This is a genomic window from Slackia isoflavoniconvertens, assembly GCF_003725955.1.
Taxonomy (GTDB): domain Bacteria; phylum Actinomycetota; class Coriobacteriia; order Coriobacteriales; family Eggerthellaceae; genus Slackia; species Slackia isoflavoniconvertens.
The window spans coordinates 1-57,671 of record NZ_QIBZ01000001.1; the positions used below are offsets into that span (position 1 = coordinate 1).

At 57.8% G+C, this 57,671-nt stretch carries 48 protein-coding genes (1 of these 48 running past the window's edge); 40 read left to right on the forward strand and 8 right to left on the reverse strand.

Translation table 11 applies throughout. From position 1 onward, the window contains the following. The first annotated feature begins 388 nt into the window (after positions 1-388). The 7 genes from DMP05_RS00010 to DMP05_RS00040 all read left to right on the forward strand — a co-directional run bounded on the left by DMP05_RS00010 (position 389) and on the right by DMP05_RS00040 (position 12,067). The gene (locus tag DMP05_RS00010; RefSeq protein WP_123218625.1) at positions 389-1,837 is read left to right on the forward strand and encodes a TFIIB-type zinc ribbon-containing protein; all 1,449 of its coding nucleotides are present in this window, start codon (positions 389-391) and stop codon (positions 1,835-1,837) included. 1,177 nt (positions 1,838-3,014) lie between these two features. Next, positions 3,015-4,901 (forward strand): acetyl-CoA carboxylase biotin carboxyl carrier protein, encoded by a 1,887-nt coding sequence (accB, locus tag DMP05_RS00015; RefSeq protein ID WP_123218626.1) that lies wholly within the window; start codon positions 3,015-3,017, stop codon positions 4,899-4,901. Positions 4,902-4,904: 3 nt separating this feature from the next. Continuing rightward, positions 4,905-6,248 carry an acetyl-CoA carboxylase biotin carboxylase subunit gene (gene accC / locus DMP05_RS00020; protein ID WP_123218627.1) on the forward strand — a complete coding sequence of 448 codons (1,344 nt, stop codon included), beginning with the start codon at positions 4,905-4,907 and terminating at the stop codon, positions 6,246-6,248. 401 nt (positions 6,249-6,649) lie between these two features. After that, positions 6,650-7,681 carry a 3-deoxy-7-phosphoheptulonate synthase gene (locus DMP05_RS00025; protein ID WP_123218628.1) on the forward strand — a complete coding sequence of 344 codons (1,032 nt, stop codon included), beginning with the start codon at positions 6,650-6,652 and terminating at the stop codon, positions 7,679-7,681. 70 nt (positions 7,682-7,751) lie between these two features. Continuing rightward, positions 7,752-8,345, forward strand: a complete 594-nt coding sequence (coaE, locus tag DMP05_RS00030) for a dephospho-CoA kinase (RefSeq protein ID WP_123218767.1) — start codon at positions 7,752-7,754, stop codon at positions 8,343-8,345. Positions 8,346-8,475: 130 nt separating this feature from the next. Beyond that, complete coding sequence (uvrB, locus tag DMP05_RS00035) at positions 8,476-10,635, forward strand: excinuclease ABC subunit UvrB (protein WP_123218629.1); 2,160 nt, start codon at positions 8,476-8,478, stop codon at positions 10,633-10,635. Positions 10,636-10,843: 208 nt separating this feature from the next. Beyond that, positions 10,844-12,067, forward strand: a complete 1,224-nt coding sequence (locus DMP05_RS00040; protein WP_123218630.1) for an MFS transporter — start codon at positions 10,844-10,846, stop codon at positions 12,065-12,067. A gap of 278 nt (positions 12,068-12,345) precedes the next feature. On the opposite strand, the gene DMP05_RS00045 is transcribed toward DMP05_RS00040, so the two are convergent. Then, positions 12,346-13,677 (reverse strand): coproporphyrinogen III oxidase family protein, encoded by a 1,332-nt coding sequence (locus DMP05_RS00045; RefSeq protein WP_123218631.1) that lies wholly within the window; start codon positions 13,675-13,677, stop codon positions 12,346-12,348. A gap of 818 nt (positions 13,678-14,495) precedes the next feature. Between DMP05_RS00045 and DMP05_RS00055 the strand changes: the two genes are divergently transcribed. From DMP05_RS00055 to DMP05_RS00070, 4 genes are all read left to right on the forward strand, one after another. Further along, positions 14,496-15,215 (forward strand): response regulator transcription factor, encoded by a 720-nt coding sequence (locus DMP05_RS00055; RefSeq protein ID WP_123218633.1) that lies wholly within the window; start codon positions 14,496-14,498, stop codon positions 15,213-15,215. Between the two features lie 3 nt (positions 15,216-15,218). Then, entirely contained in the window at positions 15,219-16,970 is a 1,752-nt protein-coding gene (locus tag DMP05_RS00060; RefSeq protein ID WP_123218634.1) for a sensor histidine kinase, read from the forward strand. A gap of 150 nt (positions 16,971-17,120) precedes the next feature. Continuing rightward, a complete protein-coding gene (locus DMP05_RS00065) occupies positions 17,121-18,440 on the forward strand; it encodes an MFS transporter (protein ID WP_123218635.1) in 1,320 nt (439 codons plus the stop codon). 79 nt (positions 18,441-18,519) lie between these two features. Then, the gene (locus tag DMP05_RS00070) at positions 18,520-19,227 is read left to right on the forward strand and encodes a DUF554 domain-containing protein (RefSeq protein ID WP_123218636.1); all 708 of its coding nucleotides are present in this window, start codon (positions 18,520-18,522) and stop codon (positions 19,225-19,227) included. Positions 19,228-19,349: 122 nt separating this feature from the next. On the opposite strand, the gene DMP05_RS10260 is transcribed toward DMP05_RS00070, so the two are convergent. Together DMP05_RS10260 and DMP05_RS00080 are read right to left on the reverse strand one after the other, a co-directional pair. Beyond that, positions 19,350-19,481: a zinc-ribbon domain-containing protein gene (locus DMP05_RS10260; protein WP_123218637.1), complete on the reverse strand. Its 132-nt coding sequence runs from the start codon at positions 19,479-19,481 to the stop codon at positions 19,350-19,352. A 190-nt stretch (positions 19,482-19,671) separates the two neighbouring features. Further along, positions 19,672-21,099 (reverse strand): response regulator transcription factor, encoded by a 1,428-nt coding sequence (locus DMP05_RS00080; RefSeq protein WP_244594971.1) that lies wholly within the window; start codon positions 21,097-21,099, stop codon positions 19,672-19,674. A 315-nt stretch (positions 21,100-21,414) separates the two neighbouring features. On the opposite strand from DMP05_RS00080, the gene DMP05_RS00085 reads away from it, so the two are divergent. From DMP05_RS00085 to DMP05_RS00095, 3 genes are all read left to right on the forward strand, one after another. Further along, positions 21,415-22,467, forward strand: a complete 1,053-nt coding sequence (locus DMP05_RS00085; protein WP_244594972.1) for a hypothetical protein — start codon at positions 21,415-21,417, stop codon at positions 22,465-22,467. A 103-nt stretch (positions 22,468-22,570) separates the two neighbouring features. Then, entirely contained in the window at positions 22,571-23,185 is a 615-nt protein-coding gene (locus DMP05_RS00090; protein WP_123218638.1) for an iron-sulfur cluster assembly scaffold protein, read from the forward strand. Positions 23,186-23,190: 5 nt separating this feature from the next. Continuing rightward, entirely contained in the window at positions 23,191-24,396 is a 1,206-nt protein-coding gene (locus DMP05_RS00095) for a cysteine desulfurase family protein (RefSeq protein WP_244594973.1), read from the forward strand. A gap of 785 nt (positions 24,397-25,181) precedes the next feature. On the opposite strand, the gene DMP05_RS00100 is transcribed toward DMP05_RS00095, so the two are convergent. Next, positions 25,182-27,299 (reverse strand): aldehyde ferredoxin oxidoreductase, encoded by a 2,118-nt coding sequence (locus DMP05_RS00100; RefSeq protein WP_123218639.1) that lies wholly within the window; start codon positions 27,297-27,299, stop codon positions 25,182-25,184. A gap of 263 nt (positions 27,300-27,562) precedes the next feature. Here DMP05_RS00100 and DMP05_RS00105 point away from each other — a divergent pair, with 263 nt between their 5' ends. From DMP05_RS00105 to DMP05_RS00165, 13 genes are all read left to right on the forward strand, one after another. After that, the gene (locus DMP05_RS00105; protein WP_114614819.1) at positions 27,563-28,279 is read left to right on the forward strand and encodes a 4Fe-4S binding protein; all 717 of its coding nucleotides are present in this window, start codon (positions 27,563-27,565) and stop codon (positions 28,277-28,279) included. 39 nt (positions 28,280-28,318) lie between these two features. After that, entirely contained in the window at positions 28,319-30,481 is a 2,163-nt protein-coding gene (locus DMP05_RS00110) for a molybdopterin-containing oxidoreductase family protein (protein WP_123218640.1), read from the forward strand. A gap of 3 nt (positions 30,482-30,484) precedes the next feature. After that, entirely contained in the window at positions 30,485-31,024 is a 540-nt protein-coding gene (locus tag DMP05_RS00115) for a 4Fe-4S dicluster domain-containing protein (protein WP_123218641.1), read from the forward strand. A 10-nt stretch (positions 31,025-31,034) separates the two neighbouring features. Beyond that, complete coding sequence (gene nrfD, locus DMP05_RS00120; RefSeq protein WP_114614822.1) at positions 31,035-31,916, forward strand: NrfD/PsrC family molybdoenzyme membrane anchor subunit; 882 nt, start codon at positions 31,035-31,037, stop codon at positions 31,914-31,916. A gap of 482 nt (positions 31,917-32,398) precedes the next feature. After that, a complete protein-coding gene (locus DMP05_RS00125; RefSeq protein ID WP_123218642.1) occupies positions 32,399-32,968 on the forward strand; it encodes a manganese efflux pump MntP in 570 nt (189 codons plus the stop codon). A gap of 261 nt (positions 32,969-33,229) precedes the next feature. After that, the gene (locus tag DMP05_RS00130) at positions 33,230-33,580 is read left to right on the forward strand and encodes an Asp23/Gls24 family envelope stress response protein (RefSeq protein WP_114614824.1); all 351 of its coding nucleotides are present in this window, start codon (positions 33,230-33,232) and stop codon (positions 33,578-33,580) included. A 20-nt stretch (positions 33,581-33,600) separates the two neighbouring features. Then, positions 33,601-34,152: a transcription antitermination factor NusB gene (gene nusB, locus DMP05_RS00135; RefSeq protein WP_123218643.1), complete on the forward strand. Its 552-nt coding sequence runs from the start codon at positions 33,601-33,603 to the stop codon at positions 34,150-34,152. 8 nt (positions 34,153-34,160) lie between these two features. Then, on the forward strand, positions 34,161-34,379 hold the full coding sequence (locus DMP05_RS00140) for an exodeoxyribonuclease VII small subunit (RefSeq protein ID WP_123218644.1): 219 nt from the start codon (positions 34,161-34,163) through the stop codon (positions 34,377-34,379). Between the two features lie 56 nt (positions 34,380-34,435). Then, positions 34,436-36,328: a 1-deoxy-D-xylulose-5-phosphate synthase gene (dxs, locus tag DMP05_RS00145; RefSeq protein ID WP_123218645.1), complete on the forward strand. Its 1,893-nt coding sequence runs from the start codon at positions 34,436-34,438 to the stop codon at positions 36,326-36,328. Positions 36,329-36,396: 68 nt separating this feature from the next. Continuing rightward, positions 36,397-37,113, forward strand: coding sequence for a TlyA family RNA methyltransferase (locus DMP05_RS00150; RefSeq protein WP_221182910.1), 717 nt, complete (start codon positions 36,397-36,399; stop codon positions 37,111-37,113). A gap of 398 nt (positions 37,114-37,511) precedes the next feature. Then, positions 37,512-38,957 (forward strand): cytochrome ubiquinol oxidase subunit I, encoded by a 1,446-nt coding sequence (locus DMP05_RS00155; RefSeq protein ID WP_123218647.1) that lies wholly within the window; start codon positions 37,512-37,514, stop codon positions 38,955-38,957. 2 nt (positions 38,958-38,959) lie between these two features. Continuing rightward, a complete protein-coding gene (gene cydB, locus DMP05_RS00160; protein WP_123218648.1) occupies positions 38,960-39,982 on the forward strand; it encodes a cytochrome d ubiquinol oxidase subunit II in 1,023 nt (340 codons plus the stop codon). Positions 39,983-39,991: 9 nt separating this feature from the next. Beyond that, the gene (locus tag DMP05_RS00165; RefSeq protein ID WP_148039667.1) at positions 39,992-40,258 is read left to right on the forward strand and encodes a hypothetical protein; all 267 of its coding nucleotides are present in this window, start codon (positions 39,992-39,994) and stop codon (positions 40,256-40,258) included. A 167-nt stretch (positions 40,259-40,425) separates the two neighbouring features. On the opposite strand, the gene DMP05_RS00170 is transcribed toward DMP05_RS00165, so the two are convergent. From DMP05_RS00170 to DMP05_RS00185, 4 genes are all read right to left on the reverse strand, one after another. Continuing rightward, entirely contained in the window at positions 40,426-41,100 is a 675-nt protein-coding gene (locus DMP05_RS00170; RefSeq protein ID WP_123218650.1) for an ABC-2 transporter permease, read from the reverse strand. After that, positions 41,097-41,978 carry an ABC transporter ATP-binding protein gene (locus DMP05_RS00175; protein WP_123218651.1) on the reverse strand — a complete coding sequence of 294 codons (882 nt, stop codon included), beginning with the start codon at positions 41,976-41,978 and terminating at the stop codon, positions 41,097-41,099. The genes DMP05_RS00170 and DMP05_RS00175 overlap by 4 nt, the downstream gene beginning before the upstream one ends. 12 nt (positions 41,979-41,990) lie before the next feature. After that, positions 41,991-42,371, reverse strand: coding sequence for a GntR family transcriptional regulator (locus DMP05_RS00180; RefSeq protein ID WP_123218652.1), 381 nt, complete (start codon positions 42,369-42,371; stop codon positions 41,991-41,993). A gap of 165 nt (positions 42,372-42,536) precedes the next feature. Next, a complete protein-coding gene (locus DMP05_RS00185) occupies positions 42,537-44,006 on the reverse strand; it encodes a helix-turn-helix transcriptional regulator (protein ID WP_123218653.1) in 1,470 nt (489 codons plus the stop codon). A gap of 286 nt (positions 44,007-44,292) precedes the next feature. Between DMP05_RS00185 and DMP05_RS00190 the strand changes: the two genes are divergently transcribed. From DMP05_RS00190 to rplN, 13 genes are all read left to right on the forward strand, one after another. Then, positions 44,293-45,939 carry an FAD-binding protein gene (locus DMP05_RS00190; RefSeq protein WP_123218771.1) on the forward strand — a complete coding sequence of 549 codons (1,647 nt, stop codon included), beginning with the start codon at positions 44,293-44,295 and terminating at the stop codon, positions 45,937-45,939. A 192-nt stretch (positions 45,940-46,131) separates the two neighbouring features. Beyond that, positions 46,132-46,962 (forward strand): deoxyribonuclease IV, encoded by an 831-nt coding sequence (locus DMP05_RS00195; RefSeq protein ID WP_123218654.1) that lies wholly within the window; start codon positions 46,132-46,134, stop codon positions 46,960-46,962. Between the two features lie 42 nt (positions 46,963-47,004). After that, positions 47,005-49,551, forward strand: a complete 2,547-nt coding sequence (locus DMP05_RS00200; RefSeq protein WP_244594974.1) for a homocysteine S-methyltransferase family protein — start codon at positions 47,005-47,007, stop codon at positions 49,549-49,551. Between the two features lie 248 nt (positions 49,552-49,799). Beyond that, on the forward strand, positions 49,800-51,002 hold the full coding sequence (locus DMP05_RS00205) for an MFS transporter (protein ID WP_244594975.1): 1,203 nt from the start codon (positions 49,800-49,802) through the stop codon (positions 51,000-51,002). 289 nt (positions 51,003-51,291) lie between these two features. Then, complete coding sequence (locus tag DMP05_RS00215; protein ID WP_123218656.1) at positions 51,292-53,880, forward strand: DNA topoisomerase I; 2,589 nt, start codon at positions 51,292-51,294, stop codon at positions 53,878-53,880. A 593-nt stretch (positions 53,881-54,473) separates the two neighbouring features. Next, positions 54,474-55,304 (forward strand): 50S ribosomal protein L2, encoded by an 831-nt coding sequence (rplB, locus tag DMP05_RS00220; protein ID WP_114614839.1) that lies wholly within the window; start codon positions 54,474-54,476, stop codon positions 55,302-55,304. Positions 55,305-55,331: 27 nt separating this feature from the next. Continuing rightward, entirely contained in the window at positions 55,332-55,601 is a 270-nt protein-coding gene (gene rpsS, locus DMP05_RS00225; RefSeq protein WP_114614840.1) for a 30S ribosomal protein S19, read from the forward strand. Positions 55,602-55,620: 19 nt separating this feature from the next. Then, positions 55,621-55,959 (forward strand): 50S ribosomal protein L22, encoded by a 339-nt coding sequence (gene rplV, locus DMP05_RS00230; RefSeq protein WP_114614841.1) that lies wholly within the window; start codon positions 55,621-55,623, stop codon positions 55,957-55,959. A 3-nt stretch (positions 55,960-55,962) separates the two neighbouring features. Next, on the forward strand, positions 55,963-56,682 hold the full coding sequence (gene rpsC / locus DMP05_RS00235) for a 30S ribosomal protein S3 (protein ID WP_114614842.1): 720 nt from the start codon (positions 55,963-55,965) through the stop codon (positions 56,680-56,682). Then, the gene (gene rplP, locus DMP05_RS00240; protein ID WP_114614843.1) at positions 56,682-57,104 is read left to right on the forward strand and encodes a 50S ribosomal protein L16; all 423 of its coding nucleotides are present in this window, start codon (positions 56,682-56,684) and stop codon (positions 57,102-57,104) included. The genes rpsC and rplP overlap by 1 nt, the downstream gene beginning before the upstream one ends. Further along, a complete protein-coding gene (gene rpmC, locus DMP05_RS00245; RefSeq protein ID WP_114614844.1) occupies positions 57,104-57,313 on the forward strand; it encodes a 50S ribosomal protein L29 in 210 nt (69 codons plus the stop codon). Before rplP ends, rpmC begins: the two co-directional genes overlap by 1 nt. A gap of 18 nt (positions 57,314-57,331) precedes the next feature. Further along, positions 57,332-57,595 (forward strand): 30S ribosomal protein S17, encoded by a 264-nt coding sequence (rpsQ, locus tag DMP05_RS00250; protein WP_123218657.1) that lies wholly within the window; start codon positions 57,332-57,334, stop codon positions 57,593-57,595. Between the two features lie 40 nt (positions 57,596-57,635). Beyond that, a protein-coding gene (gene rplN, locus DMP05_RS00255; protein WP_114614846.1) for a 50S ribosomal protein L14 crosses the window boundary here: on the forward strand, positions 57,636-57,671 show its start. It continues 333 nt past the right edge of the window; only the first 36 of its 369 coding nucleotides appear in the window; the start codon lies at positions 57,636-57,638; the stop codon falls past the right edge of the window.

A 57,671-nucleotide genomic window follows, 5' to 3' on the forward strand; every position in this document is an offset into this window, starting at 1 on the left:
GGCCCTCTCGAGCCCGGCCCCGGTGTTCTCGAACGGCATCGGCGGGCGCATCTCCGCCCCGCGCTCGTCGACCGCCCCTATGACGTGGTCCGTCTTGGCGATGTCCACACCCGCGTAGATCATTCCCTGCTCCCTTCTGCGATGCGGCGGGGCCTGCCCGAGCGCCCGGGACCGCAACCTCCCAAAAGGGATCCGAGGTGGCGCGTCGCCCCTCATCCAGCTAATTCGCGGCCTTTCCCGAACGGGGCAGGATGCCACTCTCCTTTGCGAGGTCGCACCCGTCGCCTCAGCCGTCATGTCGGCATCCCTGCCCGCCAGAGTCTGCATTGCATCTGAAAGCATTCGATATTCGGCTCCCAAATGCAACAACTAAAAGATAGGAGTTCTCATGGCTGTCGAATCGGTGAACTACCAATGCCCCGCATGTGGTGGACCCCTGCATTTTTCTGAGTCGAAAGGCCTCATGGTCTGCGACTACTGTGAAAGTTCTTTTGAAGTTGCGCAAATTGAGGCGCACTATGCCGCCAAGCAGTCTAAGGCCGATGCGTCGGCGGTGGCCGCAGCCGAGCGTGCGGCTTCCGGCGAGATGAGCGCGTTTGAGGCCATGGGCGCAGCCGACGGCGTTGCGGTGGCCTTGACCGAGGATGTGCTGAATGCCGCTGCTGCGACAAGCGGCCACGCAAGCGAGGGCGATGAGGCCATTGCGTCGTTTCTCTCGCGCGCCTCGTGGAACGAAGGCGAGCGCGACGGTTTGCGGTCGATGACGTGCTCGTCGTGCGGCGCGGAGATTACGTGCGATGCAACGACTGCGGTTTCGGAATGCCCATATTGCGGCAACCCCGCAGTGACCCCGGGCGCGTTCGTCGACATGGCACGCCCCGATGGTGTGGTGCCGTTCAAGCTCGACAAAGACGCTGCAGTTGCTGCGTTGAATGACTATTACAAGGGCAAAAAATTCCTGCCAAAGAAATTTATCGCCGCGAACAAAGTCGAGCATATCCAGGGCGTATATGTGCCGTTCTGGCTTTACGATGGTTCGGTTGAAGGAAGCGGCACGTTTGAGTGCCGCAACGAGCGCACCTATCGCTCGGGTGATGAGGAAGTAACGCGTACGACGGTCTACGAGGCTTATCGTGCGGGCGATTTGGATTTCGAGCGAGTTCCCGTTGACGGTTCGGCGAAAATGCCCGACGGGCACATGGATGCGATCGAGCCGTACGATTTCGACGAGATGAAACCTTTCTCGGTCGCGTATTTGCCGGGCTATGTTGCCGAGCGCTATGACGAAGATTCGAAAGTGTGTTCCAACCGCGCCGAAGAACGCATGCGCCATTCCTTCGAGCACGATTTGCGTGCAACGATTACGGGCTACGATTACGTCGATACGGGAATCGTGCACTCCACGACGCAGATGACGGGTTGCATGCAGGCGCTTCTTCCGGTGTGGATGCTGCATACCACGTGGGAGGGCAATGACTACCTGTTCGCCATGAATGGACAAACAGGCCGATTCGTTGGCGATTTGCCCGTTGCAAAGTTCAAGGTTGCGGCGTGGTTCTTCGGTATTTTCGTTGCGCTTGCCGCCGTGCTGTTCGGCCTCGATATGGGCGTGTTCCAATTCGATGACACCCTGGCGAGCGTATTCGTGGATGGCGTGATTCCTGCAGTGGTTGCGGCGGTTGCGTGTATCGTTTTCTACAATCAAATGAAAACCGCCGAAGTGGCGAGCGATGCCCAGGCCTATCGATCGTTTGAGGGGTTGAATCTTACCGGTGAAAGCGAGCATTTCGTGCGTGAATACGAGACGCGCCGCCGCATCGAGAAGAACGACGATTAGCCAAACCCAGCAATTAGCGAAACCCAAGGTTTCAAGCCGAACATATGTCGCGGCGGCTTTCGGTCACCGCGACATATGACATGTTTGGGGCTCTTTGCGACGCATTCCTGGGTCATTTTGGGTTTGTGCGGCGCGGGTTGTGGCTGAGTTCAAGCGGGCTGGCTCGGTGCGGTAACCGACCCGGAGTCGCTGCGGGCATTTGGTCTGGAATTGCATCTTGCCCGGAGCCCCGTTCGGCTTGATGTTGTGGTTGATTTGGCGTTGCAACTGGCTTGGCGTCGCGGTTGGCTCGCTATTGCGGCTAGCATGGCGCTGTGGCCGACTTGGCGCTGCAGCTTACCAGCCAATCTGGCACGGCAACTTACCTGGTGTCGCGATTGGCCGTTGCCGCAGTTGGCTCGGCGCGGCAGCTGGTGCCGCAGTTGGCATGGCAATTGGGCTCAGTCGATCCGCGTTCGCGTCTCGCCAAGCAGAGTCGTGGCGTCGATCATCGGCGCATTGCCATCCAGCGTAAAAGAAAAGTGCAAATAGTGACAAGAGTTGTGAATTCGGGGGCTTTGAAAGGCCCTTTTTGGCGAAATAGGACGTTGTAAGTCCAACCGCCTTTCGTGGATTCCGCATCGACCAATCGTGACCTGGGGTTACTCGTTTGTACAGAAAAGCCTCCTCGGCTTTATGCCCCCGAATTCGCAACTTTTGTCACTTTTAAGCAAATCGTTTTACGCTGGCGGGCTTTAGCCCATGTTGCTTCGCACGGCCGCGCGACGTTTCGTGTCCACAAGTTTCGGGCGCGCTTCTCGTTCGGGTCGGTCGGCCTGCCTTGGTTGCGTTCGCTCCGAACCGTCATTGAATTGCGGGGGATTGATAAGTGCTGCTGCTTGTTTGGGCAGATCTTTATGTTTCTTTCTTTTCTAAAGTGTAACGTGGCTGCTACCGTCTCGACAAAAGGCACTATCGCGCGATATAGTGCTTGAGCGCCTTAGTTCGACCGTATACCCGTTTGTCTAGAGAATTCGTTCGCGAGGCTCGGTATACTAGAGGCGTCATTCTGGGGGTTTCGGAATGTAAATATGTTTGTAAGCGGGCGTCGGGTCCGCGTGAGGCAGCGCGCATCCGACGGCCGCTTTCATGCTGCCGTGCATGTGCGCGGCCTTATAGGGAAAGTGAGAGGTGAAGCATGCCTGGTTTGCAATTGATGGATACCACCATTCGCGACGGCCAGCAGAGCTTGTGGGCTACCCGTATGTCGCTTGGCGACATGCTGCCCATCTTGCCGAAGATGGACAAAGTAGGGTATTGGGCCGTTGAGGCGTGGGGCGGTGCGACGTTCGACACGTGTCTGCGTTTTCTTGACGAGAACCCGTGGGAGCGTCTGCGTTCCATCAAGGCGCATATGCCCAACACCGATTTGGCCATGCTGTCGCGCGGCCAGAACCTGGTAGGTTACAAGCATTATTCCAAGGACATCGTGAACCGTTTCATCGCATGCGCGAAAAAAGACGGCATTCAGGTGTTCCGCGTGTTCGACGCTCTGAACGACATTCGCAACGTCGTCGACAACGCCGAGGCTATTAAGGCGTGCGGCGGCTGGTTCGAGGGCGCTATCTCTTACACCGTATCGCCCGTGCATACGCTCGATGGCTTTTTGGAGTATGCCCAGAAACTGAAGGACTTGGGCGCCGACTCCATCGCCATCAAAGACATGGCGGGCTTGCTTACTCCGTATCGCACCGAGCGCCTGGTGAAGGCGTTCAACGCCGAAATTGGTCTGCCTGTGCACGTGCATACGCACTATGTTGGCGGCATGGCCCCCATGAATATCATCAAAGCGGCGGAAGCGGGCGCGGCGATTTGCGACACTGCGAGCGCGCCGCTTGCATTCGGCAACTCTCACCCCGCGGTCGAGACGATCGTTGCTGCTCTGCAGGAAAGCCGTTACGACACGGGCTATGATTTGGAGCTGCTGTTCGAGATTGCCGAGTATTGGGAAGAAGTGCGCAAGCGCGGCCACTATAACCGCGGCGTCTCTTCGCTCACTCATATGAAGGTGTACTCCCACCAGATTCCTGGCGGCATGATGTCAAACCTCATGGGCCAGCTTGAGATTCAGAAGGCGACCGATCGCCTTGACGAAGTTATTCGCGAGATTCCGCGCGTGCGTGCCGAGGTCGGCTTCCCACCGCTTGTGACGCCCATGAGCCAAATTGTTGGCACGCAGGCCGTGTTCAACGTGCTTACCGGTTCGCGCTGGAGCATTGTTTCCAAGGAAATGAAAGATTACCTGTGCGGCTACTACGGCAAGGCGCCGGGCCCCATCGATCCTGCGATCTATCAGAAGGTTGTCGGCAATTCCGAAGTGCTGTCGCCCGATGTTTCGCCCGCGTCACTGAACACCACGACGTTCGACGAGCTCGCCGAGGAAATCGGCGATTTGGCGAAGAGCGAAGAAGACGTGCTCATGTATGCCCTGTTCCCGAACGAGGCGCGCACGTTCCTCTCGAAGCACCGCGCAACCGAGAAAGTTGAATTCTTGCTGGAGAACGAATCCAGCCTTACCAAGGAGGACGATTACGTGGATATCAACCAGATTCGCGAACTGCTGAAAGTCGTTGAAGAGTCGGGCGTCGGCGAGATTTCCGTCGAGGAAGACGGCATGCGCATCAATGTCCGCATGCCTGGTTCCGTGCCCGCGGCCGTTGCTCCCGTTGCTGCGGCTCCTGTTGCCGCCGCTGCCCCGGTCGCCGCGCCCGCTGCGGCTCCTGCCGCCGCACCCGCCGCTGCCGCGCATCCGGCAAATTGGGTATGCGTGAACGCCCCCATGGTCGGCACGTTTTATGCCGCTCCCCAGCCTGGCGCTCCGGCCTTTGTGAAGGTGGGCGACGAGGTTGCTGCGGGTGAGACGCTGTGCATCGTTGAGGCCATGAAGCTCATGAACGAGATTTCCGCTCCCGAGATGGGCACCATCCGCGAGATTTGCGTGGAAGATTCCGAGCCTGTCGAGTTCGGCACCCCGCTGTTCTGGATTGAGCCGCATGGCCAGGCCGTCGCGGGCGAAGGGGCGTAAGGCATGTTCGACAAAATTCTTGTCGCCAACCGCGGCGAAGTGGCGTTGCGCATTATGCGCGCCGCTCGCGAGCTGGGAGTGAAAACGGTTGCGGTATATTCCACGGCCGACAAAGACACGCTGCCCGTTCGCTATGCCGACGAAGCCGTATGCATTGGCCCGGCTCCTGCTGGCAAGTCGTACTTGAATATGGCGAACATCATCGCCGCGGCAACTACCACGGGTTGCCAGGCTGTGCATCCGGGCTATGGCTTCTTGGCTGAGAATTCCGATTTCGCACGCGCATGCGCTGACAACGATTTGGTATTCATCGGCCCCGCCCCCGAGTGCATCGACCGAATGGGCGATAAGGCGGCTGCGCGTGAGACCATGACGATGTGCGGCGTGCCTACGGTTCCTGGTTCCGACGGTGTAGTCGAGAGCGTCGATGATGCGCGCGAGTTCGCTGAGCGAGTTGGCTACCCGGTGCTTATCAAGGCATCTGCTGGCGGCGGCGGCAAGGGCATGCGCGAAGTGCACGCGCCCGAAGAGCTCGCCGATGCGTTTATGGCGGCGAAGGCCGAAGCGAAGGCCGCGTTCGCAAACGATGACGTGTATATCGAGAAACTCGTATTGCGTCCTCGCCATGTTGAGATTCAGGTGCTTGCCGATGACTTCGGCCACCAAATCGCCCTGTGCGAGCGCGACTGCTCCATTCAGCGTCGTCACCAAAAGCTGCTCGAAGAGGCCCCGTCGCCCGCGCTTGACGAGACCTTGCGTCGCAATATGGCGGTGGCCGCCGTTAAAGCCGTTCGCGCGGTCGATTACCGCAATGCGGGCACCATCGAGTTCTTGCTCGACAACGACGGCAAGTTCTACTTCATGGAAATGAACACGCGCGTGCAGGTCGAGCATCCTGTGACCGAGCAAATCACGGGCATCGACATCATTAAGGAGCAGCTGCGCATCGCGTCGGGCGAGCCTATGAGCTGCGCCGACGAGGCGCCGTTTGTGCCGAATGGCCACGCAATCGAATTCCGCATCAATGCGGAGGACCCGGAAAACGGCTTCCGTCCGTGCCCAGGCGCCATTACGCGTTTCGATGTTCCGGGCGGTCCGGGCGTGCGCGTCGAAGCGTACGTTCAGGCGGGTTCGGTTATCTCGCCGTTCTACGACTCCATGGTGGCGAAGCTCATCGTATGGGGCCGCGATCGTGATGAAGCACTGGCCCGTGGCCGTCGCGCGCTTTCTGAGTTCAATATCGAAGGCATTGCGACTACGATTCCGTTCCATCAGGCGGTGCTGGAAAACGAAATCTTCCAACGTGGTGAAGCTCATACCGACTTCATCGAGGTCACGGGGCTGTAATGAATCGCGCCGTTCTCTAGAGCGATTACCTGTGCAACGTCGGGAAGCCCCCATATGGGGGCTTCCGTTGTTTTGGGACGCATGGAACAAACGAGCCTGTGGGGTCAAGTGGGCGATGGGCCAAACAAGCTTATGGGCCAAATAGAAGCATGGGGCAAACGACGCATGGAGCAAACCGGTCTATAGGCCGACCGGACGAACGTGCAATCGGATGTATGGGTGCACGGCGCGTTCTTTTGCGATAAAACGTGGGAACGCATCTCTGGTATTTCGCTATGGGATTCAACCTCGATTCGGCGGAGCGCTCATTTTCCGCGGTTTTGCGTTACCATGGGGAAACTCGTTTGCGCATTACTCATGGTCGCGTTTTGCGGCCTTTTTCATATGGAAAGGAATTCCTCATGGGAATGCACGTGAATTCGGCACTGCCCGATCCGGCGCAGATTAAAGAAGAACTGCCGCTCGCACCAGAACTGAAGGCTTTGAAGGCCAAGCGCGATGCTGAGATTCGCGACGTATTTACGGGCGTCTCGAACAAGTTTCTCGTGATCGTCGGCCCCTGCTCTGCCGATAACGAAGACGCTGTGTGCGAATACACGAGTCGCTTGGGCGAGCTTGCGCGCGAGGTTTCTGACAAGCTGCTGATTATTCCGCGCATTTACACCAATAAGCCGCGCACTACGGGAGAGGGCTACAAGGGCATGCTGCACCAGCCAAACCCCGAGGCCGCGCCCGATTTGTCTGCTGGCATTCAGGCGATTCGCCACATGCACATTCGCTCTATGGCCGAAAGCGGACTCACCGCCGCCGATGAGATGCTGTATCCGGAAAATCGCAGCTACCTCGATGATATTTTGAGTTATGAGGCTGTAGGCGCGCGTTCGGTTGAAAACCAGCAGCATCGCCTCACCGCAAGCGGCATGGATATTCCTGTCGGTATGAAAAACCCCACGTCGGGCGATCTCTCAGTGATGCTGAACTCCATTGTTGCGGCGCAGCATGGGCATAATTTCATCTATCGCACGCACGATGTGACCACTGATGGAAACCCTCTGGCGCATGCGATTCTGCGCGGCGGCGTTGACAAATACGGCACGACGCATCCGAATTATCATTACGAAGACTGCATTCGCTTGTGGAAGATGTACGGCGAGAAGGGGCTTGCCAATCCCGCCGTGGTGGTCGATGCGAACCATTCTAATTCGGGCAAGCAGCACAAAGAGCAAATTCGCATCGTGGGCGAGGTGCTGCACAATCGCAACTATAACGAAGATTTGCGCACGCTCATCAAGGGCGTGATGGTCGAAAGCTACCTGGTGGAGGGTCGCCAAGATATCACCGAGCACATGGAATACGGCAAATCGATCACCGATCCGTGCTTGGGATGGTACGATACGGTAAGCCTGATTTATCACATCGCTGAGAAGTGCTGATTTCGCCGTTCCGCCGAGCGGCGAATCGCTGACGTTTGCTTGACTTGGGATTTAATTATTGGAGGTGGCGATGAAAACCATCGCGCTTGTTGGCGGCATTGGGTCGGGGAAATCGACCATTGCCCATATGTTTGCCGAGTTGGGCGCGGGCATCATCAATCTGGATGATGTGGGCCATTTCGTGCTTACGACTCCTGGCGTAAAGTACGACATTGCGCGCACGTTCGGCGCGAATGTATTCGATGAGCGCGGCGAGGTGGTGCGCAGCCGTCTCGCGGCCGCCGCATTCGATACGCCCGAGCATACGGAATGGCTTAACGCCATTACACATCCCGTCATTATGCAGGAGTGCCGTCGCCGCATTGGCGAGCTGGGCCAACTGCACGACATGGTGGTTGTGGAAGTTACCACGGGCGTCGAGAGCAAGCGCGATGTGCGCTGGGCCGACGCTCTGGTTGCTGTGGTGGCGCCCGCGTGCGTTCGCATGGAACGCGCTTGTGCGCGTGGCGACCAATCGACCGTCGATGTGAGCCGTCGCATCGCTTTGCAGAAAACCGACGCGCAGCTTGCGGCGATCGCCGATTTCACCATTGACAACGGCAGCGACCTTGAATCTGCTCAGGCAGAGGTCAAGCGCGTGTACGACGCCGTTATGGCGCAGTAAATTCGAATGATCATGGGGAAGGCGTCGATGCATGCGGCGCCTTTTTTATTTGCGATGCGTTTACGAACATCTGTTCGTTTTGTGGTAGCATGGATTGATGCAGGGTCGCACCGCGTGAAAGGGAGTTCGCATGAGCAGCCACTTGAGCAATATCGAAGGCGCCGCCATGGAGGGCAAATTGCCCGAAGTGCGTCTTGCGAACGCGCCGTTTCGCGTTGTGAGCCCCTACGATCCTTCAGGCGATCAGCCTCAGGCCATTCAAAAGCTCGCCGACGGAGTAGAGCGTGGCCTGCGCTACCAAAACCTTTTGGGCGTCACGGGTTCGGGCAAAACATTCACCATGGCGAAAGTCATCGAGGCAACTCAGAAGCCCACGCTCGTCATGGCGCCGAATAAAACGCTTGCGGCCCAGCTTGCGGCCGAGCTCAAGGAATTCTTCCCCGATAATGCAGTGGTCTATTTCGTTTCGTATTACGACTACTATCAGCCCGAGGCGTACGTGCCTTCGACCGACACCTTCATTGAGAAAGACGCATCGATCAATGAGGAGGTCGAGAAGCTGCGCCATGCTGCGACATCGAGCCTGCTATCTCGCCGCGATGTGATCGTGGTGGCGTCGGTCAGCTGCATTTACGGTATTGGCTCGCCGATGGACTATGCGGGCATGGCGGTGTTTCTCGATAAGGAAAAGCCCGCTGAGCGCGACGATGTGATTCACGAGCTTATCGATATCCAATACGATCGCAACGATTATGAACTCAAGCGTGGAACCTTCCGTGTGCGCGGCGACGCGCTTGATGTGTTTCCGCCGTATGCCGACAATCCGGTGCGCGTGGAATTCTGGGGCGATGAAATCGAGAGCATCCAGGAAATCGACAACGTGACAGGCAAGAAGCTCAACGAATTCGAGGCATTGCCCATTTGGCCTGCGTCGCATTACGTTACCGCTCGCCCGAAAATGGACCGAGCCATTCAAACCATTCAAGACGAGTTGCGCGATCGATTGGCGCAGTTCAAAGCCGAAGGCAAGCTGCTCGAGGCTCAGCGCTTGGAAATGCGTGTGAATTACGATTTGGAAATGCTCGAAACCATGGGTTTTTGCAGCGGCATCGAGAATTACTCGAGGCATCTTGACGGCCGTGCGCCAGGCGAGCCCGCGTATACGCTTCTCGACTATTTCCCGAAAGATTTCCTGTGCATCATCGACGAGAGCCACGTCACGGTGCCGCAAATTCGTGGCATGCACGAAGGCGACCGCAGTCGAAAGGTCACGCTCGCCGAACATGGTTTCCGTTTGCCGAGTTGTCTTGACAACCGCCCTTTGCGCTTCGACGAATTCGAGCAACGCGTGCCCCAGTTCATTTACGTGTCGGCCACGCCGGGCGACTATGAGGAAAAGGTCAGCCAGCAGCAGGTCGAGCAGATTATTCGCCCTACGGGGTTGCTTGATCCCGATATCGATGTGCGGCCTATTGCGAGCCAAATCGACGACATTATCGATGAAGCCCGCGAGCGCGCTAGTGCTAACGAGCGCGTGCTCATTACCACGCTCACGAAGAAAATGGCGGAAGATCTTACCGACCATCTTCTTGATCAGGGGATTCGTGCTCGCTATATGCATTCCGACATCGCGACGCTCGAGCGCGTCGAGATTCTGCGCGATTTACGCCGTGGCGAGTTCGACGTGCTTGTGGGCATCAATCTGCTGCGCGAGGGCCTCGATTTGCCCGAAGTGTCGCTCGTGGCTATTCTTGACGCTGATAAAGAGGGTTTTCTGCGCAACTACCGCAGCCTTATTCAGACTATTGGCCGCGCTGCGCGAAACGATCATGGACATGTGATTATGTATGCCGACAAAATCACCGATTCCATGGACAAAGCGATTTCTGAAACGCGTCGCCGCCGTGAGATTCAGATGGCCTATAACAAAGAGCACGGCATAACGCCGAAAACCATCAAGAAGGCTATCAACGATGTCATGGGCTTCATGAACGATGGCGACGGAAACCAGGTGCGCAGTGCCGAAGAGGTGAACCGACAGCTTGCCGAGCTTTCGTGCGGCGAAGTCATGCGTGTGATTTCAAGCATGGAAGACGATATGGCCGCCGCCGCCCAGGCGATGGATTTCGAGCGCGCCGCGCAACTTCGTGATGAGGTGGTGCGCTTGAAAGCTCAGATGCAAGGCGAATCGGAGAAAGACGTGCTCGCCGACTTGAAGAAGACGGCTCGCAAGGGGAGTGCGTTTGGCAACCGCAAGAATTCCGCCTACGGCAGCGCGCGCCGCAGCTAAGCTTCATCGTTTTTGAGGCTCAAGCGCCGTTCGCCGGAATGCTGCACGGCGCATGGAGGCGCGCGTCCCGCGCCATAGGTGGACGGGCGTTTGTTTCCTGCGCGTTAATTCATCAAGCTGCATAAAAATGTGCAAATTTAGGCTTTATTTTTATGGCGTCCTCCCTTAATATAATGAAGATTTATCAATAATCGGCAGAAAGGGAGCAATGAGCACTCATTCTAAAGGCAAGGCTTCTGAAATGAAGCACTATGCAGGCAAGGCCGTTTTCTCGGCTGCTGTGGGCCATGCGCTTGACGGCTTGGATCTTATGATCTTGAGCTTCGCACTTTCCGGCATCATGGCGACGTTCGCCGTCGACAATACCACCGCAGGCATGCTTACCTCCATCACGTTGGCTGGCGCCTTCCTTGGTGGTTTGATTTTCGGAAAACTTGCTGACAAATATGGCCGAATTAAAGTTCTTACTTATTCGGTCATTTTTTTTGGCGTGTTCACCCTGGGCTCGGCCTTCGCGCCTAACTTCGAGGTAATGGCCCTTTGCCGCTTCCTCGCTGGCTTGGGCATCGGCGCCGAGTTCGGCCTGGGCATGGCAATTGCCGCCGAGGTCTCGAGCCCCGAGAATCGCGCGAAAAGCACGAGCGCCGTTGGCTTGGGCTTCCAGGTTGGCGTGTTGTGCGCTTCGCTCTCTTCTGCGCCCATCATTGCGGCGTTTGGCTGGCGCGGCCTGTTCGTGGTCGGCTTTATTCCCGCCATTATCGCAATCATCATTCGTGCGTTCGTTCCCGAGCCGCCGATTTATGAGGAGCACAAGGCTTCTGGCAAGGCCCACGGCAAGCTGAGCGACCTGTTTGCCACACCCGAGCGTGCTAAGTTCTCGATCATCATCATTATTCTGTGCACCGTTCAGAATGCCGGCTATTTCGGAATTATGACGTGGCTTCCCAAGTACCTGAACTCTGAGCTCGGCCTGAGCCTTACGTCTACGGGTCTGTGGACCGCCGTGACGGTTCTGGGCATGATGATCGGCATTTCTGCCTTCGGCTTTTTGGCCGACAAGGCTGGACGTCGTCCTGCGTTCTGGACGTTCCAGGTTGGCGCTGCTGCGATGATTATCATCTACAGCCAGCTCACCGATCCCACGGCGCTGCTCATCGGCGGCTTCTTCATGGGCATGTTCGCCAACGGCATGATTGGCGGCTACGGTACCCTGATCGCCGAGCTGTTCCCGACTGAGATGCGTGGTACCGCGCAAACCGCGCTGTACAACGCTGGCCGTTTCATCGGTGGCGCTTCCGCTCCGGTGGTTATTCCGATGATCGCTGCTGGCCATGGCTTCGGCTTCGCCATCGGCTGCGTTTCCTGCATCTATGTAGTCGCTTTCATCGCGATGTTCTTCATTCCCGAGAAGAAGGGCGCTACGCTCGAATAGCGACCGGCATTTCGCTCTCACGCATTGCCCAGTGTACTGGTCGCGAGGTTTAATGCTACCGACCAATAGGCTTGACGCTCATCGGGCTTTGCACGGCGGTCTGTCTGCATGCGTGGCCAATACTGTTCATGAAAAAAGAGGTGTGGTTTAAACCGCACCTCTTTTTTTTGGCCACGTTCGCGTGCATGAAGTGTCTTTGGCATTGCTCGTGCCGTGACGCAAAAAAAGCGGCCCTCGAGAGGGCCGCAGTATGCGTAATTGGGAGCGGGGAATCCGCTCTATGCGGTCACAGGCACGCCTTCGCCGAAAAGCAGCTCGTGCTCAGGGCCGGTAAGGGCCGCTCGGGCCTGGTCGCGCAGATTGTTCATGCCGCTGAGGAACTGGCGATACATCACGAGCGTAAGATAGCGCCCCATGGTTGAAGGCACGAGGCATTCCTCGTTGTCGACATCGAATGCGCCATTTGCGCGCATGAAGCCCATTTCAACGGGCATCGCCGCGTCGACGCTCTTGCCGAACATCTCTTTGAAGGCTCGCTTGTCGAAACGCAGCTGATAGAGCCCGAGCAAGAAACAATAGCGCATGTGGTCGTGCTCGCGCACGGGCATCTGACCCATGATCGACATATGGCCGCGCTCAATCGCCTCGTTGTACTCATGCAGGCTGAAAGTGTTCACGTAGAGCTTTCCGTTCAGATATGAAATCGATCCCGAGCCAATGGCGGGGTATTCGTCGTAGCTTACCTGCAGCTCCTCTACGGGCAGCTCGTGGTCTTGCTCGCCCTTTTCATTCAAGCGGTTGAACGTCCACACGGTTTCGCGCTTGAATGCAGGGGTATCGCCGCCGCAAAGGCCTTCGTCGAGCATCTTGTAGAACTCGAACTCGCGATTATAGTCCATGGTGCCGAGCGACTGCTCCATCTTGCGTGTTGTGGCGCTTGAAACATACAGCGGGCTGAACGTGGTCTGACGGCAGCCGCATTGCTTGATTTTCTCGATATCGTCAAGCAAAATCTCTTCGGTTTGAGAAGGGAAATTGAAAATCATGTCGACGTTGAGGGAGTCGAAACGCGATGCTGCGTTGCCGATACGTTCGAGAATCTCTTCACCCGAACCATATTTCTTGCAGCGATCCATTTGCGTGAGCAGCTCGTTGTTGAAGCTTTGCACGCCCACCGAAAGGCGATTCACGCGGCCGCTCAGTGCCGAAAGCCAAGGGTCTACAAGGTGGTTTGGATTGGTTTCGCAAGCGACTTCTTTGATGTTGAAGTTCTCGCCTGCCATATCGATGGTGCGGCAGAGTTCGTCGAGCAAAATAGTAGGCGTGCCGCCGCCGAAGTATAGGCTTTCGAAGTCGTAGCCCATATCTTTGAGCATCATCATTTCGCGACGAAGATTCTTGAAGTACGGTCGCGCGGTTGTCTCGCGGAAGGGGTAGCGGTTGAAGCTGCAGTAGGGGCACAGCACCTCGCAGAAAGGTACGTGCAGGTACAGCATGTATTTGCGTCCCGGTTCGGGGCCAGGCAGGAATTTCTCGGTCGTGGGGTCGATGATGAGATGGCTCTTCGTGATGTTTTTGACGATCCCCGTGAGCATGCGTTCGCTCAGCATGAAAGCGCTCCTTGCGTTTGATCGTGTTGCCGTAAGGCGGTTCGGTCTTGTTGGCGTATAGGCGTGCACGCATGCGCGAATCTATACGCGGCGAACACCACGTTGCCAAGCCTCCCCAGACTACCCCAAGGCAACGTACTGTTTTGCATTTGAGCATACTACCGCTTAGGTATGCAAAAGCAACCGTAAACCGAATTGTTGTTGAAAAGTTAACACGACCAACGTATGCGAACGAAATGTAATGGTTTGCAGATGGGGGGATGATGCGGCTGTTCTTCCAGGAGGACTCTTGAATAGCTCTGCTGGTGGCGCGCTTGTTTGCTTCTCATTATGGGAATGCGCTTCAGGGAAGGATGAAACTCGTTGGTTGGGTTCGTGCATCGGCAAGCCTATGCTATGCGGGCGTTCTTGAATGCGATTGCTTCCACGAGGCGATACGGGCTCTTCAATCCCGAAAGGCCGCCAGCGGCGACCTTTCGGGAAGGGACTTCGGGGCCGGGAGGGAGGAAAGCCCCGAAGGATGCGCTCGTGGCCGGAAGGGTGATATGCCCGAGCGCCGAGTTTTCAAGCTCACGGCCGGCTCCAAAGGGAAGGGAACGGGAATACCGGCCGTTTATCAATCGTGCTTTGCACGAGTCGAGCGGCTCTTGCGCGATGGAAGGGTGGATGCTTGCCGCTTCGACGGTTTCCATAATAAGGGTGGGGCGTGTTGAAAATCCCATAAGGGCACCTGATAAAAGGCTGAATAATTCTGAACAAAACCTTAAAATGGAGAGGAGCGCTCGGGCGCTCTGCACCCTCATGATAGGATTCCGCCCATGGATATGAACCAAGCGAACATATTAGTATGCGATGATGAAGTTGAGGTCGCCGACCTTCTCAAGCATGTGCTCGAACGTGAGGGTTTTGCCGTCACGTGTTGCCATTCGGGCGATGCGGCCCTCACATTGCTTAATGCTCAGGTATTTGACCTGGCTATACTCGATATTATGATGCCCGGAATCGATGGCTTCGAAGTCTGCCGTCAAATTCGCGGCGGTGCGGCCGGCTCAAATACCGACATGCCCATTGTGTTTCTCTCGGCTAAAACCGAGGAATTCGATAAGGTGCTTGGCTTCACCTTGGGCGCCGATGATTATGTGACAAAGCCATTTAAGGCTCGCGAACTCGTCGCCCGCCTTAAAGCACGCCTTCGTGGCCGCAGCGCGGCTCCCGCTCCCAGCGACGTGCTCTCGGTGAGCGGCATCGAGCTCGACGAAACAAACCATACGGCGGCCTTGCACGGCTGCGAGCTTTCTCTTACGCCGAAGGAATTCGATTGCCTGGCCGAGCTTTTGCGCGCAGGTGGGGCTCCTGTTTCGTCAAAGGCGCTGTTCGAAAACGTATGGGATGAGGAATACACGTCTTCGTCTCACAATGCAGTCATGGTCTATATTCGTCGCCTGCGCAAAAAGCTCGCCGAGGTCGATTCTTCTGAAGAGCTCATCGAGACCGTATGGGGCGTTGGCTATCGCATTCCCGAAAAACGCCGTGGTTAGCCCATGAAGCGTGATTCGGAAAACGAGACCCGTGCCGACAAGGCCGAACATGCGCGAGTCGCACGCAAAAGGCACGAGTCGCCTAAAATGCATGTGACCGAACAAACGCGCATTCTCGTGAAGCGCATCGTTCGCAATACTTTCGCGGCCACGGTGGTGTATGCGGTTGTTTTCTTCTCGATCGCTATGGCGGTTAATATTATCGTTCTGCCTCAAGTGGGCGAGGCAGTAGCTAAGGTAACTTCTCCGTGGCAGTACGTGTCGGCCGATGTGGCGGGCGTGCAAAACGACGAGTGGTTCATACAGAAAGAAAACGAGCTTAAAGCCGACGTGGTGCGCAAATACTTGCACGAGCTCATCGACACCGCGGTTCCCGATGCGGGTTGGGGTTTGGCGCAGAGTGCGGCGAACGCCAAGAACGTGCAAACGGAAGGCGCCAATCCTGAAACTGTGTACACCATCTCGTCGCAACCGGCCGATGCCGGGGAATACGCGGCGTCCGCCTCTCAGGGCTTGGTTCAGGGCGATAGCCTGTCGTTTGTGGGCGCGCCTTATGCGTCCCAGGCGGCTAAGCAGGTTGTTGTTTCCGCCGTTGATTCGCGCAACTTAGGCCAGGCCGCCAACGTCTACGACGCGTTGTGGTCGGCTACGAAAGATTGGGACAATAAGCCCGAGCAGGTCGATTCGCTCTATGACGAAGCAGCAGCTGCGCTCGATTCCGACTTTTCCCAGGTGGTTGTGCGTTATGCCTACGATGCGGGCTCGGGCATCGAGACGGTGACATATGCGGGCGGTCAGCAAATGCAGCGCGATTTGTCATCGTACAACAACATTCGCGCCCTGAAGTACCCCGTGGCGATTACGCTGTTTTTGTCGGGCATTCTCGTGATTATGGCGTTTGCCATTCGCAAGAGCCTGCGCTATTTTGACGACCTGTTCGTTTCGCTGCGCGCGGTGCTCGTTGACAAAGGCGCGTCGCTCAAGCTTCCGAGCGAGCTTTCTCTTGCCGAGGAATCGATTAACGATATCAAGCGCAAAAACGATGCTGAGCAGCGCGCCGCCGTTGCCGCCGAGCGTCGCAAGAACGAGCTTGTGGCCTATTTGGCGCACGATACCAAAACGCCGCTCACTTCCATCACGGGGTATCTCACGTTGCTCGAGGAGGCGCCCGATATGCCCGTTGAGCAGCGTCAGCGATATGCTCACGTGGCGCTGTCGAAAGCGTACAGGCTCGATGCCATGCTCGACGAGTTTTTCGAGATAACCCGCTACAACTTAGGCGCCATCTCCATTGAGCGCGAGCGCTTCGATTTGGCGTTGTTCTGCTATCAGGTTGCGGAAGATTTCTATCCTGAAGCGGAAGCGCGCGGAATCGATTTGAAGGTGAACGCCACCGAGGGCGATACGGTATTTGCCGATGCTACGAAAATGGCGCGCGTGCTTTCGAATGTGATTAAAAATGCGGTGGCGTATGCCGACCCCGATTCGACCATTTCGATTGACGCTCACGCCAAGCCCGATGGGGCGTTCAAGATCGAAGTCACGAACCAGGGACGCGAAATCAGCCCCGAGCATCTCAAACGCATTTTCGAAAAGTTCTATCGCGAAGACGACGCGCGTGCCACGCGCCAGGGCGGGGCGGGCCTCGGTTTGGCGATTGCGCGAGAGATCGTCGCGGCCCATAACGGCACCATCGATGCGACGAGCGAAAATGGCGTGACTCGCTTTGTAATCGATATTCCTGCGTCGAAGTAGGGAATCTCCTTCGTGGGGCTTTTGTAAACGCACGGGCAACGGTGCGAAGAATCCGCGAAAGGCGTTGACTCTCCCATTATGGGATAGTTTAGGGTATCTCCTGCACAAAGATGAAGGTGCGCGGGGCGCGCCATAAAGGGAGTAACGAACATGTCTGAACAGCAGCTTGAAGTGAAGGAATTCGATCATCCACCCTTGCCGAAAAACTGGCTGAGGACGGTTGTCATTATTTGGCTCGGCCAGGCGGCGAGCATTCTTACCGCATATTCCTCTATTTATGCAGGCGTGTGGTTTGTGACCGAAACGACCGATTCGGCGCTCATGCTGGCGCTCGCTTCGCTGTGCTCCATGCTGCCGCAGGGCTTGCTCGCCCCGCTCGGCGGCGTGGTGGCCGACCGCTTCAATCGCAAGTACGTGCTCATCGCCGCCGATGCTTTCGTGGGAACCATGGCATTGATCATGGGCATGATTATCGCCATGGGCCATGTGTCGGTGCCGCTCGTGCTTATCATGGGCGCGCTGCGCAGCGTGGGCCAGGCGTTCCATATGCCCGCCATGGAATCCACGATGCCGCTGCTCGTGCCGAAAAAGCACGTGGTGCGCGTGAATACCATGAATCAGAGCCTGTGGTCTATGGCGCTTGTGGTCGGCCCGGTTCTCGGTATTTTCTTGTACACCGTGGTGGGCTTCCAGATGGTCCTGTTCCTGAATGCTGCCGGCTGCGCCGTTGCGTGCTTGGCTCTCGCGCTTGCGAAGATTCCCGATTTCCACGACGATTCCGACGAGGCGCGCCATCCTATCGCAAGCTTGAAGGCAGGTTTTGCGACGCTGAGCGCCGATAGGGGCCTGCTCATTTTGTGCGGCATCGTCATGGCGATTATGGCCATGTATACGGGCATCAACTCACTCTTCCCACTTATGACGTACGACCACTTCCACGGCGACGGCTATGCAGCTTCGCTCATCGAGGGCATATATGGCGCGTTCTCGCTTGTCGGCATCGCCATCCTGTTTATATGGGGCGGCGGCAAGCGCTTGTTGCGCGTGGTGGCGTTCTCGGGCACGTTCTCGGGCATCATCCTTATTGCTACGGGTCTTCTTTCGCCGAGTATGTTCTTCTGGTTCGCGGTGCTCACGGCAATCTCGGGCGTTGTTGAATCGATGTACAACGGCCCGCTTCTCGCCGTGGTGCAAAAGCGCGTTCCGCCCGAAAAGCTCGGTCGCGTTATGGGCCTGTTCAGCACGGTGACGGCGCTTTCTTCGCCTATCGGCTTGGGCCTCGCGGGCACCTGCGCAGAATTCACCGGCGTTGCCATGTGGTTCGTGATTTCGGGCGTGGTGGTTACGGCGGGTGGTTTGGCGATTGGCCTTTTGCCGTCGCTTCGCAAACTCGACCGCGAAGTCGCCGCCACTTTTGATGAGATCGATGTAAGAAAAACGAACCCGACGGTTGAAAACGCTGTCGAATAGGCGAAAATCCTCCTGATGAATTAATCGATGCGGCGTGTCTTCGCAGGTGCGCCGCATCGTTGTGTGAAAAGGGGCGTCTGTGGTCATTCTGGGTGCGTTGGTGAACGGCATTGCCACGGTAATTGGTGGCGTGCTTGGCTTGGTGTTCAAGCGTCGTGTATCGCAGAAGCTGGGCGATTTTCTTATGCAGGGCCTGGGCCTGTGCGTGATGCTCGTGGGCGTGCAGGGCATGGTGAAGGGGCAAAGCATCACCATTACCGTGCTCTCTATCGTTGTTGGCGGCATTCTGGGCTATTGGATCGACATTGATGCGGCGATTCACCGTTTTGGCGATTGGATTCAGCGCAAGCTCGACGCCGCATTCAAGGGGTCGACGGCGCTCGGCAACTTTTCCGACGGCTTTGTTGCCGCCACGCTGTTCATCTGCATTGGAGCCATGGCGATTCTTGGGTCGCTGCAAAGCGGCCTGCAGCTCGACCACTCCACGCTGTACGCCAAGGCCCTTATCGACATGGTCGTGGTTATGGTGATGGCCACGACGTTGGGCGTTGGCGTGCCGTTTTCAGGCGTGTGCGTGTTCGTGTATGAGGCGGCGTTGAGCTTGGCCGCCAGCGCGCTTGCGCCCCTTCTTACCGATGCCGTGATTGCCGAAATGGTGTGCGCGGGTAGCTTGTTGCTGCTCGCCATTGGCATGAACATGCTGAAAATCACCGATATTAAGGTAGCGAATTTTCTGCCCGCTGCATTTCTTCCCATTGCGCTGTGCGCGATTCCCGGCCTGATGTAGCCGAAGCGGTTCGCGCCCTTACGTGCGGCCGAAGCGCTCTTGAATTCGATTCGCCCTTGGCTCTTTTGCGGAGCCTAGAACATTTGACGCCGAGCCGTCTTTAAGATGGCTCGGCGTTTTCTTTAGAAGCCGCTATTCCGTTTCATTTCGTCGGCTTGCGCGCAGGCGGCGTTCGGGTGGGCGACGCGCGCTCCGCATGCAGTGCAGTATTTCGCGTCGTCTTGCAGTTGCGCGCCGCATTTCGTACAGAACATCGGCTACCCCTCATTTCTCGGTGCAATCTTCGTTGAACCTATCATATCGAAATCGCAACAACGAAATAGAGATGCTAACCGAGTAAAAATCGAAGCTTTCGTCGAGAGCCCGTTCTCTTTTTAGGCGCGATTCATGAGCTGATGCGGGTCATAGTCGGGCCTTCGCGCGCAGGTTTTTCTTCGGCGGAAGCTAATCGGTGTATCGCTCGATGTAGTCCAGAAGCGCCTGGCGGGAATGCAGGTCGGTTTTCGAATAAATACGCTTCACGTGCGTGTGCGCCGTGCCGGGCGCGATGCAGAGCTCTTCGGCGATTTTTGCTTGCGTAAGGCCCATGGCATAGAGCGTGAGCACTTCGGTTTCGCGGTCGGAAAGCAGGAATTGCTTCTGCATTTCCTGAGCGCTCGCACGTACGATTGCCTTGCGCATTTCGGTGCCGGGGGCAGCTTCGTCCTTAATGCCGAGCAATCGCTGCACGCTTATCGCAGTCGCTTTGGTTGCGGCGGTTTCGTCTCGTTCGAGCATAAGGAATTGAAGGAAGATGAACTGGGCGGAAATAAGCAGCAATCCGCCGCACAGCGCCGTCGGCAGCGAAGTTGAGGGGAACTGGGCGTAAAGTGCGATGCTCGTCACGCGCACGAGCGAGCGCGGAAAAATGAAAACGCCCCAGCCGGCGATTGCGTAGTAGTACGCGTCGCGGTGTCCATAGCTGGAAAACGCGATGATTAGATAGAGAATGAAGCCAGTCATGGTGACGTTCATGGCGTTGCCAAATACGGCTCCAATATCGAGTCGCTCGGGAAAGAGCGCGAACAGCAAAAGGGCGATGGATCCCAAGCCTTGCATAACGACCCAGGTGCCAATGGTCATGGCGTTCTTCTTGCCTTTGATGGTGCCCCAGAGCAGGCCAATGAATACGCCATCGATGAGAAGGGTGTATAGCAGCCGCGTGACGCGTGTGAATGGGATGGGGTCGCCGTCGGGAAAACCCTTTAAAAAGCCTATGGCGATGGACATAAGGAACGATCCTATGGCAATAATGCCGAGGAATCGCACGCTGTCGGCGTTCTTTTGAGCGAAATGGAAATAGCCGCGCGAGGTTGATTTGATATCAATTTCTGCGGGCAGCGGTTTGTGCCTTGCGGCGGCGATGGCGGCGTATTGCGCGAGTACTGCCATTGCAAAGATGAGGCAGTGAACCATGCGTGGAATGAACGAGAACACGTACAGAATCGTCTCGCTGGCGATCATGGCGCCGAACACGATGATGATGGCTGTCGTGCATGATGCGCCGCGGCAACGGCGCAGCCAATAGAACATGCAAATCCATGCCGATGCGGTTACGAGGGTCGACGCTGCCATGCGTGCCACGGTGAAGCCTGGTGCATGCGCTTCGATGAGCGCGACTGCGGCGATTCCTATTGCTTCGAGCGCGATGCAAAGGTTTGTGCTGTGGAAGATGGCGCGCTTGGGGATAGTTTTGTCGGTAAGGCCAAGCACGACCATGAGTATGAGCAACGGAACGAGCGAGATGAACGACGCCCCGTCGGTATAAATTCCTGCATCGGTCCCCATGTAGCTGCCGTATGCGCCCACAATCATGCCGGTTCGTGCCAGCATGAGCCCCATTGAGGTTGGCAGGAGGGCCAAAAGCAGCTCTTTTGTAATTTCCGTGCCGGCAATTCCTCTCTGTTGCTCGGCGGCGTTTGTCTCTTCGCCCTGATTGACGATACCCCCTTCTATCCCCTGTGCATCATGCGCGGTGCCCCCTTGCGCGTAACGGGGATTCAAACGAGGCAATTATAGCTCGAGCTTTGTACCCTATAAATGCCCTTAAAGAGGGTATAGGGGCATTTTACGTCTAGGCAATATTGGTTTCGTTGAATTGTGTTTCATTTTGATGAAGCGAAAGCACGTACGTGAGGGGGATCGCTCATGACTGATGCAAACGAGGCGGCCTGGACGGCTGAAGGGGGAAAAGCTATACCGAATGCTGCTAACGAGAGCAGTGAGGGTACAGGTTTTCAGCCGGGCGATGGCGTTGTCGAAGAGGCGAGCGAGCTTCAGGAGGCTTCATCGGCGGATCGCACGCCTGAAGAAGAATTCCTGGCCCAAATGCTTGCCGCTTCGGGGGCGACAAACTTGAAAGAGGCGGGGCTTTACGACCCTGCCGAGGTCGCTGCGGAAGAGGAGCGCATCGAGGAAGAGATGTCTCCCGAAGAGCGCCAGGCCAAAGCCGAGCATGATGCTCTTGCCGCTGCGTTCAGCATGATTCGCGAGCGTTCGAACGAAGGCAAGCTCACGACGCCCGGTACGTGGGCTGCGGCGGGCATCGTGCCCGATCATTTGATTCCTGTTGATTTTTCCGACTTGGCATTCGACGAAATTATTGCTGCACAGGCTGCGTCGGCCGCGGCCAAGAAGGTCGCCGAGGAGGCTGCGCAGGCTGTCGTAGCGGATGCGGACGCGGATGCGGTAAGTGCCGATTCCAGCGTCGAAGACGTCGCGGCATCTGACTCTAAAGCGGATGAAGCCGCTGATGAGAATGCTCCGTCTGTTGACGAGGGCGATTCCCTCGATTCTGAAATTGAGACCCCCGAATGGAAGCTTGATGACATCAAGGTGCTCGAGGGAAAGCAGACGTATCTGTACTCGAGCGACTACATGACCGACACATATGCGCACTGGGCGTTTCTTGCTGAAGAGGGCGATGACGCTTTGACGCTTGTCGATAACGCGCGCGAGGAATCTCGCCTGTATCCGCGCCCCATGCTCGCGGCATCGCTTTCGAGCAAGCCATATTATTGGAATGCCGAGCAAATCGAGCAAGCTTGGCAAGCCGTGCAGGAGTCGGGCTCGTATCCCGACATTAATACATGCGAGGCGAGCAACGGCGAGCGATATTTCTATTCGACCGATTACTTGTCCGATGCCCAGGCGAAAGCTTTGGCGGAGTGGTATTCGGTCGAACGATACATGAACGTGTAGGTGAAGTGTGTTTTCGATCAAACGTGAATTGGCTTTAACGCGCAAACGAGGCGCGTAGGAGATATGAAACGAACGGCGCTCACGGCGCCGAAGAGGGGGAACAATGAAACCGGAAGATATGCTTGGTGGAGCGCCTGTTGGCAAACCTTATATTCGTACGAGGGACGTGTTCCAAACTGACAACGATAATGGCGTTGAGGGCTATTCCGATGAGGCCCTGGCGCTTGTGGCCGATACCGAGAAAACTGGTGTGCCCGAGGGCGTGAATGCCGTTGGCATGGCGGGTTCGGCCAAACACGGTACCATTGCCGTGCAGTTGTTTGCGCGCGTGAATCCCGAGACGCATGTCATTGAACAGGCGGGCTATCGCGCACATGGCTGTTTGGCCATGATTGCCTCCGCGTGCGCAGCGGTGTATTGGATGGAGGGCAAAACGGTGGAAGAAGCCGCCGCCATCTCTGCCGACCTTTTGGCAGAAGCGCGCGGCGTTGTTCCTCGCGACAAGTCGTATACGGCTCGCTATGCGGCGTGCGCCGTTCGTGGAGTATGCGGTGACTTCTTTATTCGCCAGGGTGTCACGTTTGAGGATATGCTCGCTCGGCCGCATGCCTGCGACGACGCATCGCTCGATTGCGTGCTGTGCGAGAACTGCTCGCTGCGAAATTCTATGGTCGATTTGGAGGTCGCATCGCGTCTTCGCGCGGCAAAAGAGGCGTAACCATCATGGGAACGCAGATGAAAATAACAAAAACCGAAAAACGGCGCGTGTATTTGGACAACGCCGCTACTACGTGCGTGTCCGATACGGCATTTGAGGCCATGAAGCCGTTTTTGCGCGGTTCGTTTGGCAATCCCTCCGCGCTCTATGCGGAGGCTCGCGAGGCCCGCGCTGCGGTTGAGCGGGCTCGCGAGGAAATCGCATCGCTCATTGGCGCCGCGCCGCATGAAGTCTATTTCACGTCGTGTGGTACTGAATCGGATAATTGGGCCATAAAAGGAAGCATGCGTGCGCAGGCGAAAGCGAAGGGCCGCAAAGGCCGTTTCGTGACTTCGACGTTCGAGCATCCTGCTGTGCTGAACAGCGCGCAGGCGCTTGCTGGCGAGGGATTCGATGTCGCGTATGCGAACGTGACCGATGGCGGTATGGTCGACGAGGCGTCGTTTGCTCAGGCACTTGGCAACGGGGCTGATTTGGCCTCGATTATGCTTGCCAACAACGAAGTAGGCACAATTCAACCCATTGCCCGTCTGGGCGAAATCGCGCATGGCGCAGGCGCTCGGTTCCACTGCGATGCTGTGCAGGCGTTTGCTCACATTCCTGTGAACGTGGACGATTTGGGCGTGGACTACTTGAGCGTTTCAGGCCATAAATTCCATGCCCCTAAAGGCGTTGGTTTCTTGTATGTTCGCGAAGGCACACCTCTGGAGCCTTTCATGGATGGCGGCCATCAAGAAGGCGCGATGCGCGGCGGCACCGAAAACGTTGCCGGCATCGTTGCTATGGCAGCTGCGGCGCGTGAGGCCTGCGAGAATATGGCAAGCGACGCCGCGCACATTGCGGCGCTTCGCGACGAATTGGAATGTCGCATTCTTGCCGAAATCGCCAACACCCGGGTAAACGGTGCGGCCCCGCGCGTGCCCGGCACGTTGAACGTGTCGTTTATGGGCATCGATTCGGCTTCGCTTGTCGAGTTGCTTGACGAGCGGGGCGTGTGCGCGGCGGGCGGAAGCGCCTGCTCGAGCCATGAAGGCGAGCCCTCGCACGTACTTGTTGCGATGGGGCTGCCGTCCGAACGTACCCAGAGCGCCCTTCGTTTCTCGCTCTCGAACGAAACGACTCAAGACGATATTGACTATACGGTTGGCGCATTGAAGGCCTGCAGTGAGCAGTTGCAACCCTTCGCGCTGCTTGATCTTTCGAGTTTCTAGCTTGTTGAAGTTGCTTGTCGGTAGACGCACGAGCCGCCTAGATTGGCCGGGGTCCCGTGCAGAGCGTTCGGCTTGGGTAGAAAGCCCGCGCCCGCGTGGATGCGCCTGCGCCGCAGTTGATTTCTGGATAAGGCGCGAAAGGAGGCCGCGTCTGCGCGGAAATGCCAAAGTTTGCGTAGTCTTGGGCCTGCGCGGCTTGGGAGCGCTCGCGCCTGCGATGATGTTGGTCGGTTTGCTGCCGCGATTGAGGTATCTGAAGGCGTTCGGTGCTCGTGGAAACTTTGGCTGCGCCCAATTTAGAAAGAGCTCAGGTCTTTCTAAAATACGCCGCGATGGTCCGTTTCTCCAACAGATAGTTCGGTGCATTTACAAATAGCCGCAGTTTTGACCAGTTCGCCATGAATCGTGGTCAAAACTGCGGCTATTTGTAATCAAGACTCTGGCGCCCGCGTCCATGCTCGTCGGATAAAGACTTGCGTATTCGCGCTGGCAAAGTCTGCGTTTTCGTGTTGTCCGTGGGAAAGATTCCGTCTTCGACTCTTTTTCGATACAGACAAGATTCTGCGCCCATAGACAAGCCCCATAGGCGAGAATTCCGTCCTCGGTTCTTCTTTCTCGATATCGGCAGGATCCATGCCTATAAACCTATAAGCCTGAGTCCATAGCAAGGTACCTGACATCCCTGCCAGTATGGTTGTCTGTATAAAAAGGAAGCCCGCACAATGGCGGGCTTCCAAAAGAAGGAGCGGGCGGTGAGGGGAGGTGGGCCGCCCGCAGGGTTATGCCTAGAGCAGACCCTTGGACTGAAGGTCTTCCTTCACGTCGGTCAGGTTGTAATTGTCGAGGCTGTCGGCGGTCGGTGCGCCGGTTTTCTCGTCCCAACCGAACTCCTTGTACACCATGGTAAGGGCGGTTTGGAAATCTTCCTTTTCCATCTTATCGGTGCCAGCGGTGAAGGGCTTGATGTCAGGATCTTTCGTGAAAGGCCACTCGGTGTAAACATCATGCACGCCGCGGAAGTCGTTCGTGCCCATGCCACGCATCGTGTTGGCGCGCTGCAGGGTCATGATGGCTGCGCCGCGCTTGTAGAGCTCCTCGGTGGTGATGTCTTCGCCAGTTACTGCCTTCATGAACTTCGATTCGAGGTCGAGATCGCCACGGTAGTCGCGAGTCTTCGACGGGCTCATGGTCATAGGCCACACCCAGTTGCACAGGGTGAGGGAGTCATGCAGCACGTCGGTGACAATGGACCACCAGCAGAACTTGGCCTTGTGCTCGTTCATCGGGGTGTAGTTCTTGTCCTCGTCGATGGCGTCTTCGCCGCCCCAGACTTCCTTCGCGATTTCGCGCTTCTTCTCGATAGGCAGGCCGCAGCCCTGGAAGTTAACGGCGGAGTGAATCATGTCGTCGCGGTTGAACATCATGTTGTACACAGCGCCAACCTGGCCGAAGCACTCATGTGCATGGTGCACAGGCCAGCCGCGATAGTTGATCAGGCAGCTCGCGGTGGTGTCGAACCATTCCATGTCGTTCCAGCGCTTGCACCAAACGATAGGACCATGGCCCAGATAGCTCATTTCGTTATCGTTCTGAGCGATGTGGCGCAAAATCTTCACCATAATCGACGGGTCATCGTTTTTGAAAGCGTCCCAGTCGAACATATTGTATTCGTCCTCGGGCAATACGCGCTTAAAGATGCCCTTGGCAACGCAGTGCGCGATGTCGCGGTAGAGCTGTGCGTAGTTGCACCACAGGCCCAAATCGTCCACGGTGGAGCCGATGGCCTGGTTCCAAATAACGCCAGACTCGCTGAAGTTCTTCACGCCGCCGGCGTTTTCGCCAAGAATGCCAATCATATACAGGTACGGGAAGTTCGGCACGCAGGTGTTGCCCGTGATTTCAAAGCCGCCATGCTCGGCGGAGCCGAGGATACGCATGTCGGAATAGCAGTGAATCGGGCAGCTGTGGCAGCCATTCATCTTAATGGTGTACTTCTCGGCGTCGGGGCCGTCGTCCTTGTAAGACTTCATGCAGCGATAGCCAACAGTGTTGAGCTCGCCAGGCTTCGGCTCGCCCGTCTCGATGGCGCCGCCTTCTGCCTGAGCCCAGTACAGGCCCTTGCGCGCCGTCCAGCGGCTGCCCTTGTCGTAGTATTCGGCCCATTCCTGCTGGGTAGAAGGCACGACATGGTTGTTGTTGGAGCCCACGATGTCGGAAATCATGTAGTCGGAAAGCTCGGCGACGGCCTTCGGGTCGGCTACGTTCACGCTGCCGTTGCCTTCGATGACGATAGCCTTGCACTTCTTGGAGCCCAAAATGGAACCAAGGCCAGCGCCTGCGGAGTGGTTGCGCGAGTTAATGAGGCATGCGTAGGGAAGCAAGTTCTCGCCAGCGGGGCCGATGGCTGCAACGCAGAACTTGTTGCCATCTTTGCGACAGATGGCCTCGGTGGTTGCGCGGGTTCCCATGCCCCAAACGAAGGATGCATCTTCGATGGTGATCTTGTCGTCGAGAATCTTAATGTAGACGGGCTTGTCGGACGCGCCTTCGATAATCAGGCCATCCCAGCCAGCAAGCTTAAGCTTGGCGCCGATCATGCCGCCGCAGTGGGAATCGACAACCAAATGATCGGTGGTGTAGGTGGACAGATGCGAGAAGGTGGTACGGCCAGCCAGCGGAACGCCCGAAGCGGTGAGCGGGCCGACGGCCATGACGACCTTGCTCTCGGGGCTGAACGGATCGGTGCCCGCGGGAACCTCGTCATACATAATTTTGTTGGCCATGCCCATGCCGCCCAGGAAATATTTGTACGGGTCGGTGGACTGGGTGGTGATTTCTCCCGTGGTCAGGTTCACTCGGGCAATCTTGCCCTGCCAACCATAGGAGACATTTTCAGTTGCCATGTCTTTCTCCAAGTCTTTGCTGTGACATTGAAGCGTGCGTGCGAGGACATGTGTGCGATTGACCCCCCTTTTAGTGGTCGAATGCAGTGTGCCCCAAGCCGTGCCCTGTTTGTACCCTGTTGCAGGGTATTGTTCCTTTACCTGGCTTTTTATCCCCCTTCAGGGGACAGGGCACATGCGGTGGCATCCATTATGCAATTCGTGCGAAGCGTGCAAGGAATCGTGCGTCAATCGAAGAGAAGTGCAAAAAGGAGGAACTCTCGATGGACGAGAAGAAGGGGGAAGCGATCCTGCCTGAAGAGCCGCAGACCGAAACTGCAGCTGAGGAATCGCCCAAGGGCTTCACTCGCCGCCAGGTAGTCGCCGGAGGCATTGGCGTTGGTCTTGTTGGCCTTATCGCCGGTGGCGCATTGGCGAAATGGGGCGTCATCGAAGACACTATCGCGAGCGGTCGCATGGCCGTGAACGTTACACCGACTAAGCTTATTGTTACCGACCGTGCCCGTTGCTCGGGTTGCCAACGTTGCGAGATGATGTGCTCGCTGCGCAACGACGGTCGCGTATGCCAGACCACCGCGCGTGTGCGCGTGTGGCCGAACTATAACTTCGGCGAGGGTTCAAACGGCCCCGACGGAATCTATCGCAACTGCCAGTTCACTGTTGAGCATTGCAAACAGTGCAAAGATGCAGCCTGCATGAAGAACTGCCCGGTGCATGCCATTTATGCCGATCCCGAGACCGGTGCGCGCGTGGTCGATACCGATAAATGCATCGGCTGTGGATTGTGCCACGAGGCTTGTCCGTGGAACATGCCGCAAATCGACCCGGTTATTGGCAAATCCACGAAGTGCATCGCGTGCGGCCGTTGTGCCGTGCAGTGCCCCAACGGGGCTATCAAGTTCGTCGATTGGCAAGACATCGCCCAAGAGGCGATCGACAAGGGCATCGTTCGTACGTCGACCTTGTTCCCCGAGGCCTAACCTCGCGACCAATTTGACTTGCTTGAGAAAGGACACATCATGGATAGCATGATGACGAGGCGAGGATTCCTCGCCGCGGGTGCCAGCTGTGCGGCTTTGGCCGCAATCGGCACCTCGACGGGTTGTTCTTCCTCGCAAACCGAGCCCTTAAGCTCAGATGCCTCGGTTACGTACACCAAAGCGACGCTGTGCGCTGGTTGTGCGAATAAATGCGGCATCGAAGCTTGGGTGCGCGGTGGAAAACTGTGGCGCTTTATGGGCGCCGAAGGCCATCCGCATTCTGGCGGATATATGTGTGGCCGTGGCCAGGGCCTGCCTTCGCTCACGACTTCCGAAGATCGCGTGACCGAGCCCATGAAAGCCGACGGCAAAGGTGGCTTTGCCAAGGTGAGCTGGGATGATGCTCTTGCTGACATCGCCAGCCACATTACGGGCGCGGGCAGCAAGGTAGCGCTGTTCCAAGATGGCCGCGCAACTGATGCGTGGTATGCGAAACGCTTCATGGCTTCTGTTGGTTCGCCGAACTACTATGACGATTCCGCGCTTACCAATGCCAATATCGATGCTGCGTATAAGGCCCTTTTGGGTACGACGCCGGTGTTCGACACCGCCAACGCCGAATACATCGTGCTGCTCGACGCGAGTGGCGACGAGACGGTGCGCCCGGTCGAGGTCAAGGAATTCCAGAAAGTTCGCGAAAACGGCGGCCATGTAATGGCCGTTGACCCGCGCAACGCTGGCGCCGATATGCTCGCCGACGAGTGGGTCGCTGTGCGTCCCGGCTATGAGTTGGCATTTTTGCTGGGCATCATGGGCGACATCGTCAAGAAGGGCGATTTCGATGCGAGCTTCGTCGAACAATATGGCGAAGGCTTCGAAGAATTCCACGCTGCGATGCTTCAGTATTCGCCCGAATGGGCTGCTGAGAAGTGCGGCGTGTCGCTTGACACGATTTATTCCGCGGAGCGAGGTCTCGTGAAAGCCGCCCCGCATTGCCATGTCGATGTTCGCCCGGGCGCGCTGCTTGGCTGCGGCTACGCGACGAGCCTTGAGACCGTACGCTGCGCTGTGCTGCTCAACGCCATGCTTGGCGCCGTGAACCAGACGGGTGGCATGTTCCTGGCGAAAGTCCCCGCTGTGGACGAGAGCGTTTTCGAGAGCGCGCCGTTCACGAAGGTTTCCGCTTCCGGCGACGGCATTGCCAAGGCTGGAGAACTTGGCAATGCGAGCTGCCAGGATGCATTGGGCGCCGCTGCCAAGGGCGCTGCCGATGTGGCGCTGTTCGTTGAGTGCGACCCCGCGGCCGACTGGGCCGATTCCGCTAAGGTTGAAGAAAACCTGTCCGGCATTGGCTTCAAGGTCGTCATTGATTCGGTTCTCACCGAAACCGCGCAGAAGGCCGATTATGTGCTTCCCGCTGCGACTTACCTTGAGGTCGAGAGCGTTGTTGCTCCTGTCGCGGCCGAGTGGTCGGTTGCAGAAAAGCGCAACCAGGCCGTGGCTCCCGCGGGCGAGGCTCGCGCCGTCTACCAGATTTTCACTGATCTGGCGAAGGCGTGCGGCAAGGGCGACGATTTCGCCTTTGGACTCGATGATGTCAACAATGCCTTCTGCAAGGCCTATGGTATTACGCTCGACGGCTTGAACGATACCGCGTGCTGCGCAATCCCCGGTGCTTCGGTGCTCGCGGGCGATGCTCCCGCCATTGGCACCGATTCGGGCAAGATTCCGTTTGCAAGCGACGCGTTCGAGAAGGCGGGCTTGGCTCGCGTTCCTCAGTACGCTGATCCTACGGTTGCCCCCAACGATCATATGCCGCGTCTTATTACGGGCGCCCAGAGCATGCAGACGCGCACGTATACTGCCGATGCCGACAAAATTGCGGCGCTCGCGAAAGATTCCGGTGCGGAGCGTGCATGGCTCAACCCGCAAACGGCGACCAACTTTGGTATCGCCGACGGCGATGAGGCCGAGCTCTCTACCTCTACGGGCAAGATTCGCGTGAAGGTTCGCGTGACGAGCCTCATCAATCCAGAAGCGGTGTACGTACCGCCTCACTATGGCATTGAATCGAAGGAAATGGCGCAGGCAGCCGGCTATGGCGCAAGCGTGTGGGACATCGTACCGCGCGCGAGCGACGCTGCGACCGGCGCGGGCATGGTATGCGAGGTGCCCGTCGAGATCAGGAAGGTCGGTGCATAAGCTATGGCCCGATACGGAATGGTGATCGACACGACCAAGTGCATCGGCTGCGGCGCCTGTCGCTTGGCGTGTCAGAATCAGAACGATTTGCTTTCGAGCATGCCGTTCGTGAAGTTTTCTGAAGTTGAGACGGGCGTATACCCGACGGCTTCTTTGCAAGTGGTCCCTTCGCAGTGCATGCATTGCGAAGATGCGCCGTGCCAGGCGGTTTGCCCCACCGGCGCGACGTATACCAACGAAGACGGCATCGTGTGCATCGATCATGGTCGCTGCATCGGCTGCAAATACTGCATGGCTGCGTGCCCTTACCAGGCGCGTGTGGTTGACGAGCGCACGGGCGCGGTCGACAAATGCCGTTTCTGCACTGTGAGCGCACTCAATGGCACCGAGATGTCGACGTGCGTGACGGCGTGCCCGGCAGGCGTGCGTGTGTTCGGCGATTTGGATGACCCCGATTCGGAAGTCTCCAAGGTTCTTGCCGCGACGCATGCGACCCCGCTTTTGGGCGATGCGACCAAGTCCAAGATTTTCTACGTAAGGTAGGTGGGCGAACATGTCATTTGAACCAGTTTGGGGCGCACCTATTGCGTGGTACCTCTTCCTTGCAGGCTTGGGCGGCGGCGCCTTCATCACTTCGGCGTTCTTGCGCTGGAAGCATCCCGAGGCGCATGGCATGCGCTTCGCTGGCCACATCATTGCTCCTGTGGTCGTTATCATCGGCTTGTTCTTGCTGATGTTCGACGCTGAGGCCGGTTTGCACAACCCGCTGCGTTTCGCGCTGCTTCTGCATAACCCGTGCTCGGTTATGACCTGGGGCGTTGTGTTCCTGGCGGCATTCGTGATTATCGCGCTTATCACGCTTCTGCTCGACTGCTTGAAGAAGCAGGTGCCTGTGTGGCTTGAAATCGCGGGCTCGGTGTTTGCGGTATGCGTTGGCGCATACACGGGCGCTTTGCTCGGCGTGTGCCAGACGTTCCCGCTGTGGAACAACGCTTTGCTGCCGATTCTGTTCTTGGTTTCGGCGGTTTCCACGGGCATGTCTTCGGTGCTGCTTGTGGGCGGCCTGAAGTTCCCCAAGGAATTCGATAGCGTTGGAGTGCTGAAGAAGTTCCACTATTGCTTCCCGATTATCGAGCTTGTGTTGGTGGCTTCGCTGTGCTTCATCACGAGCTACAACTCCGTTGCCGGTTTCGAGTCGGTGATGAGCCTCGTGTGCGGCAACTGGGCGGTTTTGTTCTGGCTTGGCTTCATCGTGGTTGGCCTGGTTGCGCCTACTGCGGTTGAGACGTGGCTTTTGTTCATCTCGAAGCCCGGCTTTGAGGAAACCCCCAAGGCGCACTACATTGGCGCTGCTGCCGATGCGGGCGTGCTTATCGGCGGCTTCCTGCTCCGCTTCCTTATCGTGGTTGCGGCGCTGCCGGTGGCTTTGGTGTAGTTGCTTCTCCGTTCTGACGAACGGTAAACGAAGTTTTCGCTATGTGCGAATGGGGCGCTCGCTTTGAAGGCGAGCGTCCCTTTTTTGTGCCCCTCGACCTGTTAAATGCTCGTAGCGTTTAACAGGTCGAGATGTTTCCCTTTCCTTTCTTAGACCGACTCAATGGTTTTGATATTTGTGGGCAATTGGATTGTTGAACGCTACGAGCATTAACGTGGGCATCTAACGGGTCCACCAAGACGGGTCCTCAAAGCTAATGGCTCGGGCTTCGTGGGAGCGCGGCCAGCAACCGGCAAACGCTATGAGCATTTAACGGCTTTCGGGCAACGGGTGGAGTTTTCGCATTTTGGGGCCGCTGGGTGGTAAAATCGCGCAATCATATGCTGCGGGCGGCAGGCGGGGTGGCCTGTACGCTGCAATCGGGCAGTTTCTCGCGAACTTTTATCGCGAACCCGGGAGCCTATTCGAAAGAACAACTGAACATGAGCATCGTAGAGATCGTTCTTTTGGGCGTTGCGTTGTCCATGGACGCCTTCGCCGTAACCATCTCGAACGCCTTCTGCTATCCGAACGCCTCGCGCGCACGCTTGCTTGCGCTGCCGGTCGCGTTCGGCGTCTTCCAGGCGGGAATGCCGCTGCTTGGCTATTTCCTGGGCGGCGTCGTGGGCGACTTCATCGAAACGTACTCGGGCATCATCACGCTGGTGATTCTTGGCTTTATCGGCGGAAATATGATTAAAGAAGGCGCGTGCGCCCTGCGCGGCGGCGGTGATGGGGAAGAGGAAGTTTCAGAAAATGACAACGCGCTGACGCTCAAAGTGATTTTGGTGCAGGCCGTAGCTACGAGCATCGATGCGTTCGCTGTGGGCGTGAGCCTGCGCGCAGTGAGCGTTGCCGTAGCGCCCGCGGTAAGCATTATCGGTGTTACGACGCTCCTCTGCTGCATTGTGGCATTGGCCATCGGCAAGCGCTTCGGCCATTTGCTGGGCGATCGCGCACAGATTGTCGGCGGCGTGGTGCTCGTTTTTATCGGCATCAAGGCGATGTTCTAAGGTTTCGCCGTTCTGGCGAACGACATAAGTTGCCGGCGCTGTAAGCGGCCATGGCAGCGCATTTTGGATTCGGCCTTCGACTCGCGCACTGAAAGTGCGTGTCGCCTTGGTTTCGCCCGAGCCGCATTCGCCGGCCGCTTTCACTGATTTTGGTGCGAATGTGTCTCTGCCTGCGTTCTTACGGTCTTACCGTGAATGCGCGCGAATTGGAGTACAATTCTAGGTTGCCTATATGAATCAATCGGCCGAAAGGATTGCGCCATGAGCGAAGAGCTGTATGTCGACGGACTGGGGCTGGCCCCCGGAGTCATGGAAACCATCGTCGCGATCGCGGCCAAAGAGGTTGAGGGCGTTGCCAGCGTTGGCTCGTCTACGTTCACGGGCTTGCGTTCCCGCTTCGCCGCAAAGCCGGCTGGCCAGGGTATTGATGTGAGCATGAACGAAGAGCAGGGCGTCGACGTAGCTGTGCATATCGACGTCTTCTACGGCAAGCCCATTCCGCAGGTTGCCGAAGCCGTTCGCCAAACCGTCGCCGATGCTGTGGCAACACAGGTCGGTTTCACCGTATCGTCGGTCGATGTGTATGTCGACGGCATCCGTTTCAATAACTAGTTAGCAAGGTTCCAATTCGCATGAGCAACGTATCTAAACGAATTCTCGCACGTCGCGCTGCGGTGCAGATTCTGTATCAAAGTGAAATCACTGGCGTGCCCGCCGACAAGCTGGTCGACGAAGGCTTGGTCCCCGAAGAGGCCAAGGCGAATGAATATGCGCGCGAATTGGTGTGCGGCGTTTCCGCGCATCGCGCCGAGCTCGACCGCGCGATTGGCGAAAGCTCGCAAAACTGGGCCATCGACCGCATGCCCGTGGTCGACCGCTCCGTTCTGCGCCTCGCTGTTTACGAGATGCGCTACGTTGACGACGTTCCGCAGTCTGTCGCCATCAACGAGGCCGTTGAGCTCGCCAAGGCATTTGGCGGCGAAGACGATTCCCATCGCTTCGTGAACGGCATTTTGGGTCGCCTGGCTCGTTTGTCTGAAAGCGAGCAGGATGTTGCCGCGGAGGCTCCGACCGAGGAGGCCTCTGAAGGCGTTGCCGAGGCTGCGCCCGCCGAGATTCCCACGATGGGCATTCTTTCCGACTTTAAGCCCGCTGAAGCCGATTCGGCCGAAAACGTCGAGTAAGGCTCGCTATGGGCTTGGAATCGCTCGATCGCGAGGCGTTCACGCAGATTCGCGATCGTCTCGATGAAATCGCGACGCAGGTGCGTGGCGACGATATGCCGCTCGATGCGGCGCTCGATTTGTACGATGAGGCCGTGAAGCTGGGCATGAAGGCGGCCGAACTGCTCGAAACGCTTGACGCCTCCGATAGCGATGCGCCTTCTTCGGAAGGCGCGATGCAGCGCTAGGCGCGCAAGGCATCCGCGAGGTGCCGAATTTGAATACGGAGATTGGGAGTTCCTTAATGGAGAGCCATCGCATTCTCGATATGATTTCGTCCCCCGCGGACTTGAAGCTCCTCACCAACGAGGAGCTTTCCATACTTGCATCTGAAATTCGCGAGCAAATTATTACGACCACGTCGAAAACGGGCGGCCATGTGGCGCCGAGCCTTGGCGTAGTCGAACTTATTCTGGCATGCCACAGCGTGCTCGATTGCCCTCATGACAAGCTGCTTTTCGATGTGGGCCACCAGTCGTATGCTCATAAGCTCGTTACGGGCCGCTTGGGCGAGTTCGACACTTTGCGCCAATTCGGGGGCATGTCTGGCTTCCCAAAGGCGAGCGAAAGCGAATACGACGTGCACCCTTCCGGCCATGCGTCCGATTCGGTTTCGGTGGCGCTGGGCCTGGCTATGGCACGCGATCTGAATGGCGGCGATGAGAAAATCGTTACCATCATCGGCGATGCGTCGCTTTCGGGCGGCATGGCGTTTGAGGCCCTCAATCAGCTGGGCCAGTTGCAAACGCCCATGGTCATTATTCTGAACGACAACGAGATGTCTATCTCGCGCAACATAGGTGCGCTCGCTCGTTATTTGGGCGAAAAGCGTGCGAGCCGCGAATACACGCGTACGCGCGATTCGGTGCAAAGCGTACTCGAGGCAAGCGGTCCGCTTGGCCGCGGTCTGGTCGATTTGGGCCGCAACGCGAAAGATTCCTTCAAACAAATGGTCATTCCGGGCGAGATGCTCTTCGAAAAGCTCGGCATCACGTGCACGGCACCCATTCCCGGTCACGATATCGCCGCGCTCAAGCGCGCGTTGCGCGTGTGTCTTAAGGCCGACGGTCCCACGCTTTTGCATGTGGTCACCAAGAAGGGCAAGGGTTATGAACCCGCCGAAGAAAACCCCAGCAAATTCCATGGCATTGGGCCATACGACATCGCGACGGGCGAAGTGAAGAAGGGCTCAAGCTCCGCCCCGAAGTACACGAGCGTATTCTCGAAGGCTATTGTCGCTGAAGCCGAGCGCGACCACGATATTGTCGCCATCACGGCTGCCATGAAAGATGGCACGGGCTTGGCCGCGTTCTCTGAGAAATTCCCGAAGCGATTTATTGATACGGGTATTGCCGAGGAACATGCCGTCGCGCTTGCGAGTGGCTTGGCGCTTGGCGGGAAAAAGCCCGTCGTGTGCATTTACTCGACGTTCATGCAGCGTGCGTTTGACCAGCTCGTAATCAATAATGCCCTTGCGAATACCAATGTGGTGTTTTGCCTCGATCGCGCAGGGCTCGTGGGCGACGATGGCCCTACGCACCACGGCGTGTTCGATATCGTATATGGTCGCATGGTTCCTGGCGTTCGCATGATGGCTCCTTCCGACGAGGCCGAGCTCGTGCATATGCTCCATACGGCTTTGGCGCTCGAGGGCCCGGTTATTCTTCGTTGGCCGCGCGGCGAAGCGCGGGGCGTCGAGCTTCCCGCTGTGCCCCAGGTACTTGAAGAGGGCAAATCTCGCACGACGCGTGAAGGTTCCGACGTGGCTATTCTCGCGTTCGGTCGCATGGTGCAAGAGGCGGAAGGCGCCGCCGATATCCTTGCCAAGGAAGGCGTTTCCGTGCGCGTTGTCGATATGCGTTGGATTAAGCCGTTTGACGAGGAGGCGGTTCGCAAGGCCGCGCTCGAATGCAAGCTCGTGTGCACGGCTGAAGAAGGCGCCATTGAAGGCGGCATTGGCGAAGGCATTCTGGAGGCTCTTGCCGCAAACCCGCCGGCGCAGGTGCCGCCCGTGCTCACGTTTGGCATTCCTGACGAATTCGTTGAGCAGGGCAAGGTGCCTCAGCTGCACCATATGCTCGGCATCGATTCGTGCGGCATGGCTGCTCGCATTCGCGAGAAATACGCGGAGCTGTAGGCGTGGCGAAGAAAACTGCGCAGCCGGGTGCGCCGCAACCTAAAAAACCGAAACAGAAGAAAATCCGCTTGGACGATTTGCTCATTGAGCGCGGCTATTTCGCCGATAGGGGTGAAGCGTTGCGCGCGGTTCTCGCGCATGAGGTGCGTGCGAATGACGTGTATTCTACAAGCGCTGCGGTATTGGTGAGCCCCGATGCCGATGTGTTTGTGCGCAATCGTCGCGCCTATGTGAGCCGTGGCGGGCACAAGCTCCAAGGGGCGCTTGATGCGTTCGCTCAAGATGTGCGTGGCGCACGCTGTATCGATATCGGTTCATCGACGGGCGGTTTTACCGACTGCCTGCTTCAGGCGGGCGCCGCCGAAGTCGCGTGCGTCGACGTGAACTACGGACAGCTCGCGTGGAAGCTCCGCGAAGATGAGCGTGTGCGCGTGTTCGAGCGCACGAATATCAAAACGGCCGTTCCCGCCGAGCTTGGCGCGCCGTTCGATATCGTCGTGGCCGATTTGTCGTTCATTGGCTTGGCCGGATTGGCCGACGTATTCGCTGCATTGTGCGCGCCTGGCACGGTGTGCTTGCTGCTCGTGAAGCCCCAGTTCGAAAGCGCCCACGACGAAACCGACCGCGGCATCGTGCGCGATGAATCGGTTCGACTGCGCGTCGTGAAGGAAGTTTCCGATGCTTTCGCTGCAGTCGGCTTCTCGATTGAGGGCGCGGTAGAAAGCCCCATCAAGGGTGCTGAGGGCAACGTGGAATATCTTGTTAAGGCCGTCTATCAGGCATAGGTTGCATGTCGCGAGCCCGAGGCACGGTGTGCGCTGAAGTGAACGCCGCCCGTGCCGTTGGGGGTGTCGTTCGCGGCATTCGAGCGTTGATTCGCGCGCGGTCGTGCCGCTCGGATGCCGCCGTTGTTTAGCTTCCGTCGTTGCCACGTACGTACCGCTGCACCACTTGGGTGCGCCCCTGGTGCCGTGCGATCGGGGTCAAGAGCGTCTCGCTCGAACTCGTCTTTTAAACAATCCATACAGAAGATGACCGCCATAAAAGGCGATTTTCTTTTGTCGCTCTGTCCTCTCCGAAATTAATGATATAAATTCCTAATTAGTATTCCATTTTTCTTTTATTCGGTCTAATATGATATCTAGTTGTTAACATATAAGCAACGACACAAGGGGGTAAGGAAATGGATGCGTTGTTTGACGTGGCGCTGCTCTCGCGAATTCAGTTCGCGGTAACGGTGGCCTACCATTTCATATTCGTTCCGCTTTCGATAGGCTTGGGCCTTATCACGGCGATTTTTGCGACGAAGTATTATCGAAGCCGCGATGAAAAAGATGGCGCCGCCATGCATTTCTGGGTGCGCATCTTCACGGCGACGTTTGCCATTGGCGTTGCGACAGGTATCACCATGGAGTTCTCTTTTGGAACCAACTGGGCCGATTACTCGCGCTTCGTAGGCGATATTTTCGGTGCGCCGCTTGCCGCCGAGGCCCTGTTCGCCTTCTTCCTGGAATCGGTTTTCCTTGGTGTTCTTCTCTTTGGCGAAAAGAGAGTGTCGCCTAAGTTCTACACGGTGTCGGCGTGGCTTGTGTGGGCGGGTTCGTGCTTGAGCGCGCTGTGGATTCTGATCGCCAATTCGTGGATGCAAACGCCGGCTGGCGCCGAGCTTGCGAGCGATGGTTCGAAGGCCGTTATCACCGATTTCCTTGCGGCGGCTTTCAATCCCTCGATTCTGCCGCGTTATACGCACGTGATCGTGGCGCTGCTCATTTTGGGCGCATTCGTGTCCATGGCGGTTGGAGCGTGGTATTTGCTGAAGGGCAAGCACTCCGATTTTGCGATGAAAACCGTGCGCATTGGCGCCGTGGTAGGCATCGTCGCATCGTGCGTGATGATTGTGACGGCCCATGCTTCGGCGGTGGAGGTTTCGGAAGAGCAGCCCACGAAACTGGCCATGATGGAAGGCATGTATAACGACGAGGTGCCGCCGCTGTACGCTTTTGGCTGGGTTGACGAAGAAAGCCAGCAGGTCATTACTCCGTTCGCAATTCCTGGCGGCACGAGCTTCTTGGCAACGGGCACGTGGGATGCCGAATATGCCGGCCTTAATTCGCTCGCCGAAACCGAAAAGTATGGCGAGATGAACGTCGCCGACATGCCGGTGAATTTGGTGTTCCAGTCGTATCACCTGATGGTTGCGATGTATGGCCTCATTATGCTCACCGCGATTCTTGCGATTGCGTTCTCGATGCGTGGTGGGCGCATTGCCACCATGCGTTGGCTACAGAAGCTCCTCGTCGTATCTCCTCTGTTCCCGTTTATTGCCATTCAGGTTGGTTGGATTACCGCCGAAGTCGGCCGCCAGCCATGGGTCGTGTATCCGTCGACGTCGGGTCCCGATGGCGTGAGCCTTCTTACGAATAACGCCATATCGCAGGCGGTATCGGCGCCCGAGCTGCTGCTCACGCTGGCTTTGTTCGCAGTGGTGTATGCGTTCTTGTTCATTGGCTGGGTGCGCGTGATTTCGCACTTCATTAAGCGCGGCCCCGTCGATGCCGTTGCGGCTGTTGAGAGCGCCGCACCGGCAGCGCCTGCTGCGAAGACCTGCGATGCAAAGGATGGTGAATAGCGATGAGCGCTCTCGCTGTACTGTGGTTTTTCTTGATATTCGTGCTTATCGCGGGTTATTTCGTGCTCGATGGGTTCGATTTGGGCGTAGGCGTACTCTATCGTGCGCTTGCGAAAACCGACGCCGAACGCGCCCTTGTGCGTCGCAGCATCGGCCCTGTGTGGGATGGCAACGAGGTGTGGCTGCTCACGGCGGGCGGCGCGCTGTTTGCTGCGTTTCCCGCGGCGTACGCCACGACGTTTTCGGGGTTTTACCTGGCGGTCATGCTCGTGCTCTTCGGCCTGATTGTGCGTGCGGTCTCGCTTGAGTTTGGCGCGCACGACCCGAAGTGGGGCCGCGCGTGGGATGCGTGCTTTACAATCGGTTCGTTTTTGCCTGCCCTGCTGTTAGGTGTGGCGCTCGGCAACGTGATTGCCGGCGTGCCGCTTGCGGCGAACGGCGACTATGCGGGCGTGCCGCTGCTTGGCTTGCTTTCGCCGTTTACGCTCGTCGTTGGCGCGCTGGGATTTGCGATGTGCATGGCGGCGGGTGCTGCATGGGTGGCGCTGAAGACTGAACGCACGAGCGCAGTGCATGGGCGTGCGGAAAAGCAGCGTCGCGTGTGGCACGTTGTGGCCCTCGCGCTGTTCGTGGTGGCGACTGTGCTTGCATTTGCCGTGGTGAAACCTCAGTTCGCCCCGGGCATGCTGGTCGCGGGTGCGATTTTTGCCATCGCTTTCGTCGTGTGTATTGCGGCATCGATTGCTCAGGCGAAAAAGGGCAACGATCTGGCCGCCTTCGTTCTGCAATCAATCGCGGCGGTATGCTTGGTGGCGTTGACTGCGGTGTCGTTGTTCCCGAATTTAGTTGTTGCGGCACCTGGCAGCGTGGGCGAATCCATTACGCTCATGAACGCCGCGTCGTCCGATACGTCGCTCGCATGGATGACGGGCATTGCCTGCATCGGCGTGCCGTTGGTGCTGGTGTACCACGTGATTGCCTATCGCGTGTTCAGCGGGCGCATTGCTGAAGAGGATGTGGCTTAAATGGGCGGCATGGCGAACAAGAAGGGTGCCTCTCAAAGGCGCAGGAGCGTTGTTGGGGAGCGGGGGAGCTCTGCCAATGAGCAAGGGGGTGCATCGGAAAAACGCCTCTACGAGAAATGGCTCTCGATGCTCTGCGTAGGCATGGCGATCTTTGGCATTGGCGTGATGCTCGTGGGCTATAAAGCTCCAACGGTGGGGCTGGTTGCGACAGTTGTGATGCTCATAGGCGCATCGGCGCTTTTCGCGATCAAGGCGAAGCAGAACATGCGAGAGTAAGCGTGCCCTGGCGCCCTGCCGCTTCGCGCCTTGTGCGTGGCGGCGGGCAAAATCGCGACAATGTGCCACCCGTAAGGAAAGGCGAGTCGTTTTGGACGGCTCGCCTTTTTTGTGTGAGGGGCTGAATGAAGTTGCCGAGTTGGGTTGGTTTGCTTCGATGCGGATAGCTAGAGGTCTTTTCGCTGGTAAATCGTCGTGCTTATGGCGCAGCTTAGAGCGAAGAGCGCAAGCGATACGACGGTCAGCGAAACGAACAGAAGGCTTAAGTGGGCATCGGCCCAGGTGTCGAGATTGTGCAGCAGCATGGGGTCGAACGTCTGCTTCAGCATCGCGAGGCAAATGCAGAAAAAGAGAACGGCGAAGCACATGAAATAGCGTACGCCTTTCGTGGCGCCGAATTTGATGAGGAACGGCTCGCCAATGGCCACCATGATAACCACTGAGAAAGTTGCGAAAAGTGACCCTGCTGCCACCTCGGTCGTTGGCATTGTTTCGAATTCGTGGACGAACGAGGGCAAAATGGCATTGAGCGCGATGCCAAGCATCGTCGCGCACGCCGCGGCGATGAGGGACGCGAGAAGAATCGAGCCATATCGCGCGGCAATAACATCGCGACGTGAGAAAGGCAGCGATGCACGATAACGTTTCCAGCCGTTTTGGTCGTCATATGAGGTGAGCGAGAACATGGAAATCATAGGAACCATGGCGCTCACGCAGGCGACCGCTGGAATGCAATTGCCCATAGCCAACGCCATAATGGCACAAACAGGCACGAGTATCACGGCGAATGCCGGCATGAAGGTGCTCAAGATGACAAATTCCGATTTCAATGCCGCTTTCATTGTGTGATTCCTTTCAACGTAAAGCGCAGGTAGTCTTCGATTGATGCGTGGTCGCAGGGGATTTCAGGAAATGCTTCGGAGAACTCGAAGCGGTTGGGCACGAGCACGTCGCAACTGAATTCGCGTCGCTCAACGAGCGCTTCTTCGACGCATTCGAGAATCGTGTGAGCCTGTTCTGCAGTGCAATGGGCGACGCCTGCCATGTCGGTAATTTCTTCGCGAGGCATATTGAAAATGATGCGGCCGTCATCGATGGCCACAACGCGATCGGCAATGCGGTCCAAATCGCTTGTGATATGGCTCGACAGCAACACGCCGTGGCCTTCCTGGGTGGCGAATTCGCGCAAGGTGGCGAGTACGTCGTCGCGAGCGATGGGGTCGAGCCCCGCGGTGGCTTCGTCGAGCACGAGCAAATCGGCCTTGTGCGAAAGCGCCACGGCAAGCTGCAGTTTCATGCCCATGCCGCGGGAGAGATCCTTCACTTTCGCCTTGCGATAAAGCGAAAACTGCTCGGCGAGGCGCCAGAACTGCGCTTTGTCCCAGGTGGGGAAGGCGGGCGCGAGACAGCGCTCCATCTGTGCAATGGTGAATTCCGCTGGATAGGGGCAGGTGTCGAACACCACGCCGATGCGTGAGCGCACGTGGCGCTGTGTGCTGTCGGGCGCATTCGGGCCGAAGGGCTCGCCGAACAGGCGCACCTCGCCGGCATCAAGTTTCATGAGCCCCAACGCGGCTCGAATAGTTGTGGTTTTGCCCGCGCCGTTTGCGCCGACGAAACCGACGATCTCGCCTGGCGCTACGGCAAGGTTCACGTTGCGCAGCGCGAAGCTGTCGCCAATCTGGCGCTGTGCATCTTTGATTTCCAAAAGGTTCGCCATGATGCCGCCTTTCTATTCATGCGTTTCGGGGGCTACGAGGTCAAGCGCCTTATGCAGATCGGCGCGGGTAACGCCGAGCGTTTCGGCGAGCGCCGCCGCTTGTGCGAGCAGCGCTTCCATGCGTCGCAGTTCTTCTTCGCGCAGAAGCCCTTGATTGCCTGCTGCGACGAAGCAGCCCTTGCCCTGGACGGTTTCGATGAAGCCCGCTTCCTCTAAATCGGAGTAGGCGCGCTTGGTGGTAATGACGCTCACGCCGAGCCCGTTTGCAAGGGCGCGAATCGATGGCAGCTTCTCGCCACTCACCAACGTGCCCGCCAAAATATGCGCTCGAATCTGCGACGCGATTTGCTCGTAGATGGGCTTGTCGCTCGAGTTGGATAGGATGATGTCCACGATGGTTCCTTTACGTGTATATAACCGGTAAGCACAGTATATATACACTATGCACAGTTGCGCAAGCCAAATTTCGAACAAAATCGAATTGGACGATTCATCAGGCGATATATTCAATTGTATTGATTGCCTCTTCGCTATTGAAGAAACCCGCTTTGTTTGAGGCTAGAAACAATCCTCGTCATTGGCTGTTTGTTTCTCTTCGCACGTCTTCGTGCCCAAAATCTCAAACAGCTCTTCGCGCGAGTGAATGTCGAGCTTTTGGTAAATATGGCGTATATGGGCTTTGACGGTGCCGTTGGCTACGATGAGTTCATTTTCGATATCGGAAATCGTTTTGTGTTGTGCGAGCAGCAGCAAAACTTCCTGCTCGCGCGCCGATAGGCCTTTTTCTTTCGAGATGGCATCGCAGCGATCGACGAGCGCATGTCTTTTTTCAATGGGGTCGCTGCCGTTTTCGGCATAGAGGAACTTCGCGCCCCAGCGGCTTGCCAGCTCGCGTTCCGAGAACAGGATGACCGTGCCGCCGATGATGGCGAGAAGGGCGGCGCCCGAAGACACAAGGTCGCCGTTGAGGGATGAGGGCGCGATGGCGTCGATGCCCGCATCGACGTAGCGTCCGAGCATCATGAAGAGCGCGCGAACGCCGCGCTCAATGCCGAAGAGCCATATCGCCGAAACGCCGTAACGGTAGCAGATGTTGGCCAGAATGAGCATGATGAGAATCGAGAATGCCGTATAGCCTCCGGTGGCGCAGAAGTTGCCCCAGAACGAGTCGAACAGGCCCAATGCCGAAGGAATGATGAGCGCGCCCGCCATAAGCGGCAGGGCCGTGCGGTATATGGTGCCGAAGTCGAAGTTCTTGCCCTGCAGAACAACGCCCACCATAACCACGAGCGCGGCCGCGACGGTGCCCAGTGCCGAATGGGGGCCGAACGTGCCTGCATAGAGGTATTTCTCGAGCAGCCCGTAGGCGAAAGCGTAAATCGCCATAAGGATGATGATTTTCCAAGGCACGGAGAACTTGGCCCATGTGGTGCTTGGCAGATTGTCGCCCGGAAGCACATTGAAGCTTCGGGCGGCGCACAAAAGCGAGAATATCGGCAAAATCGAGGTCATGACGAAGAGCCATGGAATGGCGAAACCGCGGTAGATATATATCATGAGGGCGCCTACGATAATTGACCCCGAATAATAGAAGGCCACACGCATGGGGTTCATGCATCCATAGAGCTCGCTCCAAATAAGGATCATGAGCGCAATGCCTATGCCGCCCGCAATCGACGCGACGATGGCAAGGTGTTCGGCGATTCCTGGATAGAACAATGATGAAAACGTGCACACGGTTGCGAGGGTGAGTAGCGTGCCGCAAAGCACCCAGGCGGCGTGTTTCGAATAGAACGGGGAAACCTTGCGCGCTCCCAGCGCGCAGCCCAAAAGAACGATGCTCATAACAATATCGAAGAGGTCTCGCGTCGCGAAGTGTGCCGACGGGAAGTCGACGAACGATCCGACGAAGACGATTTCGATCCATGCGCGATAGATGCCGAGTCCCAAAAAAGCGAGCGGTAAAAACCCCGCCGAGCTAAAAGGTACGTTTGCGTTGCGTATGACGCGATCTTTTTGATTTCTCATGGTGCCTAAACCCCTCCTGGCACGTAACCTTGCCCACCATTATAGGGCTCTCATTGCTGCGGCAGGACAGCAAGCTGGATAAAACAGTTGTTGTAGAAAGAAAGAAACGACTGTTCAATTGGGGTGTTATAGGGGCGTGTTACATATTTAAACCCAGAATCTGCCCTGTGCGGTCGATTACGCAGCCTTTTTTCGGGCATATGGTGCAGCTATGCCGACGGGGCAAAAGGGATCGCACAATGTGCAGGGCTCCGTCGAAACGAGAATGAACAAGGAGGGTTTCATCATGAAGGAAATGAGCCGTAGGGATTTGTTCAAAATCGGTGGAGTCGCAGCCGCTGGCGCTATGGGCGCTTCGATGCTCGCGGGCTGCTCGCCTTCTGGCGAGAAGAAATCGGAAGGCGGAAACGCCGCCGCCGACGACAAGAAGGTCAACGATATCGCAGGCCATTATCGCGCTGGCACGCCGTCGTTCCTTTCTGCGCCTGACCCCATTACCGATATCAAAGAAACAAAGGAATACGATGTCGTGATTGTCGGCGCTGGCGCTGCAGGCGTTCCTGCCGCGATTTCCGCCAAAGAGGCTGGCGCGACCGTTGCCCTTATCCAGAAAGAAGCGACTGCGATTTCTCAGGGTAATACCGCTACGGGCATTCTTCTTGACGGTTCCGACCCCGCGGGCGTTTCCGCTGTTGTATCGACGCTGCTCAAGGAGCACCAATTCCGCGGCAACCGTGCCCAAGTTGAACTGTGGGCCAAAAATTCCGGCGAGGCGATTACGTGGATCTTCGAGCTTGCCCAGAAGGTCGGCGCCCAGGTTTCCGATACGACCAAAAAGTGGACCTCTGCGGTGAAAACCGTGAATGGGTATCCGTTGAGCTATCTGTCCATCGATTTCGGCCCGAAGCCCTATAACACGGGCGACGGCATGCGCGCCTTGGCCGACTATGCCGAAGAGCAGGGCGTCGAGATTTTCTATAACACCGAGGCGAAGCAGCTCGTGGGCGATGCCGACAGCGGCATCACGGGCGTTATCGCCAAGGGCGCCGATGGCAATATCCAGTTCAATGCCAAGAAGGGCGTTATTCTTGCCACGGGCGATTACCAGAACGACGACGAGATGATGGATTACTATCTGCCCGACCTGCATTACTTGGGTCGCAAGCAGAACAACAAGACTGGCGACGGCATTAAGATGGCCGTGTGGGCTGGCGGCCAAATCGAGCCGATTGCCCATACCAAGATGCTGCACGACTTCGACGCCGGTCCGGGTTCTATGTGCGACATGCCCTTCCTGGCTGTGAAGATGAACGGCGAGCGCTTCGCCGACGAAACCGCTGGTATGTCTCGCATGAACTGCTTCCTGCGCAGCGAGGAGGATGCGGGCAATTACTGCCAGATTTTCGATTCGAACTACATGACGCAGGCCGAGAAGTGGCCGGGCAAGCTGTTCGACCCCGATGCGCTGAAGGCGTATATGCCCGAGGAAAGCGGCGAGAAGAAGGGCGTGTACGAAGACCAGGTCGCAACCTTCAAGGCCGACACGCTTGACGAGCTGGCCAAGAAGCTGGGCATTACCGATGCCGCCGCATTCAAGAAGAGCGTTGAGCGTTACAACGCGCTTGCGGCCGAAGGCAAAGACGAAGACTTCGGTAAAGATGGCAAGTGGCTCACCACGATCGACACCCCGCCGTTCTATGGCATTCACCGCAAGGTTCGCGTGTCGGCCATCGTCTCTGGCGTGCATGTCGGCGAGCACATGGAAGTGCTGAAGGCCGACTCCACCGAACCCATCAAAGGCCTGTACGCCATCGGCAACACCGCAGGCGACTTCTACTGCGGCATTGATTACACGATGTGGATGCCTGGTCTGTCTCTCGGCCGTGCGCATACCCAGGGCTACGTCATGGGCAAATACGTCGCGAACCTTTAAGCGAGAAGGGCGCACCGCCCGCATTTACGATATCCCCTGTCGGCTGAGCGTTTCTCCCTCCCTCGCTTCAGCCGAAGCTTGAAAGCGGACCGCACATGGTGCGGTCCGTTTTCCTTATAGAGGGGCTATAATGCGGCATCGAATGCGTGCGGCGCATGCCGCGTATGATTGCTCGTTTCGGCGGAGGATTCTATGCTCACTGTTGGATGCCACCTGTCTACCTCGAAGGGTTTTGCGGCCATGGGGCGCACGGCGCTTTCCCTTGGCGCGAATACGTTCGCGTTTTTCACGCGCAACCCGCGCGGCGGCTCGGCCAAGGCGATTGACGCGGCCGATGCCGCGGCATTGCGCGAGCTCATGGTCGAACACGACTTTGGCCCGTTGGTGGCGCATGCCCCCTATACGCTCAACCCTTGCTCGGCTAAGCCCGAGGCGCGCGAATTCGCCCGCATGTGCATGGCAGACGATTTGGCGCGTATGGAAGCCGTGCCGCACAGCTACTACAACTTTCACCCGGGCAGCCACGTGAAGCAGGGTGCCGAACATGGCATTGAACTCATTGCGGGCCTTCTCAACGAGGTGCTTGCACCTGAACAAACCACTACGGTGCTGCTCGAAACCATGGCGGGCAAGGGTACTGAAGTGGGCCGCACGTTCGAGGAACTTGCGGCGATCATCGAGCGCGTCGAACTTGCCGACCACGTAGGCGTGTGCCTCGATACTTGCCATGTATGGGATGGCGGTTACGATATCGTGGGCAACCTCGATGGCGTGCTTGAGGAATTCGATCGCGTGGTGGGGCTGTCGCGCTTGCGCGCAGTGCATATCAACGATTCGAAAAACCCTTGCGGCGCGCACAAAGACCGCCATGAGAAAATCGGCCAAGGCTTCATCGGCGTTGAGGCATTCGAGCGTATCGTGAACCATCCCGCGCTGCGCGAGTTGCCGTTTATTCTGGAAACCCCCAATGAACTGCCTGGCTATGCCGAGGAAATCGCCTTGCTGCGCAGCCTTGCCGAATAGTTTTGCGCCAATTGATAGAAAGTCGCGTGAAGGGCCGTCAATGTGGAGGCCCTTCGTTCGTTTCTGCGCGATAATGGCCGCATTCATTTCGAAGGGGGACGCGTTATGACGCCTATCAACGATAATCCCACGCGCGCGATGCGTGTTGTGCGCTGCGACGAAACCATGGCAGCTGTGCTGCGCGGCGAGCGTTTTTTGGTATTCGACGGCGCGATGGGAACCATGCTGCAGCAGGCGGGGCTTGAGGCGGGCGAGCTTCCGGAGCTTTTATGCCTTACGAATCCCGAGGAAATCACGGGTATTCATATCCAGTATGTGGAGGCGGGAAGCGAAGTCGTGACCGCCAACACCTTCGGCGCGAACCGCCGCAAGCTTGGCGATGCTGCCAGCGTGGCCGATGTATTCGCGGCGGCCATTGCGTGTGGCAAGGCGTCGGGCGCGAAATACGTGGCAGCCGATATTGGCCCTACGGGCGCGCTGCTCGAACCGCTCGGCACAATGCCCTTCGATGAGGCGTATGAACTGTTCGCTGAGCAGGTACGTGCGGCCGATGCGGCTGGGGCCGATTTGTTCATCATCGAAACCATGGCCGACCTTCTTGAGATGAAGGCCGCCATTCTTGCTGCGAAGGAAAACTCCGATTTGCCCATTTTCGCCACGATGACGTTCGGCGAAGACGGCCGCACGTTTTTGGGCACGAGTCCTCAAATCGCAGCCATCGTGCTTTCATCGCTTGGCGTTGACGTTTTGGGCGTGAACTGCTCGCTTGGTCCCAACGACTTGCGCCCTATGGTAAGCGGAATGCTCAAGGCGTCCACGGTTCCCGTTATGGTGCAGGCCAATGCTGGTTTGCCGAGTATCGTCGATGGCAAAACCGTGTTCTCGGTGGCGCCCGATGAATACATCGAAGCCGTGGCGGCAATGGTCGACGAAGGCGTGTCGGTCGTGGGTGGTTGTTGCGGCACGAATCCCGACTATATCGCGAAAGAGGCAGCGCTCGTGGCGGGCCGCGCGCCCGTCGAGCGCGACGTGGCTCCCGCGTGTGGCATTACATCGGCGAGCCATGCCACGCTTCTGGCTGGCCGCGACGTTGCCACCATTGGCGAGCGCATCAACCCTACGGGCAAAAAGAAGCTCAAGGCCGCGCTTCGCGAGGGTAATCTCGACTATGTGTTGGGTGAAGCCATTTCCCAGACGGAAGCGGGTGCCGACGCGCTCGACGTGAACGCCGGTCTGCCGGAAATCGACGAGGCGGCGACGCTCGTGTCGCTCGTGGGCAAAATCCAGGGCGTGTCGCCTTTGCCCTTGCAAATCGACTCGTCGGATCCGGTTGCCGTAGAGGCTGCCGTGCGCGTGTATTCGGGCAAGCCGATTATCAACTCCGTGAACGGCAAGCAAGAAAGCCTCGATGCCGTGCTGCCCATCGCCAAACACTACGGCTGCGCGGTTGTGGGCCTCGCGCTCGATGAGCAGGGCATACCTCCTACAGCCGAGGGCCGCTTCGCCGTGGCTCAGCGCATTGTGGAAGAAGCCGATAAATACGGCATCCCGCGCAGCGATATCTTCATCGATTGCCTGGTTATGGCCGCGTCGACCAATCAGGCTGAAGTCGTCGAGATTTTACGCGCCATCACGATGGTGAAGGAGCGCTTGGGTGTGCGCACGGTGCTCGGCGTATCAAACGTGAGCTTTGGTCTGCCTTTGCGCGAAATCGTGAATGCCACCTTCTTGGCGGCGGCGTTTTCGGCGGGCCTCGACATGCCCATTCTGAACCCGCTTTCCGCGCGCTATCGCGAAATCGTCGATACGTGGCGCGTGTTGTGCGGGCAAGACGTCTCGGCGCAGGGCTACATTTCCGAATACGCGAACAAGAGCATGTCGGCCGTGGCCGGCGCTGCCGGAGCGGCGACGGTGCAGGGAAGCACCTCGGCGCCTGCGCCCGCAGCAGGCGACGCCTTCGACGATGTGGCCGATTTCGGATTGCGCCGTTTCGTGGTCACGGGCCGTAAGGCCAACATGCCCGAGGCGGTTTCGAAATTGCTCGAAACGTGCGACGCCATGGAGGTCATCAACGGCCACCTGATTCCTGCGCTCGATGATGTGGGTGAACGTTTCGAGAAAGGCAAGTTCTTCCTGCCTCAGCTCATGGCGTCGGCGGAAGCGGCGAAAGCCGGCTTTGATGTCATCAAAGAACAGGGCGGCAGCGGGGCTGTTGCCGATAAGGGTTCGGTTGCCATCGCCACGGTGAAGGGCGACATTCACGATATTGGTAAGAACATCGTGCGCATGCTACTCGAAAACTACGGCTACACGGTATATGACCTGGGCCGTGATGTGGAGCCGCAGGCCGTGCTCGATTGCGTGCGCGAGCACGATATCAAGCTCGTGGGCCTCTCGGCGCTCATGACCACCACGGTGCGTGGTATGGAAGACACCATCGCGCTTTTGCGCGAGCAGGCGCCCGATGTGAAAGTGTTCGTGGGTGGTGCGGTTATTACCGCCGAATACGCTGAAATGGTCGGCGCCGACTACTACTGCAAAGACGCCGCCGAAAGCGCGAAGGTCTGCGGCGAGGTGCTGGGCGCATAAAGACCGCACGTTCATGGGCGCGACCTCCATTGCCGCCTCGCGTTTGTGCGGGGAGCTTGAGGTCGGGACGTTACGCGTGTAAACCTTCTGCAAGAAAGCCGCTGGGGGATTATTGCCCCTGGCGGCTTGTTCTATAATCCACTCCTTCAGAAAGCGGAATGCGAGGCGGCGGTTCGCGCGGTGGAATGCTGAAGGCGATTCCCGAACGCGCCCGTTTGTCTTGCGCAGAGAAGAAGGGATGCGAAGGCGTGGCATCGAATGCTGGGAAAATAACGGCTCGCGAATGGGCGGCGATTATCTCGGTTGCGGCGGCGGCGTTCATATTCAACACGTCGGAATTCATGCCCATCGGCCTGCTCGTTGACATCTCGGCCGATTTTGGCGTGAATGAAGCGACGGGTGGCATTCTTATCACGGCATACGCGTGGGCGGTGTGCCTGTTGTCGGTGCCGCTTATGGTGGCGACATCGCGGTTCAGCTTCCGTCCACTGCTTTTAGCGGTGGTCGGGGTGTTCGGCGTGGGGCAGCTCTGCTCGGCGCTTGCCCCCGGCTATTTCCCGCTTATGGGTGCTCGCCTCATTGTCGCGTGCGCGCATGCGATTTTCTGGTCTATCGCGCCTTCCATCGCGGCGTGTGCCGTCTCGCTCGAGCATCGCTCGATTGCGCTTTCCGCCATCGTTACGGGCTCTTCAATCGCTCAGATTCTCGGTTTGCCCTTGGGACGCGTCATCGGCTTGGCTCTCGGCTGGCGCATGACGTTCGCCTGCATCGCGGCGTTCACGGTTGCGCTGCTCGCAGTGCTCTTCTTCGCCGTGCCGAAAATGAGCGCGGGTGAGCCGTTTAAGGTAAGCCAGCTTCCCAGTCTGGTGAAAAACCCGGTGCTGCTGTCGCTGTTTGTGGGCACGGCCGCCATTGCCACGGCCTATTACACGGGTTACAGCTACGTGGAGCCCTATCTGCAGCAGATAGGCGGGCTTTCCGACGAGGCCATCACCACCTCGCTCATGATGTTTGGCGTGGCGGGCGTTATCGGCAGCTTTTTGTTCGCGCGCTTCTACGTGGGCAAGCGCCGGCGCTATTGGTACATTCGCGCCTCGCTTGCCGGCGTGGCGCTCGCGCTCGCGCTTATGATGCCCGCTGCGCTCGGTGGCATGGGCTCGGTGCTTGCGGTGTTCGTGCTGTGGGGCATTTGCGGCGTGTCGTTCAACGTGGCCTACCAGTCTGAGATATTGCGCTTTGCGCCTCCGCATGCGGCGGCGGTTGCCACGGCCATTTACTCGGGCATTTTTAACTTGGGAATCGGCGGCGGCTCGGCGGTGGGCGGCGCGGTGAGCACTGCTTTCGGCATGGGGTCGGTGTGTTTCGCGGGCGCACTCATCGGCGCTGCGGCGGTCGCGATTGCCTGCGTGTTCCTTATTCCCGCCATGCGTCGCACCAGGCCGGTCGAGTAGCGCGAAAGCAAGGGGGGGCGCATGCGTGAATGTGCCGGTTTGGACAAAGAAAAACATTTCGATAAAGGCCTGCACGCCACGCATCGCTTGCGCCCGCAAAATATCGTCTCGTATAAAAATTCGCCCGATAGTTGCAATTTCGTGTATGCTATCGGGCGTTTAGCATGTATGCGCTCGCAATTCGGTCGCTTTCGCACCGCTTGCAATGGGTGCTGTGGCGCTTTTGCCCGTAAGCCAATCGCGCTGCGCAATCGCCTTATATATAGGTAGGAAATCGGGAGGACTCGCTTTGAAGCTCGTCGTTACTGAGAAGAATATCGCCGCCCAGAAAATCGCCGATTTGCTGGGCATTAAAAAGCCGAAGGCCGACAAGGTCTACAACTCGCCCGTCTACCGTTTCGAACTCGATGGCGAAGAATGGGTGACCATCGGCTTGCGCGGCCACATTCTCGAGCCCGATTTCGTTGCGCAAATCGTCTACAAGAAAACGAAGGGCTGGCAGGGCGTGACTGCCGACGGCGAAGTCGTGCCTGCCGATATTCCCGATTTTCTCGCGAAACCGCCGTACAAAACCAAGCGTAAGCCGTTTTTGGCCGATGGCGTCGCCATGGGCGCGTGGAAGATGGACGCGCTGCCGTATTTGGCATATGCGCCCATCGAGAAGCTGCCGAAGGAAAAGGACATCATTCGCAGCTTGAAGAACTTGGCCAAGAAGGCCGACGAAATCATTATCGCGACCGACTTCGACCGCGAAGGCGAGCTCATCGGCTCTGACGCGCTCGGCCAAATTAAGCAGGTGAACGATACCGCGCCGGTATTCCGTGCGCGCTATTCGGCCATCACGAAAGAAGAAATCACGCATGCCTTCACGAACCTCGTGAAGCTCGATGAAGATCTGGCCGCAGCGGGCGAGAGCCGTCAGGAAATCGACCTTATCTGGGGTGCGGTGCTCACGCGCTACCTCACTATCGTGAAATTCGCCGGTTACGGCAACGTGCGCAGCTCGGGCCGCGTTCAAACCCCGACGCTCGCGCTCATCGTCGCTCGCGAGCGCGAGCGCATGGCGTTTGTGCCCGAGGACTATTGGGTGATCAAGGGCGACTTCCAGCATGCCGCCGATGAGTTCAGCGCTCCGCACGCGACGGCTCGCTTCAAGAGCGAAGAGGCCGCGAATGCCGTTATGGCTCACGTTGAGGGCCAAACCTCCGGCGTGGTTTCCGCCATCGAGAAGAAAAAGCGCACGCAGGCTGCTCCGGTGCCGTTCAATACCACGTCGCTTATGGCCGCTGCAGCGAGCGAGGGCCTTTCTCCCGCACGCACCATGCGTCTGGCTGAAAGCCTGTACATGGACGGCTATATTTCCTATCCGCGTGTCGACAACACGGTGTATCCCGAATCGCTCGATCTCGAAGGCACGGTGAAAAAGCTTTCCGACGTTGCGGCATATCGTCCGTATTGCCAGGAACTGCTGAAGCGCGGCAAGCTTGTTGCCACGCGAGGCAAGAAGGAAACGACTGACCATCCGCCTATTCACCCCACGGCTGCCGCCGACCCCGATAAGCTCGGCGCGCCTGAGTGGAAGCTCTATAACCTCATCGCCCGCCGCTTCTTGGCGACCCTTTCCGATGCCGCCGTCATCGAAGGCACGAAGGTGACCATCGAAGTGAATGCCGAGCCGTTCGCGGTGCGTGGCGACGTCGTCGTGAAGCCGGGCTTTCGCGCCATTTACCCGTACGGCATGAAAAAAGAAGAGCAGCTGCCCGCTCTTGCCGAAGGCCAAACAGTCGATTTCAAGGGCGCCGTATGCACCAAGAAGCAGACCGAGCCGCCGGCGCGCTATTCCCAGGGCAAGCTCATTCAGGAAATGGAGCGTTTGGGCTTGGGCACCAAGGCCACGCGCCATGCGATTATCGAACGCCTTTACACGGTGAAATACGTGCAGAACGATCCTATCGAGCCAAGCCAGCTCGGCATTGCCGTATGCGACGCGCTCGGCCAGTTCGCACCGCAAATCACGAGCCCCGACATGACGGCGACGCTCGAAGAAGATATGAATCAGATTGCCGCCGGCAACAAGACCCAAAAAGACGTGGTCGATTTGTCGCGCGACATCTTGAACGACGTGCTCAATGAGCTTTTGCCCCATCAGGAGCAAATCAAAGATGCCTTAGCCGACGCCGTGGCCGCCGACGCATATGTGGGACCGTGCCCGAAGTGCGGCAAAGACCTGCAACTGCGCGCGAGCCAGAAAACGCGCTCGATGTTCATCGGCTGTTCCGGTTGGCCTGAGTGCGATGTGACCTACCCGTTGCCGAAGGGCAAAATCGAAGCGGTCGAGGAAAAGTGCCCCGAGTGCGGCATGCCCCAAATCAAGGTGACCGCCTTCCGCAGCAAGCCGCGCATCCAGTGCATCGATCCGAATTGCCCCACGAATCACGAGCCCGATATCGTGGTGGGGAAGTGCCCGACGTGTGCCGCGAAGGGCCTCGACAAGCAGCTCATCGCATCGAAGAACCCGCGCACGCTCAAGCGTTTCATTCGTTGCGAGAACTACGAGGAATGCGAGACGAGCTATCCGCTTCCGCAATACGGCAAGCTCACCGCCACTGAGGAAACCTGCCCCGATTGCGGTGCTCCCATGGTAATCGTGACCACCGCCCGTGGCCCGTGGAAGCTGTGCCCGAACTTCAATTGCCCGGGCAAAGAGCGCGAAGCCGCCGAGAAGGCCGCGAAGGCTGAGGCGAAGAAGGCCGCGAAGGCTGAGGCGAAGAAGGCCGAAAAGGCCGAGAAAGCTGCAAAGCCCGCCGCGAAAAAGGCTCCCGCCAAAAAGACGGCCGCCAAGAAAACGACGGCGAAAAAAGCCGCTGCGAAGGAATAACGCACCCTGCTGTGGCCCTGGGTCTGCCGAAGGCATGCTCAAGGCCACAGCGAGCTACCGCTCACTTCGTTCGCTATGCGCTCGCTTGGCGGCGCTTAATTATGAGATGAAAATCAAGAGTGAACGCCGACGGCCTCGTGCATGCCTTCGGCAGACCCAGGGCTAATTGTAACCAAATCGGCAGAATCGCTTCGACCCGGCGAGAGGGGAATACACCCGACCGTCGGTGTTCAAATTGCTTTTTATTCTAAAATGAAACACCGCCAAGCGAGCGCATAGTGAGCCGAAGGCGAACGGTAGCTCGCTGTGGTCGAGCGCATTCCCCTCTCGCCGGGTCTGCGTGATTCCGCAGGTCGGCGAACGTGCGAATTTTGTGAACTTCGCTTTCATACCCCCATTTCACTTCTAACTCCTTATAATTTTGCAATTGCGTCCTGCTGTGTATGGATACACCCGGGCGCGTGGGAACGGAGTCGAGGGCGTGCACTCCAATAAGCGCCTCATTCGGCAATCGTTCCCGATATGTAAGTGGAACGCCTGGTACGTGCATGGAGTGGCACGCGAGCAGGCTTCCAAGGAAGAAAGGTTGTTTGATGGGAATCAAGCAATACAAGCCGACCAGCGCTGGTCGCCGCTTCCAGACGGTTTCGGATTTCGCCGAAATCACCTGCACGAAGCCCGAGAAGTCGCTGCTTGCGCCGCTGCCTAAGAAGGCCGGTCGCAACAACAAGGGTCGCATCACCACCCGTCATCAGGGCGGCGGCGTGAAGCGTCGTTACCGTATCATCGACTTCAAGCGCAACAAGGACGGCATCCCCGCCAAGGTCGCTACCATCGAGTACGACCCGAACCGTTCCGCCCGTATCGCTCTTCTCCATTACGTTGATGGCGAGAAGCGCTACATCCTTCACCCGAAGGGCCTGAAGGTCGGCGACATGGTTATGTCTGGCTCTGAGGCCGACATTAAGCCCGGCAACTCGCTTGCTCTGGCTGACATCCCTGTTGGTACCCTCATCCATGCAGTTGAGCTGCAGCCCGGCAAGGGTGCTGCGCTGGCTCGCTCCGCTGGTACTTCTATCCAGCTCATGGGTAAGGAAGGCAAGTACGCCATTCTGCGCATGCCCTCTTCTGAGATGCGCCGCGTGCTGCTCACCTGCCGCGCGACTGTTGGCGAAGTCGGCAACGCCGAGCATGCCAACATCAAGATTGGCAAGGCTGGCCGTAACCGCTGGAAGGGTATCCGCCCGACCGTCCGTGGTACGGTTATGAACCCGGTCGACCACCCGCACGGTGGTGGCGAAGGCAAGAACAAGTCTTCGGGACGTCATCCTGTGTCTCCGTGGGGCAAGCCCACCAAGGGCCATCGCACCCGCAACCCGAAGAAGGCTTCGAGCCGCCTGATCATCCGTCGTCGCAAGAAGTAGCGCGAGCTAGAACGCTAAGGAGAAACCGTGAGCAGAAGTTTGAAGAAGGGTCCTTTCGTCGAGCCGCGTCTTCTCGGCCGCATTGCCGCGATGAACGAAGCTGGCGAAAAGCACGTCATCAAGACGTGGTCGCGCTCCTCGACCATCTTCCCCGACATGGTGGGTCACACCATTGCCGTGCACGATGGTCGCAAGCACGTGCCCGTATACGTTACCGAATCCATGGTCGGTCACAAGCTCGGCGAATTTGCGCCTACGCGCACGTTCAAGGGCCACGCCGACAAGAGCAAGAAATAAGTAAGGAGGCAGACCGCACATGGAAGCTAAGGCAGTCGCCAAGTATGTGCGCGTGAGCCCCCGCAAGGCTCGCGTCGTCATCGACCAAGTCCGCGGCAAGGACGTTGTCCGCGCCCGCGAAATCCTGCGCTTCTCGGAGCGCGCTATCGCCGAGACCATTGAGAAGGTTCTCAACTCGGCCGTGGCAAATGCCGAGAACAACCATGGCATGTCCACCGACAACCTGGTCGTGAAGGCCGCGTTCGTCGACGAAGGCCCCACGTTCAAGCGCATTCGTCCTCGTGCAAAGGGCTCTGCCGCTCGCATCCGCAAGCGCACCAGCCACATCACGATCATCGTTGCGCCGAAGGAGGCATAAAGCATGGGTCAGAAAGTTATGCCCACCGGCTTCCGTCTCGGCATCACCGAGGATTGGCGTAGCCGTTGGTATTCCGACAAGGACTACGCGAAGAACCTCGCTAACGACATGGAGATTCGCAAGTTCCTGGACAAGTATCTCGCCAAGGCTGCTGTTGCTAAGGTCGAGATCGAGCGCGCTGGCGACAAGGTGAAGGTCATCATCACCACCGCTCGCCCGGGCGTTGTCATTGGCAAGAAGGGCTCCGAGATCGAGCAGCTCCGCAAGGAACTCGCCAAAATCGTTGGCGGCCCGGTGAACATCGAGGTCATCGAGGTCAAGCGCCCCGAGCTCGACGCCAACCTGGTTGCCCAGTCCATCGCTGAGCAGCTCGAAGGCCGTGTCGCGTTCCGTCGCGCCATGCGCAAGGCTGTTCAGTCCGCTCGCAAGTCTGGCGCTCTGGGCATTCGTATCCAGTGCTCTGGCCGTCTTGGTGGCGCTGAGATGAGCCGCCGCGAGTGGTACCGCGAAGGCCGTGTGCCTCTGCACACCCTGCGTGCGAAGATCGACTACGGCTTCTGCACCGCTGCTACCACGATGGGTTCCATCGGCATCAAAGTGTGGATTTACCACGGCGAAAAACTCCCCGGTGGCAAGACTCCGCAGCCTGCTCTCGAGGGCAACTCTCGTCCGTCGCGCGGCCGTCGCGACCGCAATGATCGCAACGAAAGGGGTGCTAAATAATGCTAGCTCCTAAGCGCATTCGCCACCGCAAGGTGCAACGCGGCTCTATGAAGGGCAAGGCCAAGGGCTACACCCAGCTGCATCACGGCGAGTACGGCATCCAGGCTCTCGAGGCTCACTGGATTACCAACCGCCAGATCGAGGCCGCTCGTATCGCTATGACTCGTTACATGAAGCGTGGCGGTAAAGTTTGGATCACCATCTTCCCCGACAAGCCCATCACCCAGAAGCCGGCTGAAACCCGCATGGGTTCTGGTAAGGGTAACCCGGAAGCTTGGGTTGCTGTCGTCAAGCCCGGCCGCATCATGTTCGAGATCGGCGGCGTCGACGAGGCTACCGCTAAAGAGGCCCTGCGTCTCGCCATTCAGAAGCTTCCTATCAAGTGCAAGATCGTTACCAAGGAATCGGAGGTGGCTGAATAATGAAGGCCGTCGAGATTCGCGAGCTCTCTTCTGACGATCTTACCGTCAAGCTGAAGGAAGCCCGTGCTGAGCTGTTCAACCTGCGCTTCCAGATGGCTACCAGCCAGCTGGACAACACCGCTCGTGTGAAGCAGGTCAAGAAGGACATCGCGCGTATTCAGACCGAAATGCGCGCCCGCGAGATCGCCGCTGCCGGCGCATTGAAATAAGGATTTGGTGGGATAAACATGAGTGAAGAAACCCGTAGCTCCCGCAAGGTCCGTCAGGGCGTCGTTGTTTCCGCGGCGAACGACAAGACCATTGTGGTTGAGATCAAGGAGCGCAAGCCTCATCCTGTCTATGGCAAGATGATGACGAGCACCAAGAAGTTCCACGCTCACGATGAGAACAACGAGGCTGGTCTCGGTGACACCGTCACCATTATGGAGACCCGCCCCATGTCCAAGATGAAGCGTTGGCGCCTCCTCGAGATCGTGGAAAAGGCCAAATAGCCCAAGCGTTGCGTAACTAAACTATCGGAAGGATTGCACAATGATTCAGATGCAAACCATGCTGAACGTTGCCGAC

Coding starts and splice junctions, on each gene's coding strand:
- DMP05_RS00010 (WP_123218625.1), top strand. CDS start 389: ATGGCTGTCGAATCGGTGAACTACCAATGCCCCGCATGTGGTGGACCC.
- accB (WP_123218626.1), top strand. CDS start 3,015: ATGCCTGGTTTGCAATTGATGGATACCACCATTCGCGACGGCCAGCAG.
- accC (WP_123218627.1), top strand. CDS start 4,905: ATGTTCGACAAAATTCTTGTCGCCAACCGCGGCGAAGTGGCGTTGCGC.
- DMP05_RS00025 (WP_123218628.1), top strand. CDS start 6,650: ATGGGAATGCACGTGAATTCGGCACTGCCCGATCCGGCGCAGATTAAA.
- coaE (WP_123218767.1), top strand. CDS start 7,752: ATGAAAACCATCGCGCTTGTTGGCGGCATTGGGTCGGGGAAATCGACC.
- uvrB (WP_123218629.1), top strand. CDS start 8,476: ATGAGCAGCCACTTGAGCAATATCGAAGGCGCCGCCATGGAGGGCAAA.
- DMP05_RS00040 (WP_123218630.1), top strand. CDS start 10,844: ATGAGCACTCATTCTAAAGGCAAGGCTTCTGAAATGAAGCACTATGCA.
- DMP05_RS00045 (WP_123218631.1), bottom strand. CDS start 13,677: ATGCTGAGCGAACGCATGCTCACGGGGATCGTCAAAAACATCACGAAG.
- DMP05_RS00055 (WP_123218633.1), top strand. CDS start 14,496: ATGGATATGAACCAAGCGAACATATTAGTATGCGATGATGAAGTTGAG.
- DMP05_RS00060 (WP_123218634.1), top strand. CDS start 15,219: ATGAAGCGTGATTCGGAAAACGAGACCCGTGCCGACAAGGCCGAACAT.
- DMP05_RS00065 (WP_123218635.1), top strand. CDS start 17,121: ATGTCTGAACAGCAGCTTGAAGTGAAGGAATTCGATCATCCACCCTTG.
- DMP05_RS10260 (WP_123218637.1), bottom strand. CDS start 19,481: ATGTTCTGTACGAAATGCGGCGCGCAACTGCAAGACGACGCGAAATAC.
- DMP05_RS00080 (WP_244594971.1), bottom strand. CDS start 21,099: ATGCTGGCACGAACCGGCATGATTGTGGGCGCATACGGCAGCTACATG.
- DMP05_RS00085 (WP_244594972.1), top strand. CDS start 21,415: ATGACTGATGCAAACGAGGCGGCCTGGACGGCTGAAGGGGGAAAAGCT.
- DMP05_RS00090 (WP_123218638.1), top strand. CDS start 22,571: ATGAAACCGGAAGATATGCTTGGTGGAGCGCCTGTTGGCAAACCTTAT.
- DMP05_RS00095 (WP_244594973.1), top strand. CDS start 23,191: ATGGGAACGCAGATGAAAATAACAAAAACCGAAAAACGGCGCGTGTAT.
- DMP05_RS00100 (WP_123218639.1), bottom strand. CDS start 27,299: ATGGCAACTGAAAATGTCTCCTATGGTTGGCAGGGCAAGATTGCCCGA.
- DMP05_RS00105 (WP_114614819.1), top strand. CDS start 27,563: ATGGACGAGAAGAAGGGGGAAGCGATCCTGCCTGAAGAGCCGCAGACC.
- DMP05_RS00110 (WP_123218640.1), top strand. CDS start 28,319: ATGGATAGCATGATGACGAGGCGAGGATTCCTCGCCGCGGGTGCCAGC.
- DMP05_RS00115 (WP_123218641.1), top strand. CDS start 30,485: ATGGCCCGATACGGAATGGTGATCGACACGACCAAGTGCATCGGCTGC.
- nrfD (WP_114614822.1), top strand. CDS start 31,035: ATGTCATTTGAACCAGTTTGGGGCGCACCTATTGCGTGGTACCTCTTC.
- DMP05_RS00125 (WP_123218642.1), top strand. CDS start 32,399: ATGAGCATCGTAGAGATCGTTCTTTTGGGCGTTGCGTTGTCCATGGAC.
- DMP05_RS00130 (WP_114614824.1), top strand. CDS start 33,230: ATGAGCGAAGAGCTGTATGTCGACGGACTGGGGCTGGCCCCCGGAGTC.
- nusB (WP_123218643.1), top strand. CDS start 33,601: ATGAGCAACGTATCTAAACGAATTCTCGCACGTCGCGCTGCGGTGCAG.
- DMP05_RS00140 (WP_123218644.1), top strand. CDS start 34,161: ATGGGCTTGGAATCGCTCGATCGCGAGGCGTTCACGCAGATTCGCGAT.
- dxs (WP_123218645.1), top strand. CDS start 34,436: ATGGAGAGCCATCGCATTCTCGATATGATTTCGTCCCCCGCGGACTTG.
- DMP05_RS00155 (WP_123218647.1), top strand. CDS start 37,512: ATGGATGCGTTGTTTGACGTGGCGCTGCTCTCGCGAATTCAGTTCGCG.
- cydB (WP_123218648.1), top strand. CDS start 38,960: ATGAGCGCTCTCGCTGTACTGTGGTTTTTCTTGATATTCGTGCTTATC.
- DMP05_RS00165 (WP_148039667.1), top strand. CDS start 39,992: ATGGCGAACAAGAAGGGTGCCTCTCAAAGGCGCAGGAGCGTTGTTGGG.
- DMP05_RS00170 (WP_123218650.1), bottom strand. CDS start 41,100: ATGAAAGCGGCATTGAAATCGGAATTTGTCATCTTGAGCACCTTCATG.
- DMP05_RS00175 (WP_123218651.1), bottom strand. CDS start 41,978: ATGGCGAACCTTTTGGAAATCAAAGATGCACAGCGCCAGATTGGCGAC.
- DMP05_RS00185 (WP_123218653.1), bottom strand. CDS start 44,006: ATGAGAAATCAAAAAGATCGCGTCATACGCAACGCAAACGTACCTTTT.
- DMP05_RS00190 (WP_123218771.1), top strand. CDS start 44,293: ATGAAGGAAATGAGCCGTAGGGATTTGTTCAAAATCGGTGGAGTCGCA.
- DMP05_RS00195 (WP_123218654.1), top strand. CDS start 46,132: ATGCTCACTGTTGGATGCCACCTGTCTACCTCGAAGGGTTTTGCGGCC.
- rplB (WP_114614839.1), top strand. CDS start 54,474: ATGGGAATCAAGCAATACAAGCCGACCAGCGCTGGTCGCCGCTTCCAG.
- rplV (WP_114614841.1), top strand. CDS start 55,621: ATGGAAGCTAAGGCAGTCGCCAAGTATGTGCGCGTGAGCCCCCGCAAG.
- rpsC (WP_114614842.1), top strand. CDS start 55,963: ATGGGTCAGAAAGTTATGCCCACCGGCTTCCGTCTCGGCATCACCGAG.
- rplP (WP_114614843.1), top strand. CDS start 56,682: ATGCTAGCTCCTAAGCGCATTCGCCACCGCAAGGTGCAACGCGGCTCT.
- rpmC (WP_114614844.1), top strand. CDS start 57,104: ATGAAGGCCGTCGAGATTCGCGAGCTCTCTTCTGACGATCTTACCGTC.
- rpsQ (WP_123218657.1), top strand. CDS start 57,332: ATGAGTGAAGAAACCCGTAGCTCCCGCAAGGTCCGTCAGGGCGTCGTT.